The sequence below is a fragment of the Caulobacter sp. KR2-114 genome (assembly GCF_049446115.1).
GTDB lineage: Bacteria > Pseudomonadota > Alphaproteobacteria > Caulobacterales > Caulobacteraceae > Acaudatibacter.
In genome coordinates, this window is record NZ_JBMSEC010000002.1 from 824,333 (window position 1) to 877,998 (window position 53,666).

General features: G+C 69.9%; 58 protein-coding genes and 2 tRNA genes (2 of these 60 running past the window's edge). 30 read left to right on the forward strand and 30 right to left on the reverse strand.

Going from position 1 to position 53,666, the window contains the following annotated elements:
• A protein-coding gene (locus tag ACO2Q3_RS10085; protein ID WP_423306436.1) for a PQQ-dependent dehydrogenase, methanol/ethanol family crosses the window boundary here: on the reverse strand, positions 1–494 show its 5' portion. The gene continues 1,627 nt to the left of window position 1, outside the view; 494 of the gene's 2,121 nt are visible here — the first part of the coding sequence; its start codon is at positions 492–494; the stop codon falls past the left edge of the window.
• A 67-nt stretch (positions 495–561) separates the two neighbouring features.
• Complete coding sequence (locus ACO2Q3_RS10090; RefSeq protein WP_423306437.1) at positions 562–1,278, reverse strand: hypothetical protein; 717 nt, start codon at positions 1,276–1,278, stop codon at positions 562–564.
• A 137-nt stretch (positions 1,279–1,415) separates the two neighbouring features.
• Here ACO2Q3_RS10090 and ACO2Q3_RS10095 point away from each other — a divergent pair, with 137 nt between their 5' ends.
• The 11 genes from ACO2Q3_RS10095 (at position 1,416) to ACO2Q3_RS10145 (ending at position 10,429) form a co-directional block, all read left to right on the forward strand.
• Entirely contained in the window at positions 1,416–2,816 is a 1,401-nt protein-coding gene (locus ACO2Q3_RS10095) for an FAD-binding oxidoreductase (RefSeq protein ID WP_423306438.1), read from the forward strand.
• Positions 2,817–2,868: 52 nt separating this feature from the next.
• A complete protein-coding gene (locus ACO2Q3_RS10100) occupies positions 2,869–4,059 on the forward strand; it encodes an amidohydrolase family protein (protein ID WP_423306439.1) in 1,191 nt (396 codons plus the stop codon).
• 74 nt (positions 4,060–4,133) lie between these two features.
• Positions 4,134–4,379 carry a hypothetical protein gene (locus ACO2Q3_RS10105; RefSeq protein ID WP_423306440.1) on the forward strand — a complete coding sequence of 82 codons (246 nt, stop codon included), beginning with the start codon at positions 4,134–4,136 and terminating at the stop codon, positions 4,377–4,379.
• Between the two features lie 49 nt (positions 4,380–4,428).
• A complete protein-coding gene (locus ACO2Q3_RS10110; protein WP_423306441.1) occupies positions 4,429–4,599 on the forward strand; it encodes a hypothetical protein in 171 nt (56 codons plus the stop codon).
• A gap of 61 nt (positions 4,600–4,660) precedes the next feature.
• Positions 4,661–5,290, forward strand: a complete 630-nt coding sequence (locus ACO2Q3_RS10115) for a hypothetical protein (RefSeq protein WP_423306442.1) — start codon at positions 4,661–4,663, stop codon at positions 5,288–5,290.
• 12 nt (positions 5,291–5,302) lie between these two features.
• The gene (locus tag ACO2Q3_RS10120) at positions 5,303–6,376 is read left to right on the forward strand and encodes a helix-turn-helix domain-containing protein (RefSeq protein ID WP_423306443.1); all 1,074 of its coding nucleotides are present in this window, start codon (positions 5,303–5,305) and stop codon (positions 6,374–6,376) included.
• A gap of 50 nt (positions 6,377–6,426) precedes the next feature.
• The gene (locus tag ACO2Q3_RS10125) at positions 6,427–7,305 is read left to right on the forward strand and encodes an IS1 family transposase (RefSeq protein WP_423306444.1); all 879 of its coding nucleotides are present in this window, start codon (positions 6,427–6,429) and stop codon (positions 7,303–7,305) included.
• 3 nt (positions 7,306–7,308) lie between these two features.
• Positions 7,309–7,554, forward strand: coding sequence for a hypothetical protein (locus ACO2Q3_RS10130; RefSeq protein ID WP_423306445.1), 246 nt, complete (start codon positions 7,309–7,311; stop codon positions 7,552–7,554).
• A gap of 78 nt (positions 7,555–7,632) precedes the next feature.
• Positions 7,633–8,781 carry an AI-2E family transporter gene (locus ACO2Q3_RS10135; RefSeq protein ID WP_423306446.1) on the forward strand — a complete coding sequence of 383 codons (1,149 nt, stop codon included), beginning with the start codon at positions 7,633–7,635 and terminating at the stop codon, positions 8,779–8,781.
• 58 nt (positions 8,782–8,839) lie between these two features.
• Positions 8,840–9,844 (forward strand): NAD-dependent epimerase/dehydratase family protein, encoded by a 1,005-nt coding sequence (locus ACO2Q3_RS10140; protein ID WP_423306447.1) that lies wholly within the window; start codon positions 8,840–8,842, stop codon positions 9,842–9,844.
• Positions 9,845–9,868: 24 nt separating this feature from the next.
• Positions 9,869–10,429, forward strand: coding sequence for an NADPH-dependent FMN reductase (locus tag ACO2Q3_RS10145; protein ID WP_423306448.1), 561 nt, complete (start codon positions 9,869–9,871; stop codon positions 10,427–10,429).
• An 8-nt stretch (positions 10,430–10,437) separates the two neighbouring features.
• Here the strand turns inward: ACO2Q3_RS10145 and ACO2Q3_RS10150 are convergent, their stop codons facing one another.
• Together ACO2Q3_RS10150 and ACO2Q3_RS10155 are read right to left on the reverse strand one after the other, a co-directional pair.
• Positions 10,438–11,211, reverse strand: a complete 774-nt coding sequence (locus ACO2Q3_RS10150) for a hypothetical protein (RefSeq protein WP_423306449.1) — start codon at positions 11,209–11,211, stop codon at positions 10,438–10,440.
• A 51-nt stretch (positions 11,212–11,262) separates the two neighbouring features.
• The gene (locus tag ACO2Q3_RS10155) at positions 11,263–11,694 is read right to left on the reverse strand and encodes a MerR family transcriptional regulator (protein WP_423306450.1); all 432 of its coding nucleotides are present in this window, start codon (positions 11,692–11,694) and stop codon (positions 11,263–11,265) included.
• A 58-nt stretch (positions 11,695–11,752) separates the two neighbouring features.
• On the opposite strand from ACO2Q3_RS10155, the gene ACO2Q3_RS10160 reads away from it, so the two are divergent.
• Complete coding sequence (locus tag ACO2Q3_RS10160; protein ID WP_423306451.1) at positions 11,753–12,832, forward strand: cation diffusion facilitator family transporter; 1,080 nt, start codon at positions 11,753–11,755, stop codon at positions 12,830–12,832.
• A 17-nt stretch (positions 12,833–12,849) separates the two neighbouring features.
• Here the strand turns inward: ACO2Q3_RS10160 and ACO2Q3_RS10165 are convergent, their stop codons facing one another.
• Together ACO2Q3_RS10165 and ACO2Q3_RS10170 are read right to left on the reverse strand one after the other, a co-directional pair.
• The gene (locus ACO2Q3_RS10165; RefSeq protein ID WP_423306452.1) at positions 12,850–14,820 is read right to left on the reverse strand and encodes a pyrroloquinoline quinone-dependent dehydrogenase; all 1,971 of its coding nucleotides are present in this window, start codon (positions 14,818–14,820) and stop codon (positions 12,850–12,852) included.
• 174 nt (positions 14,821–14,994) lie between these two features.
• A complete protein-coding gene (locus ACO2Q3_RS10170; RefSeq protein WP_423306453.1) occupies positions 14,995–15,270 on the reverse strand; it encodes a hypothetical protein in 276 nt (91 codons plus the stop codon).
• Between the two features lie 232 nt (positions 15,271–15,502).
• Here ACO2Q3_RS10170 and ACO2Q3_RS10175 point away from each other — a divergent pair, with 232 nt between their 5' ends.
• Complete coding sequence (locus tag ACO2Q3_RS10175; protein ID WP_423306454.1) at positions 15,503–15,820, forward strand: hypothetical protein; 318 nt, start codon at positions 15,503–15,505, stop codon at positions 15,818–15,820.
• 95 nt (positions 15,821–15,915) lie between these two features.
• Here the strand turns inward: ACO2Q3_RS10175 and ACO2Q3_RS10180 are convergent, their stop codons facing one another.
• The gene (locus ACO2Q3_RS10180) at positions 15,916–16,362 is read right to left on the reverse strand and encodes a carboxymuconolactone decarboxylase family protein (RefSeq protein ID WP_423306455.1); all 447 of its coding nucleotides are present in this window, start codon (positions 16,360–16,362) and stop codon (positions 15,916–15,918) included.
• 307 nt (positions 16,363–16,669) lie between these two features.
• Here ACO2Q3_RS10180 and ACO2Q3_RS10185 point away from each other — a divergent pair, with 307 nt between their 5' ends.
• The gene (locus ACO2Q3_RS10185) at positions 16,670–17,212 is read left to right on the forward strand and encodes a DUF402 domain-containing protein (protein WP_423306456.1); all 543 of its coding nucleotides are present in this window, start codon (positions 16,670–16,672) and stop codon (positions 17,210–17,212) included.
• A gap of 188 nt (positions 17,213–17,400) precedes the next feature.
• Here ACO2Q3_RS10185 and ACO2Q3_RS10190 read toward each other — a convergent pair.
• The 5 genes from ACO2Q3_RS10190 to ACO2Q3_RS10210 form a co-directional block, all read right to left on the reverse strand.
• Positions 17,401–17,477 (reverse strand) — tRNA-His (locus ACO2Q3_RS10190).
• A 41-nt stretch (positions 17,478–17,518) separates the two neighbouring features.
• On the reverse strand, positions 17,519–18,394 hold the full coding sequence (locus ACO2Q3_RS10195; RefSeq protein WP_423306457.1) for a LytTR family DNA-binding domain-containing protein: 876 nt from the start codon (positions 18,392–18,394) through the stop codon (positions 17,519–17,521).
• 80 nt (positions 18,395–18,474) lie between these two features.
• Positions 18,475–19,191, reverse strand: coding sequence for an energy transducer TonB (locus tag ACO2Q3_RS10200; protein WP_423306458.1), 717 nt, complete (start codon positions 19,189–19,191; stop codon positions 18,475–18,477).
• Positions 19,188–19,631: a biopolymer transporter ExbD gene (locus ACO2Q3_RS10205; protein ID WP_423306459.1), complete on the reverse strand. Its 444-nt coding sequence runs from the start codon at positions 19,629–19,631 to the stop codon at positions 19,188–19,190. The genes ACO2Q3_RS10200 and ACO2Q3_RS10205 overlap by 4 nt, the downstream gene beginning before the upstream one ends.
• A gap of 5 nt (positions 19,632–19,636) precedes the next feature.
• Positions 19,637–20,551: a MotA/TolQ/ExbB proton channel family protein gene (locus ACO2Q3_RS10210; protein ID WP_423306460.1), complete on the reverse strand. Its 915-nt coding sequence runs from the start codon at positions 20,549–20,551 to the stop codon at positions 19,637–19,639.
• Between the two features lie 702 nt (positions 20,552–21,253).
• On the opposite strand from ACO2Q3_RS10210, the gene ACO2Q3_RS10215 reads away from it, so the two are divergent.
• From ACO2Q3_RS10215 to ACO2Q3_RS10225, 3 genes are all read left to right on the forward strand, one after another.
• The gene (locus ACO2Q3_RS10215; protein WP_423306461.1) at positions 21,254–22,540 is read left to right on the forward strand and encodes an MFS transporter; all 1,287 of its coding nucleotides are present in this window, start codon (positions 21,254–21,256) and stop codon (positions 22,538–22,540) included.
• Between the two features lie 89 nt (positions 22,541–22,629).
• Positions 22,630–22,705: transfer RNA gene (locus ACO2Q3_RS10220), tRNA-Phe, on the forward strand.
• 147 nt (positions 22,706–22,852) lie between these two features.
• Positions 22,853–23,929, forward strand: coding sequence for a glycosyltransferase 87 family protein (locus ACO2Q3_RS10225; protein ID WP_423306462.1), 1,077 nt, complete (start codon positions 22,853–22,855; stop codon positions 23,927–23,929).
• A 26-nt stretch (positions 23,930–23,955) separates the two neighbouring features.
• On the opposite strand, the gene ACO2Q3_RS10230 is transcribed toward ACO2Q3_RS10225, so the two are convergent.
• From ACO2Q3_RS10230 to ACO2Q3_RS10240, 3 genes are read right to left on the reverse strand one after another with little or no spacing between them, the layout of a single operon-like run.
• Complete coding sequence (locus ACO2Q3_RS10230) at positions 23,956–24,144, reverse strand: DNA gyrase inhibitor YacG (protein WP_423306463.1); 189 nt, start codon at positions 24,142–24,144, stop codon at positions 23,956–23,958.
• Positions 24,141–25,184 carry a ribonuclease E/G gene (locus ACO2Q3_RS10235; RefSeq protein WP_423306464.1) on the reverse strand — a complete coding sequence of 348 codons (1,044 nt, stop codon included), beginning with the start codon at positions 25,182–25,184 and terminating at the stop codon, positions 24,141–24,143. Before ACO2Q3_RS10235 ends, ACO2Q3_RS10230 begins: the two co-directional genes overlap by 4 nt.
• Positions 25,181–25,777, reverse strand: a complete 597-nt coding sequence (locus ACO2Q3_RS10240; protein WP_423306465.1) for a Maf family protein — start codon at positions 25,775–25,777, stop codon at positions 25,181–25,183. The genes ACO2Q3_RS10235 and ACO2Q3_RS10240 overlap by 4 nt, the downstream gene beginning before the upstream one ends.
• A gap of 210 nt (positions 25,778–25,987) precedes the next feature.
• On the opposite strand from ACO2Q3_RS10240, the gene ACO2Q3_RS10245 reads away from it, so the two are divergent.
• Entirely contained in the window at positions 25,988–27,706 is a 1,719-nt protein-coding gene (locus tag ACO2Q3_RS10245; protein ID WP_423306466.1) for a DEAD/DEAH box helicase, read from the forward strand.
• A 184-nt stretch (positions 27,707–27,890) separates the two neighbouring features.
• Here ACO2Q3_RS10245 and ACO2Q3_RS10250 read toward each other — a convergent pair whose 3' ends face one another.
• The gene (locus ACO2Q3_RS10250) at positions 27,891–29,324 is read right to left on the reverse strand and encodes a coniferyl aldehyde dehydrogenase (RefSeq protein WP_423306467.1); all 1,434 of its coding nucleotides are present in this window, start codon (positions 29,322–29,324) and stop codon (positions 27,891–27,893) included.
• A gap of 163 nt (positions 29,325–29,487) precedes the next feature.
• Here ACO2Q3_RS10250 and ACO2Q3_RS10255 point away from each other — a divergent pair, with 163 nt between their 5' ends.
• The 4 genes from ACO2Q3_RS10255 (at position 29,488) to ACO2Q3_RS10270 (ending at position 33,761) form a co-directional block, all read left to right on the forward strand.
• Positions 29,488–30,543: a GGDEF domain-containing protein gene (locus tag ACO2Q3_RS10255; protein ID WP_423306468.1), complete on the forward strand. Its 1,056-nt coding sequence runs from the start codon at positions 29,488–29,490 to the stop codon at positions 30,541–30,543.
• A 230-nt stretch (positions 30,544–30,773) separates the two neighbouring features.
• Entirely contained in the window at positions 30,774–32,312 is a 1,539-nt protein-coding gene (locus tag ACO2Q3_RS10260) for a tetratricopeptide repeat protein (RefSeq protein ID WP_423306469.1), read from the forward strand.
• A 55-nt stretch (positions 32,313–32,367) separates the two neighbouring features.
• Positions 32,368–32,937 (forward strand): TetR/AcrR family transcriptional regulator, encoded by a 570-nt coding sequence (locus ACO2Q3_RS10265; RefSeq protein ID WP_423306470.1) that lies wholly within the window; start codon positions 32,368–32,370, stop codon positions 32,935–32,937.
• Positions 32,938–32,978: 41 nt separating this feature from the next.
• Entirely contained in the window at positions 32,979–33,761 is a 783-nt protein-coding gene (locus ACO2Q3_RS10270; protein WP_423306471.1) for a lysophospholipid acyltransferase family protein, read from the forward strand.
• 244 nt (positions 33,762–34,005) lie between these two features.
• On the opposite strand, the gene ACO2Q3_RS10275 is transcribed toward ACO2Q3_RS10270, so the two are convergent.
• The 9 genes from ACO2Q3_RS10275 to ACO2Q3_RS10315 form a co-directional block, all read right to left on the reverse strand.
• The gene (locus ACO2Q3_RS10275) at positions 34,006–34,392 is read right to left on the reverse strand and encodes a HesB/IscA family protein (RefSeq protein WP_423306472.1); all 387 of its coding nucleotides are present in this window, start codon (positions 34,390–34,392) and stop codon (positions 34,006–34,008) included.
• Between the two features lie 28 nt (positions 34,393–34,420).
• The gene (locus ACO2Q3_RS10280; RefSeq protein WP_423306473.1) at positions 34,421–34,780 is read right to left on the reverse strand and encodes an SUF system Fe-S cluster assembly protein; all 360 of its coding nucleotides are present in this window, start codon (positions 34,778–34,780) and stop codon (positions 34,421–34,423) included.
• Positions 34,780–35,997: a cysteine desulfurase gene (locus ACO2Q3_RS10285; RefSeq protein ID WP_423306474.1), complete on the reverse strand. Its 1,218-nt coding sequence runs from the start codon at positions 35,995–35,997 to the stop codon at positions 34,780–34,782. Before ACO2Q3_RS10285 ends, ACO2Q3_RS10280 begins: the two co-directional genes overlap by 1 nt.
• Positions 35,994–37,028, reverse strand: coding sequence for a Fe-S cluster assembly protein SufD (sufD, locus tag ACO2Q3_RS10290; protein ID WP_423306475.1), 1,035 nt, complete (start codon positions 37,026–37,028; stop codon positions 35,994–35,996). The genes ACO2Q3_RS10285 and sufD overlap by 4 nt, the downstream gene beginning before the upstream one ends.
• The gene (gene sufC / locus ACO2Q3_RS10295; protein WP_423306476.1) at positions 37,025–37,789 is read right to left on the reverse strand and encodes a Fe-S cluster assembly ATPase SufC; all 765 of its coding nucleotides are present in this window, start codon (positions 37,787–37,789) and stop codon (positions 37,025–37,027) included. The genes sufD and sufC overlap by 4 nt, the downstream gene beginning before the upstream one ends.
• Positions 37,790–37,948: 159 nt before the next feature.
• Positions 37,949–38,320, reverse strand: a complete 372-nt coding sequence (locus ACO2Q3_RS10300) for a VOC family protein (RefSeq protein WP_423306477.1) — start codon at positions 38,318–38,320, stop codon at positions 37,949–37,951.
• Positions 38,317–39,783 carry a Fe-S cluster assembly protein SufB gene (gene sufB, locus ACO2Q3_RS10305; protein WP_423306478.1) on the reverse strand — a complete coding sequence of 489 codons (1,467 nt, stop codon included), beginning with the start codon at positions 39,781–39,783 and terminating at the stop codon, positions 38,317–38,319. Before sufB ends, ACO2Q3_RS10300 begins: the two co-directional genes overlap by 4 nt.
• 1 nt (position 39,784) lies before the next feature.
• Positions 39,785–40,909, reverse strand: a complete 1,125-nt coding sequence (locus tag ACO2Q3_RS10310; RefSeq protein WP_423306479.1) for a cysteine desulfurase family protein — start codon at positions 40,907–40,909, stop codon at positions 39,785–39,787.
• Positions 40,909–41,358, reverse strand: coding sequence for an Rrf2 family transcriptional regulator (locus ACO2Q3_RS10315; RefSeq protein ID WP_423306480.1), 450 nt, complete (start codon positions 41,356–41,358; stop codon positions 40,909–40,911). The genes ACO2Q3_RS10310 and ACO2Q3_RS10315 overlap by 1 nt, the downstream gene beginning before the upstream one ends.
• 164 nt (positions 41,359–41,522) lie before the next feature.
• Between ACO2Q3_RS10315 and ACO2Q3_RS10320 the strand changes: the two genes are divergently transcribed.
• Positions 41,523–42,173: an alpha/beta hydrolase gene (locus ACO2Q3_RS10320; RefSeq protein ID WP_423306481.1), complete on the forward strand. Its 651-nt coding sequence runs from the start codon at positions 41,523–41,525 to the stop codon at positions 42,171–42,173.
• Between the two features lie 12 nt (positions 42,174–42,185).
• On the opposite strand, the gene ACO2Q3_RS10325 is transcribed toward ACO2Q3_RS10320, so the two are convergent.
• Positions 42,186–42,872, reverse strand: coding sequence for a TetR/AcrR family transcriptional regulator (locus tag ACO2Q3_RS10325; protein ID WP_423306482.1), 687 nt, complete (start codon positions 42,870–42,872; stop codon positions 42,186–42,188).
• 157 nt (positions 42,873–43,029) lie between these two features.
• Between ACO2Q3_RS10325 and ACO2Q3_RS10330 the strand changes: the two genes are divergently transcribed.
• Genes ACO2Q3_RS10330 through ACO2Q3_RS10340 form a run of 3 tightly spaced genes read left to right on the forward strand, consistent with a single transcriptional unit; the run spans position 43,030 to position 45,507 of the window.
• A complete protein-coding gene (locus tag ACO2Q3_RS10330) occupies positions 43,030–43,500 on the forward strand; it encodes a nuclear transport factor 2 family protein (RefSeq protein WP_423306483.1) in 471 nt (156 codons plus the stop codon).
• Positions 43,497–44,336: an ergot alkaloid biosynthesis protein gene (locus ACO2Q3_RS10335; protein WP_423306484.1), complete on the forward strand. Its 840-nt coding sequence runs from the start codon at positions 43,497–43,499 to the stop codon at positions 44,334–44,336. Before ACO2Q3_RS10330 ends, ACO2Q3_RS10335 begins: the two co-directional genes overlap by 4 nt.
• A 22-nt stretch (positions 44,337–44,358) precedes the next feature.
• Positions 44,359–45,507 (forward strand): serine hydrolase domain-containing protein, encoded by a 1,149-nt coding sequence (locus tag ACO2Q3_RS10340; RefSeq protein WP_423306485.1) that lies wholly within the window; start codon positions 44,359–44,361, stop codon positions 45,505–45,507.
• A gap of 23 nt (positions 45,508–45,530) precedes the next feature.
• Here the strand turns inward: ACO2Q3_RS10340 and ACO2Q3_RS10345 are convergent, their stop codons facing one another.
• Positions 45,531–46,640, reverse strand: coding sequence for an anhydro-N-acetylmuramic acid kinase (locus ACO2Q3_RS10345; RefSeq protein ID WP_423306486.1), 1,110 nt, complete (start codon positions 46,638–46,640; stop codon positions 45,531–45,533).
• A 27-nt stretch (positions 46,641–46,667) separates the two neighbouring features.
• A complete protein-coding gene (locus tag ACO2Q3_RS10350; RefSeq protein ID WP_423306487.1) occupies positions 46,668–46,976 on the reverse strand; it encodes a hypothetical protein in 309 nt (102 codons plus the stop codon).
• A 177-nt stretch (positions 46,977–47,153) separates the two neighbouring features.
• Between ACO2Q3_RS10350 and tyrS the strand changes: the two genes are divergently transcribed.
• The 4 genes from tyrS (at position 47,154) to ACO2Q3_RS10370 (ending at position 51,103) form a co-directional block, all read left to right on the forward strand.
• Positions 47,154–48,431 carry a tyrosine--tRNA ligase gene (tyrS, locus tag ACO2Q3_RS10355; RefSeq protein WP_423306488.1) on the forward strand — a complete coding sequence of 426 codons (1,278 nt, stop codon included), beginning with the start codon at positions 47,154–47,156 and terminating at the stop codon, positions 48,429–48,431.
• Positions 48,432–48,647: 216 nt separating this feature from the next.
• Positions 48,648–49,112, forward strand: coding sequence for a peroxiredoxin (locus ACO2Q3_RS10360; protein WP_423306489.1), 465 nt, complete (start codon positions 48,648–48,650; stop codon positions 49,110–49,112).
• 289 nt (positions 49,113–49,401) lie between these two features.
• Entirely contained in the window at positions 49,402–50,565 is a 1,164-nt protein-coding gene (locus ACO2Q3_RS10365; RefSeq protein WP_423306490.1) for a peptidoglycan DD-metalloendopeptidase family protein, read from the forward strand.
• A gap of 142 nt (positions 50,566–50,707) precedes the next feature.
• The gene (locus tag ACO2Q3_RS10370; protein WP_423306491.1) at positions 50,708–51,103 is read left to right on the forward strand and encodes a bactofilin family protein; all 396 of its coding nucleotides are present in this window, start codon (positions 50,708–50,710) and stop codon (positions 51,101–51,103) included.
• 202 nt (positions 51,104–51,305) lie between these two features.
• Here ACO2Q3_RS10370 and prfB read toward each other — a convergent pair.
• Together prfB and ACO2Q3_RS10380 are read right to left on the reverse strand one after the other, a co-directional pair.
• Positions 51,306–52,428 (reverse strand): peptide chain release factor 2 gene (prfB, locus tag ACO2Q3_RS10375; protein WP_423306492.1). Its coding sequence is split into 2 segments (ribosomal slippage): positions 51,306–52,358 and positions 52,360–52,428, totalling 1,122 coding nucleotides; the frame shifts between segments, so codons are not numbered across the junction.
• A 96-nt stretch (positions 52,429–52,524) separates the two neighbouring features.
• Positions 52,525–53,666: the 3' portion of a penicillin-binding protein 1A gene (locus ACO2Q3_RS10380; RefSeq protein WP_423306493.1), read on the reverse strand. 1,282 nt of this gene lie beyond the right edge of the window; only the last 1,142 of its 2,424 coding nucleotides appear in the window; its start codon lies off the right edge, out of view; its stop codon occupies positions 52,525–52,527.

Consider the following 53,666-nt stretch of genomic DNA (forward strand, 5'->3'; position numbering starts at 1 on the left):
TCCAGGGCGATCAGCCGGCCGTCCAGCGCGCCGACGAACACCTTGCCGCCCCACACCGCCACGCCGCGGTTGACCACGTCGCAGCAGGCCGAAAAGCCGCGCTGCCCGTCCACCTTGGGATCGTACGACCACAAGAGCTGACCGCTCTTGGCGTCGAAGGCGAACACCTTGGACCAGGCCGTGGTGGTATAGAGCACCCCGTCCGCCATCAGCGGCGTGGCTTCCTGGCCGCGGTCGGTGTCGAATTCGTGGTGCCAGGCCAGCCCCAGCTGGCCGACGCTGTCGGCGTTGACCTTGGTCAGCGGGCTGAAGCGCTGTTCGGAATAGGTGCGGCCGGTGGTCATCCATTCGCCGGCGTCGGCGTCCGCGCCGTTCAGCCGCGTGGCGTCCACGCCCTTGGGCCCTGCATGACAGGCCCCCAGCAGCAGCCCCGCCCCCAGGGCGATCGCCGCCCACAGTTTCGCCTGCGCACCCTTGGCCCGATCTCGGCCCATGCCCGCCTCCCCCGATGATGTCCTCCGGCGCCGCTGTGTCGCGGCGTCCGGATGCGCACATTCACGCTTATTTCGAGGGTGTCAAAGCCTCGCCGCCAGGCTGGCGGGATGGAGAGGGCGTATCGAGCGTCGCCCGGGTATAGGTCTCGACCACCACGCTGAACGGCGCTCCGTCCGGCGTCGACAGCACGGCGGTGTTGCGGATCACCGCATAGGGCAGCGGCAGCTGCGGCGGCTGGCCCGGGACCACCGGCGCCGCATCGCCGGGCGACGGATCGAAGGGATGCAGCAGGATGCGCGAGTCCACCGCCTGGCGGTGGAAGTCCAGCGCCTTCACGGCCACGCCGAACGGGGTGTCGGTCTCGTCCAGCGCCTTGTTCATCTCCGGCGTCAGCCGGGCCGGCAGGTACCAGTTGTCGGCCTCGGACAGCACCTTGTCGGCGCACATCAGCTTGACCCGGCGATAGCGGATCGGCGTGCGCGGGCCGGCTCCGAGCAGGCTGCGCACCTCGGGCGTCGCGGGCTTGGCGGTGGCGACGTCGCGCAGGGCGCGGATCCGCGCCGGCTCGGCCCAGTGGTGCGCCTCGCACCAGAGACGCAGGGTCTCGGTGGCGCTGTCGCGGCTCTGCAGGGCCGCCTGCAGCCGCTGCACCTCGGTCAGGGCGTCCAGGCGGCCGGCGTAGGTGTCCGGAAAGGCCGGCGCGACCGAAGGCGCCAGCAGGGCGCAGGCCAGGACGGCGAACGGCGCGGCCCGGCGCGACCGCAGAAACACGAGCGTCTTCATCGTCCGCGGTCTCGCATGACCGCCCGGGGTTCGTCGAGACCAGGGCTTGAGCCTCATCAATGCCGCGGCGCGCACCCCACGGCAGTATGATGCCGCAGTGGCCGAAAGGCCCCGCCACACGAAGCCCGGGAAACGCCATGGTCTCCGACATGCTGCTCGCGCGCCTGGAAAGGGCCGTCGGAAAGGACGCCGTCGTCGCCGGCGAGGAGGCCGCCAGGGCCGGGGCCGGCAGCTGGGGGCGGATGGGCGCGCCGGCGGCGGTGCTGAAGCCGACGTCCGTGCAGGCCGTCTCCGAGGCGCTGAAGATCTGCCACCAGTACAGCATCCCGGTCACGCCGTGGGGCGGACGCACCGGACTGGTGGCCGGCGCCTGGGCCGACCACGACGTCGCCCTCTCCCTGGAGCGCATGAACAAGGTCGAGGTGGTCGACGCCGACAGCAACTCGATGGTCGTCCAGGCCGGCTGTCCGCTGCAGGCGGCCTGCGCGGCGGCGGAGGCCGAGGACCTGTTCTTCCCGCTGGATCTGGGCTCGCGCGGCTCGGCCACCATCGGCGGCAACATCGCCACCAATGCGGGCGGCAACCGGGTGATCCGCTTCGGCATGATGCGCGAGAACGTGCTGGGGCTGGAGGTGGTGCTGGCCAACGGGACCATCGTCAGCGCCATGCACCACCTGATCAAGAACAACGCCGGCTATGACCTGAAGCAGCTGTTCATCGGCTCGGAAGGCACGCTCGGCGTGATCACCCGGGCGGTGCTGCGCATGCGCCCCCTGCCGCAGAGCCAGGACGTGGCGGTGGCGGCGGTGAACGACTTTTCGTCGCTGCCGAAGCTGCTGCGCCGCCTGGACCGCCAGCTGGGCGGACGGCTGTCGGCGTTCGAGGTGATGTGGGCCGACTTCTACCGCCTGGTCACCACCGCGCCGGCGCCGGGGCGACCGCCCCTGCCCCCGGGCCACGCCTATTATGTGCTGATCGAGGCCCTGGGCGCCGATCCCGGTCCGGACGCCCAGGCCTTCGAGGCGGCCCTGGCCGCGGCGCTCGAGGCCGGAGAGATCGCCGACGCGGTGATCGCCAAGGACCAGGCCGAGCGCGATGCGCTGTGGGCGCTGCGCGACGACGTGGGCCAGGTGGCCCGCGACGGCCCGGTGCTGACCTTCGACGTCTCCCTCGGCGTCAGCCAGATGCAGAGCTATGTGGCCGAGGTGCGCGCCGCCCTGCACCGCTGGCGGCCGGACGCCACCCTGACCGTGTTCGGCCACCTGGGCGACGGCAACCTGCACCTGATCGTCGGAGCCTCGCCGCTGCATCGCTACGACGTGGAATCGATCGTCTATCGGCCGCTGCGCGACCGGCTGGGCTCGATCAGCGCCGAGCACGGCGTCGGCCTCGACAAACGGGCCTGGCTCTGGGTGACCCGCAGCGCCGAGGAGGTCGACGTGATGCGGGCGATGAAGCGGGCCCTGGATCCGCTCAACATCCTCAACCCCGGTAAGATTTTTGAAGTCCCGGTAGGTCAGCCGTCGGTTTTCAGTTGAGTTCGTCGTCGGCCGGCATTGAAATCCTCCGCAAAGAACACGGAGGACGGCCATGGCTTACGTCGAGGGGCGCGTGGTGCACGACGCCGATTCGCACCTGATGGAACTGGGCGACTGCCTGGACGCCTATTTCGACCCCCGCTTCCGCGCCGCCTACCACGCCCTGCCCTACTACCGGCACAAGATCGGCGACAACCGCTGGGCCGAGAAGGCGCGCGAGCGGCAGGACGACGCCGAGTTCCGCGCCGGCGCCGACGACAACATCCTGCTGCGCAAGAACTATGAGGCGCTGGGAGCCTTCCGCCGCGAGGACCGGCCGCGCACCGTCGACCTGCTGGGCTTCGCCAGCCAGCTGGTGTTCACCACCTTCTGCCTGGGCAACTTCGGCCTCGACGACGGCGACGACATGGGCCTGTGCTACGCGGCGGCCCAGGCGCACAACCGGATGATGACCGACTTCTGCTCGGTGGACCGGCGCCTGCTGGCGACGGCCTACGTGCCCCTGGCCGACTTCGAGCGCGCGCGCGTCGCGGCCGCCGAGGCGATCCAGCTGGGCGCCAAGGCGCTGATGATCCCCTCGAAATGCCCCAGGGGTCACTCGCCCAGCCACACCGCCTTCGATCCGGTGTGGGCCATGGCGCAGGAGGCCGGCATCCCGATCCTGTTCCACGTCGGCGGCGAGGAGAAGCTGAACCCCGCCTATTTCGAGAACGGCATGCCGCGGGTGAAGGACTTCCACGGCGGCGAGGAGAACTTCACCTCGGTCAGCTTCATGCCGATCCCCCATGCGGTGATGCAGACCCTGGCGGCGATGATCATCGACGGGGTGATGGACCGCTTCCCGCGCCTGAAGTTCGGGGCCATCGAGCTGGGCGGATCGTGGGTTCCCAGCTGGATGCGCTTCATGGATAGCGCCCACCAGGCCTTCTACAAGAACGAGGAGCGGCTGCACCGCCTCTCCGCCCCGCCCAGCGAGATCGTCCGCCGGCAGGTGCGGGTGACGCCCTATCCGCATGAGGACACCGGCTGGATCATCGCCAATGCGGGCGACGAGATCTGCCTGTTCTCCTCGGACTTCCCGCATGTGGAGGGCGGCCGCAATCCGCTCAAGCGGTTCGGCGATTCCCTGGCCAACACGCCGCAGGCGGCGCAGGCGCGGTTCTACTGCGACAACTTCATCGACCTGATGGGCGAGGGCCTCGCCCCGGACCTGCGCCGGCCGAAACACCTGATCGCCGCCTGAGGTCCACCCGGGCGCGGCCGCCGGGGCGGGGCGGCCGGTAGTGTCTCAGTTTGAATCCAGCCCCGTTGACAAGCATGGCGCCGGGCGAGGCGTGGGTCTATCTTTCGGCCATGGGAACTTACACGCTCAAGCTCTTCCGCTCACGCCCGGGCACCGCCGTCCAGATGGGCGACGGGGAATTGCACTTTGAGGTCGGCGATGATGCGACAGCGATCCGTTACGCTCAATCCGACCTAAGCGAGGCAATCGCCGACCACGACATCGTGGAACTCCACAGTTCGGACGGTCGAGTGCTCTGGGAGCGGCGCCCCAATGCCTAAGGGCCCCAACGGACAGAAGCGCCCCGGCGACGTGATTGGAGCGGCCATCATGGTCGCCAAGATCGCGACAGGAGAGGTCGAGGACAACGCCACGCCTGACGACAAGGCGCATCACAGCGCGGGCGGGAAGAAGGGTGGCGCGGCCAGGGCGGCGACGCTGACGGCTGAGCAGCGGTCGGAGATTGCCAGGAAGGCGGCGGCTAAGCGCTGGTCTAGATAACGCTTGCGTGTCGATTTTTTTGCCCTACAGGTAGGTAGAGAAAATCGACACGAGGTCCGCTATGCCCGAGCTTGTGGAAACCAAAGTCCTTCGCGAGCCCTGGGAGATCGAGCCCCGGCTGGTTGAACTCGGGCTGACCCGCGATGGCCTTCATGGAGTCGTCCTGGTGGCGATCTCGGAAGCCGCCAACGCAACGCCGTTCCACCCCGCCAACGCCGCCGGGACGCTAGCCTATCACCATGGCACCTGGGCGTTGCGGAACACATACGTCGGTGACGAGTGGAGGCTGGACCGTGAGGGTGGCGTGGAAGCCATCTGGAACGACAAGCTGAAGGTCCGCGTGGTGTTTTCCAACGTAGACCTCGCCTGCAATGACGACCAAGGGCCGAAGCCGCGTTCCCGAAAGGGCGCTGGCGCGGAGCGGCTGTGCATGAGCAACTACAGTCTTTTCGGTGATATGCCGATGTACACGCGCCAGCCGACCGGTGAAGTCTCGACCTTCTACCTGATGGTGGACGAGGCAGGGCGCGCCGAGCTGACGAGACCGATTGTGAAGGGCGGTACGTTCGAAAGCTACGTTGAGCGCATCTATCTCATCATTGACGGCGAGGACGACGACCCGGCCGGGAAACTCTCCCTGGATGACGGCGACGTGGCGGACGGCTTCGACCCTCAAATCGTCCGCAAGTAGCGGATCGATTCCATGTTCATTCCGAAGAGGCTTAGCCTCGCTCGTCACCGGCGGCGGTTGACGGCGAAGGCTCTCGCTGGACTCGCCGGCTTGGCAGTCGACACGATTTCTCGCCTGGAAAATGGCGTCAATGAACCTGACGACGCGACCGTCGAGCGCCTTGCGCACGCCCTCGGATTCCCGGTCGGCTTTTTCGTCAGCGACGACCCCGAGGTGATCGACACGAGCGCGGTGAGTTTTCGGAGCTTTTCAAAGATGAGTGCGCGGGAGCGCGATGCCGCGCTTGCGGCCGGCGCCCTGGGCCTGGAGTTGAGTAATTGGGTGGAGGATCGCTTTAGTCTGCCAGAACCCAATCTGATCGACCTCAGCTATGAGACCGACCCAGAGGCGGCGGCGAATATGTTGCGCCAGTATTGGGGGCTGGGCGAGAAGCCAATTGGCCACCTGATAGCGCTTCTTGAAACGCACGGTGCTCGTGTTTTTTCGCTATCCGAAAACACCGCTTCTGTGAACGCCTTCTCCTTTTGGAGAGATGGGAAGCCATACATCTTTCTGAACAACTTCAAAACTTCTGAAAGCAGCAACTTTGACTTAGCCCACGAGCTTGGGCACTTGGTGATGCACAAGCACGGCGACCCGAAGGGGGCTCGTTCCACAGAGCGGGAAGCGGACGGGTTCGCGTCCGCCTTCTTGATGCCGGCGCGCGATGTCCGCTCCCGAATGCCTCGCCCGGTGACGATCAATGTTGTCCTGGCGGCGAAGGCGCGGTGGCGGGTATCGGCCATGGCTATGGCCTACAGGCTGCGTGCGCTCAGCGTGATTTCGGAGTGGCAGTATAAGTCGCTGTGTATTGAGCTGACGAAGCGCGGCTTCCGGACGGGCGAGCCCGGCGGGATTGAGCGCGAAACCTCTCCAATCTGGCGCAAGGTGCTTACTCAACTCTGGTCAGAGCGCGTCACCAAGGACGAGATCGCACGGGACCTGAACCTTCCGGTAGATGAACTGGAGGGCCTAATCTGGAACCTCGCCGCTGTGGGGCAGCGCCCGGATCGGGTGAACACGCCTCCACGCCTGGAGGCAATGTGAACTGAACGATATGCTTGACACTCAAGCAAAAAGTTCAGATAAAAAGGGGCGTGAACAAGCTGCCCCTCGCCAAGCGCGTCATGATCCTGAACGGCCTTTGCGAGGGCGTGTCGATGCGGGCGAACAGCCGCATGGCCGACGTGTCCATCAACACCGTTACGAAGCTGCTGGAAGACGCGGGCGAAGCCTGCCTGGCGCTTCACGACGAGGTGGTGCGGGGCGTCGCGTCCAAGCGGATTCAGTGCGATGAGATATGGTCGTTCTGCTACGCGAAGGCCAAGAACGTCGCGGCGGCGAAGTCTGCTCCCGATGGCGCCGGCGACGTGTGGACGTGGACGGCGCTGGACGCCGACTCCAAGCTGATGATCTCGTACTTCGTGGGCGACCGTTCGGGCGAAAGCGCATCAATCTTGGCGGCCGATCTGCGCGAGCGCATCGCGACGGAACGTGTGCAGCTCACCATGGACGGCCACAACGCCTATCTCGGCGCCATTGAAGACGCCTTCGGGGCGGGCGGCGACTACGCCACCATCCAGAAGATTTACGAGACCGACCCGGCCGCCGCCCGTGGCCGCTACGGCCCGCCCGTCTGCACCAGCGTCATCAAGAACGTGGTGTCAGGCGATCCGAACATGGCGCACGTCTCGACCAGCTACGTCGAGCGTTCGAACCTGTCGATCCGGATGCAGAACCGCCGGTTCACGCGCCTAACTAATGCCTTCAGCAAGAAGCTGGACAACCATATTCACGCGCTGGCGCTCTACTTCGCCTTCTACAACTTCATGCGGGTCCATAAGACCCTGCGCATCTCGCCCGCGATGGCCGCTGGCGTCAGCTCTACGCTCTGGACGATGGAAGACATTGCGGTGAGGATCGAAGCGCGGCGCCCGCAGCCTGGAAAGCGCGGCCCTTACAAGAAGCGGCTCTAGATCGTGCAGTTCAAGACGGCTCTGAACATCGTTTCTGCGGTCGCGGCCTTCGTTGCCGCCGCCCTCTGGCTGGCGTCGGCACTAGTTCGTATATCGCCAGTGACATTGGCGATCATCCGTGAAGACGGCACGATCCAACGTCCAAAACACGAATCGGATTTACGCCGACAAAGCGCCCTAAGCGCGTGGGCAGCAATCGCCGCCGCCGTCGCAGCTGCGCTTCAGGGTTGGGCATCGATTTCAAACTGAGACACTACCGGCGGCCGACCTGGTTTGCGGCAGGGTCGCATTCGCGCAACATTGGGCGACTCATCGCACGGTGTCCGCATGGCGCAACCGCCCCCCAAGTCTCCTGCCAAGACCGCCGCCAAGACCGCACCCGCGGCCAAGGCGCCGCCGCTGGCGTCCACGACCTGGGCGGTGCGGCCGCCGCCGCCGGACCATTTCGTGCGCAACGCCACGGTGTTCATCGCCGTGGTCGTCGCCCTGGCGCTGATCAAGTACTTCCAGTCGATCCTGACCCCGCTGGTGGTGGCCACCTTCCTGCTGCTGCTGATCGACGCCGTGGCGCGGGTGCTGCACGACCGCATGCCGAGCGCGCCGGACTGGGTGCGCGGCGCGATCGCCGGATCGCTGATCCTGGCGGCGTTCGGCGCCATCGGCGGCCTGTTCGCCGTGGAGGCGCCCCCCTTCGCCGGCCAGATCGCGGGCCTGGAGCCGCGCATCAACGCCGTGATCGCCCAGGTGATGGGCATGGCCCACGCCCAGCCGCTCACCATCGGTCAGATCTTCTCGGGGGGCGATCCCTCGCACGCCCTGACCAGCATCTTCGCCACCGCCCGCAGCCTGCTGTCCTACGGCTTCCTGGTGATCATCTATTTCGGCTTCCTGGTGGCCTCGCGCGCCGCCTTCTCGCAGAAGGTCAACAGCCTCTACGACACCGAGGCGCACCGTCAGGGCGCCCGGCGCATCCTCGCCAGCGTGCGCAATGCGGTGGAGCAGTACGTGCGCCTGCAGACGCTGAAGGCGGCGATGATCGCCCTGGCCGCCTGGGCGCTGATGTTCCTGTTCAAGGTCAACGACGCCCTGTTCATCGCCTTCGTGGTGTTCCTGGCGGCCTATGTGCCGATCGTCGGGGCCATCGCCGGCTCGCTGTTCCCGGGCCTGGTGGCGCTGTCGCAGTTCAGCACCCTGACCGTGCCGGCCCTGCTGATCGCCATCCTCGGATCGGCGGTGTTCGTCATCGACAATGTGGTGATGCCCAAGCTGCAGAGCGACGAGCTGAACATCGACCCGCTGCTGGTGCTGATCTCGATCGGCTTCTGGGGCGCGATCCTCGGCGCGCCGGGCATCCTGCTGTCGACGCCGCTGACGGTGACGGTCATGGCCATCGCCGCCGAGTTCGAGTCCACCCGCTGGCTGGCGGTGATGATTTCCAAGGACGGCCATCCGATCAAGGGCGCCACGGAGGCCTGAACGCCGGCGCACGGCAGCCCCCTGGACTTCACGCGCCCATCATGGTCCGAAGGCGCGTATGAGACTCCTGGTCACCGGCACGGCCGGCTTCATCGGCTTCCACCTGGCCAGGCGGCTGATCGCCGAGGGGCACGAGGTGACCGGCGTCGACGGCATGACCGCCTACTACGACGTCGCCCTGAAACAGGCGCGGCACGCGATTCTGAAGCGGCACAACGGCTTCTCGGCCCACGAGGCGATGCTGGAGGACATGCCGGCGATCGGCGCCATCGCCGACGCCTGCAAGCCCGAGGCGATCATCCATCTCGCCGCCCAGGCGGGGGTCCGCTACAGCCTGGAAGCGCCGCGCGACTATGTGCAGACGAACCTGGTCGGCACCTTCAACATCCTGGAGGCGGCCAAGGCGCACGGCGTCGGCCACCTGATGCTGGCCTCCACCAGCTCGGTCTACGGCGGCAACCAGACCATGCCGTTCCGCGAGGCGGACAAGGCCGACCATCCGCTGACCATGTACGCCGCCACCAAGAAGGCGACGGAGGCGATGAGCCACGCCTACGCCCACCTGTGGGACATCCCCACCACCGCGTTCCGCTTCTTCACCGTCTACGGCCCGTGGGGCCGGCCGGACATGGCGCTGTTCAAGTTCGTCGCCGCCATGCTCGAGGGCAGGCCGATCGACGTCTACAACGACGGCGAGATGGCCCGCGATTTCACCTATATCGACGACCTGATCGAGGGGGTGGTGCGTCTGCTGGCGACGCCGCCGGTGAAGGGCGCCCCGGTGTCCGAGGCCGACTCCCTTAGCCCTGTGGCCGCCTGGCGGGTGGTCAACATCGGCCGCGGGGCCCCGGTGGCGCTGAACGACTTCATCGCCGAGGTCGAGCGGGCCACGGGCCGCACCGCGATCCGCAACAACATGCCCCTGCAGCAGGGCGATCCGGTGGAGACCTTCGCCGATTCCGGCCTGCTGCAGGCCCTGACCGGCTATCATCCCGACACGTCGCTGCGGACCGGGGTCGAAGCCTTCTGGACCTGGTACCGCGAGCACTACAAGGTCGCCTGAACCGAGCCCGAGAGGAGAAGACCCATGCCGCGTGACGTCGCCGTGCTGGTCGGCAGCCTGCGCAAGGCTTCGCTGAACCGCAAGATGGCCCTGGCCCTTGCCAGCCTGGCGCCCGAGACCCTGAAGCTGCGCATCGTCGAGATCGGCGACCTGCCGCTGTACGACGAGGATCTGGAGGGCGACGCCCTCCCCGCCCCGTGGAAGCGCTTCCGCGACGAGGTGCGCGCCGCCGAGGCGCTGCTGTTCGTCACGCCGGAGTACAACCGCTCGGTCCCCGGCGCCCTGAAGAACGCTATCGACGTCGGCTCGCGCCCATACGGCCAGAGTGTCTGGAGCGGAAAGCCGGGCGCTGTCGTCAGCGTCTCGCCGGGCGCGATCGGCGGCTTCGGCGCCAACCACCATCTGCGCCAGTCGCTGGTGTTCCTGGACGTGCCCGTGCTGCAGCAGCCGGAAGCCTACATCGGCGGCGCGGCCAGCCTGTTCGACGACGCCGGGACCTTGACCAACGAGGGCACGCGCAAGTTCCTGACCGCCTTCATGCAGAAGTTCGCCGCCCTGGTGGAGACGGTGATCGGCCCGGCCTGAGGCTTCGATCAGGTCTCGAGAAACACCACCGCCAGCCCGAGCGCGCACAGCAGCAGGCCGAGGATCAGGCCCTCATAGCGCTCCAGGGCGCCGAGACGCAGGCGCGAGAGGCCGGCGAGGCTGAGGCTGGTGAACACCAGCATCCCCGCCAGGGTGGCCAGGGCCAGGATCAGGCTGAGCAGGATGAAGGCCGTCCAGCCGTAGCGGGCCCCGGACAGGAACACCGGCAGGAAGCTCTCGCACGGCGAAAAGGTCAGCAGGGCGAAGAGGCTGGCGATCGCCGCCCGGTCGGAGCGGCGCGGCGGCGGGGCGTCGACCATCGCCTCGCCCAGGGTCTCGTCCTCGCAGATCGGGTCATGCCCTGGCGCAAAGCCCACGTGAGCCTGCCGCGGGTGGTCATGGTCCGCGTGGCCGTGGCCATGCCCGTGGCCGTGATTGTGCGCCGCCCCGCCGATCAGATGCGCATGGCCGTCGCCCCGCCACTGGCGCACCAGGTAGTAGAGGCCGAAGCAGAACAGGGCGCCGCCGGCCACCAGGTGGAAGATGGCCCCGGCCCGCTCGCTGAGCTGCATGCCCAGGGCGACGATCACGACACCGATGGCCGTGGTGAAGAGGCCGTGCCCGACGCCCGCGGCGGCAGTGATCGCCAGGGTCTTGGGCGCGCTCCAGCCCTGGGCGCGCGAGGTCAGGGCGAAGGGCAGCCAATGGGTGGGGATCGCCGCGTGCATGAAGGCGACGAAGAAGCCAAGGCCGACGATGGACAGGAACAGCGGGGCGCTCACAGGCGCGTATCTCCGGGCAGGCTTGGCATGAGGGTCAGGGCGGCGGTGCGGTCAGTGATGGCTAGGCGCCAGGCACAGGCTGTGGTCGGACAACACCTCGATCACGCGGCAGTCGGCCACCCGCCCCCGGGCGCACTCGGCCGTGACACGCGCCAGCTCGTCGCGCAAGGCCTGTAGCTGGGCGATCTTGCGCTCGATCTCCTGCAGGTGCTCGGCCGCGAGCCGGTCGGCGTCGGCGCAGGACTGGTCCGGATGGTCGGCCAGCTCCAGCAGCGAGCGCACCGCCTCCACCGAAAAGCCCAGGTCGCGGGCGTGCTTGACGAAGGCCAGGCGCTGGGCGGCGCGGCGGTCGTAGACCCGCCGGTCGCTGGCGGTCCGGGCCGCCGCCGGCATCAGGCCAATGCTCTCGTAGAAGCGGATGGTGGGGATCTTGACCCCCGTCTCGCGCGACAGGGCGCCGATGGTCAGTGGAGCGTGGGGCATCGTAGCGTCAGATAGGGGTTGATCCTCTAGCCGCTAGAGGATGCAGACTGGCTCGTCCATGACTCACTCGCACGCCCGCCCCGATCACGCGCCCGGACACGACCACGCCGGTCCGGACCACGACCACCACGATCACCCGCACCACGGGCAGGCGCACGCGCACGACCATCACCACGATCATGATCACGGCCATGACCATGGGCCAGAGCATCAGGGTCACGGCCACGGGCATCATCACGGCCACGGCCACAGCCACGCCCCCGCCACCTTCGGCCGGGCGTTCGCCATCGGCATCACCCTCAACACCGCCTATGTGATCGCCGAGGCGGTCTATGGCGTCTTCGCCAACTCGTTGAGCCTGCTGGCCGACGCCGGGCACAATTTCGGCGACGTCCTGGGGCTGGTAGCGGCGTGGCTGGCCTCGTGGCTGGTCAAGCGCCCGCCCAGCGCCCGCTACACCTACGGCCTGCGCTCCTCGACCATCCTGGCGGCGCTGTCGAACGCCACGGTGCTGATGCTGGTCACCGGCGCCATCGCCTGGGAGGCGGTGATGCGCCTGATGACCCCCGCCCCCACCGGCGGAGCGATCGTCATGGCGGTGGCGGCCGGCGGGGTGCTGGTCAACGGCTTCACGGCGCTGATGTTCATGTCCGGCGCCAAGGGCGACCTCAACATCCGCGGCGCCTTCATGCACATGGCCTCCGACGCCCTGGTCGCTGTCGGCGTGGTGATCACCGGGGGCCTGATCCTGCTCACCGGCTGGCAGTGGCTCGATCCGGCCGTCAGCCTGGTGATCAGCGGCGTGATCGTCTGGGGCACCTGGTCGCTGCTGCGCGAGTCGCTCGACCTGGCCCTGCACGCGGTGCCGGCGGCGGTCGACGAGACCGCCGTGCGCAACTACCTCTGCGGCCTGCCCGGGGTCGTCGAGGTGCACGACCTGCACATCTGGGGCATGAGCACCACCGAGACCGCCCTCACCGTCCACCTGGTGCGTCCGGGATCGGACCTCGACGACGCCCTGCTGCGCCAGGCCTGCGCCGAGCTGAAGCAGCGCTTCAGAATCGGCCACGCGACCTTGCAGATCGAGGCCGGCAGCGACGCCCACCCGTGCGAGCTGGCCTCGCACGCCGTGGTCTGAAAAGGCGACCCAACGGGCTACTGCGGCAGGGCGAAGGCCACCAGCTGGTCGCCCAGCCTGGTCCCGGACTTGGCGTGGCCGCCGGCGGCGATCACCACGTACTGCCGGCCCCTCCAGACGTAGGTCATCGGCGTCGCCTGCCCGCCGGCCGGCAGCCGGCCCTTCCACAGTTCCTTGCCGTTGCCGCCGTCGAAGGCGCGCAGGTAGTTGTCCATGGCCGCGCCGATGAACACCAAGCCTGACGCGGTGACGATCGGGCCGCCGAAGTTGGGCGTGCCGGTGTTGTGCAGCAGCAGCTGCGAGCCGGGCGCGAGGTCGGCGGTCGTGCCCAGCGGGACCTCCCACAGGATCCTGCCGGTGGCCATGTCCACCGCGTGCAGCTGGCCCCAGGGCGGCTTGTTGCAGGGCATGTGCAGCGGCGAGGCGATCACCGCCCGGCGCATGCCGTAGCGGGCGCCGGCCTGCGGCGAGATCTCGGTCTTTGGCTCGGCCGCCTTGGCCGCCGCGAACCGCTCGCGGGGGATCAGGGTGACCAGGTGCATGGCGTTGGAGGTGTTGACGAACGCCACCCCGCGCCCGGGATCGAAGGCCAGCCCGCCCCAGTTCACGCCGCCGCCGGTGAACGGATAGACGATGGTTCCCTGGGTCGACGGCGGGGTGAACAGCCCCTCGTGGCGCGCGCCGGCGATCAGCTTGCGGCAGGCGGCCCGGTCCCAGGGCGTCAGGCCGAAGGCGTCGTCGGGGGTGATCGTGCTGGGGGCCAGCGGCCGCGGCGCCACCGGGAACGGCTGTGTCGGCGACAGCTTTTCGCCCACCGCGCCGCCCTGCGGAACCTTGCGCTCCTCCACCGGGATCACCGGCCGGCCGGTGTCGCGGTCGAGGGTGAACAGCAGACCCTGCTTGGTGGGCTGCAGCACCGCCTCGCGGCGGACCCCGCCCCAGGTGATGGTCGCCAGGGTGGGCTGCGCCGGATTGTCGTAGTCCCAGATGTCGTGGTGCACGGTCTGGAAGCCCCACGCCACCTTGCCGGTGGCGGCGTCCACCGCCACCACCGAGGTCGACCAGCCGTCCGCGCCGTTGCGCGCCTCGCCGGTGAAGTCCGGGCTGGGGCTGGAGGTCGGCAGGAAGACCAGGCCGCGGCCCTCGTCCGCCGACATCGGCGCCCAGACGTTGGCCGCGCCGGAGACGGTGGCGGGGTCGGCCTTCGCCAGCGGATCGAAGATCCACCGCAAGGCGCCGGTGCGCGCATCGAACGCCCGCACCGCGCCGGACACCTCGCGGGCCCGCTGGTTGTCGTCGATCGACGAGCCCACCACCACGACGCCGCGCACCACCACCGGGGCGGAGGTGATCTGCATCTCGCCGTTGCGGCTCAGGGTCACGCCCTGGGCCACGTCCACCGTCCCCTGCCCGCCGAACCCGGCGCACGCCTTGCCGGTGGCGGCGTCGAGGGCGATCAGCCGCCGGTCGTTGGTGTTGAGGAAGATGCGCTCGGCGCAGGGCGCGGCGGCCGCGGCGGTCTCGTCGCGCCACCAGGCGACGCCGCGGCAGTTGAACTCGTTGGGATAGCGCACGTGGATGTCCAGGTGCGGGTCGAACCGCCAAAGCGCCCGCCCCGTGCCCGGATCCAGGGCCGAGACCTCGTTGAACGGCGAGCAGACGTAGAGCCGCCCGCCGGCCATGATCGGCGTGTTCTCGAACGCCGAGTGATGCAGCGCCGCACCCTTGCTGGCCACGTCGCCGGTGGAGAACCGCCAGGCGATCTTCAGCCCCCGCACGTTCGCCGGCGTGATCTGCGCGGCGGTGGAGAACCGCTGCCCGCCCTGGTCGCCGCCATAGTACGGCCAGCCCACGTCCGGCGCCGGGGGCGCCTTGGTCACAGGCGCGCCGCAGCCCGCCAGCCCCAGCGCCGCGGCCAGCGCGGCAAGGCTCGCGGCGCCTGGTCGGCGGCTGTTCGGGGCGACCCCGGATCGAACGCTGAACGGCATGGACACTCCCCTTGCTGGAAGCTCCAGGCCTAGACCGCGCCGCGCGCCGGCGCCGCCGCCGAGGGACGCCTGGCGGCGGCCCTGGGACGGATGGCGGGCCGGGTGTGACCGGCGGCCGGCCACCGGTGACGAGCGGCGGCGGCGCGCACGCCCCGCCGCCCGCGCCGGCGCGGCCTAGTGGTGGTCGTGGTGGTCGTGGTGGTCGTCGTGGCCCGGCTGGCCGGCGCCACCGCCGCCAGCGCCGGCATGGCCGTGATGACCGTGGCGGCCATGATGGGCCATGTGATGGTGGTGGCCCCCGTGGCCGTGGTGATGGCCGCCGTGACCATGGTGGCCGTGACCCATGTGGTGGGTTTCGGGCGGGTTGGGGATCGGCTGCATGTCGGCCAGGGCGGCGCTGGCCGCAAACGACAGGGCCGCCGCGGCGGCGAGCCCGAACAGATGCTTCATGGATGGTTCCTCCGAGACTCTCATGGTCCCCCGTGGAAGGAGCCTAGGCCGCGGGGCCGGCCTTGGCCATGGGCGGTGTGCGTCGTTTCGGGGAGGGATCGGGGCGGCCTCCGTGGCGCCAGCGCCTGCTCGTCGCCTGAGGCGCAGCCGAACCTGCCGGCCATCGCAAGCACGAGTGGACGCACTTACCGATCGTCGCCCAATGTCACCGCGCGAGTGCGTTGAGGGTGCGATGCGCGGGCTTGGCTACTTCCTGATCGTCGTCGGGCTGGCGCTGGGCGCGTGGGGCTTCATGTTCGACATCAGCGTCCAGGGCGACGCCAACCTGATCGACCGGATCAGCAACCTCAGCCTCGTCAGCGAGCGCGAACTGATCCTGGCCGGCGCCGTCGCCGCCATCGCCTCCGGGTCCGCCTTCATCGCCGCCGCGGAAGCGGCGGACGTCGTCCTGGAGGGCATCGCCAAGTATATCATCCAGGCGTCCGTGCGGGCCCAGGCGGCTGCGGCGGCCAGCCAGGGCGCGGACCCGGACAAGCCGGCGGGCGAGTAGGCGAGCCGGAGTGGCGAACAGGCGCTGTGAGACAGCGACATCGGGACAAGGTGCGAATGCGGATCGGATTCGAACGTGCGCTTGCGACCTCCGACTCAGGCGCTTGCAGCGACCGGTAGGCGGAAAGGCGCCCCCAACCGGTTGAAGGCGTTCATCGCCGCGATCGCGATCGTCAGGTCCACGAGGTCCTTCGGCTCGAACGCCGCCGCAGCAGCGGCATAGGCTTCGTCCGACGCATGCGTTTCGCTGACGCGGGTGACTTCGTCTGCCCAGGCGAGCGCGGCCCGCTCGATGTCCGAAAAGAGGTGCGGAACCTCATCCCACACCGGAACGAGGGTGATCTTCTCGTCGGACATGGTCTTGCGCAGGTCGCGGGCGTGCAGGTCGATGCAATGGGCGCAGCCGTTGATCTGCGAAACCCGAAGGAACACCAGGTGGATCAGCTCCCGCGGAAGCCCTGTGCGCGCCACAACATAGTGGTGGACGCTGTGGAGCGCCTTCGCGCCTTCAGGGGCGACCTCAACCCAATTCAAGCGCGCCATTGAATCTCCTATCATAGCGTTTGATCAGAAGACGCGCGGCAGAACCTCTTTGTGACATAGGCCTTCGCGGACACGTCCCGCCGCATTGGCGGAAGTCCGCAATCCACCCACTGCTTCCAGTCGGAATGTCCGCTATGCGGGCGGGTGCTTCACCCGCTAATCAACTGCCTAGTGTGTCGTCTTAGCGGGAAGAGCATCCATGCATCGGTGGTTGTCAGGGGACACGGTGGTCGTGCGATACTTGGCCCGATCAGATGGAACTGTCGCGACGGCGCTGCCGGCGGTCGCTATCCAGGACAAGGCAGACTTGCTCGCCCTCTACGTGCCGCCCGGAACTGTGATGATGGACAACTACATCGTCGCGGCCGAGGACCGGGTCGCCGCTGTCGGTCAGGCCCCTCCGTCAGCCGAAAGGCGACATGTCGAGCGCCACTGGACGGTCCCCACGATCCGGCTCTACCGAGCGGGCGAAGCGTTTTCCGTGTGGGCGTTCTTCGATGAGCAGGGGCGCTTCGCGTCCTGGTACGGCAACTTGGAGGCGCCGTTCGTCCGCACTGAGATTGGCATCGACTCGCTCGACCATACGCTCGATGTCGTGGCTGACGCTAAGGGGCGTTGGCGCTGGAAGGACGAGGAAGAGTTCGCGCGGCGGCTCGAACTCGGGCTCGACACCTCGCAGCATCAGGCCGACGTACGTGCCGCCGGCGAAGGGTTCATCTCGCGGCTTGAAGCACAGGTGGCGCCGTTCAACCAAGGTTGGCAGACTTGGCGACCTCCCCCGGGCTGGACCCCGCGAGCGCTTCCGGCTCGCTGGAGGGATGATCTTGGGACCGCCCCCGGCCTGGGATAGGTCGGCGGCGTCCGCATTCGGGCAAGGCGCGAACGACAGCAAACCACCCTTCTCGGACGTTTGGGACGTCCGCTTCCGGGGCGTTTGGCCGATGATTCGGCGCGCGCGTTTACAGGGGCTGAACCAACAACGCCTTAGCGGTCGTCCGAAGCGGCGTTCGAAGCGCAATCTGGTCAGATGCTTTGCGATGGTACCGTCTCCCCGGATCGAACGGGGGACCTCCAGAGCCACAATCTGGCGCTCTAACCAACTGAGCTAAGACGGCATCGCGAAGAGGCGCTTGTTTAGTCGCGAAGGCGCGCCGGATCAAGCGGGCGTGTCGCCGGAAAGCGACTGGCGATAGCGACGGCTGCCGGCCAGGGTGCGGCCGTCGCGCAGGGTGACGGTGAAGTCCCCCGCGGGCGTGGAGGCGACCGTGGCGATGCAGGCGCGGTTGACCAGGCGGCTGCGGTGGATGCGCGCGAAGCCCGCCGCCTCCAGCCGGGACGCCAGCGCCGACAGCGGCGTGCGCATCAGGAGCTCCCGGTCCTGCAGCCGCAGGGCGACGTAGTTGCCGGCGGCCTCGGCCCACAGGATGTCGGCGGGCCGCACGAAGTGGCGGCGCGCGCCGTCGCGCACCTCCAGCGGCGGCGCCTCGCCGGGCAGGCCGCCTGCGGTCGGGGGCGCGGCCCTGGTTTCGCGCGCCGCTCGCCAGGCCCGCCACGTCCAGAAGAAGCCCAGCAGGGCGCCGTAGGTCAGCACGTCCTTGCGGTATTCGTAGAGCCCGTTGCGCAGCGGCCAGAACGGGTCGTAGCGGCCGCCGAGCACCGGCGACAGCCCCCAGCGCACGAGGCCCATCAGCACCACATGGGCCATGGACAGGGGCGCGCTGGCCAGCAGGTGGAACAGCACCGGCCGCCAGGGCCGCGCCTGCGGCAGGGGGAAACGGGCGGCGGCCCAGCCGATCACCGGCAGGAAGGCGATCCAGACGGCGGTGGAGGTGAAGTCCCACGCCAGCGAGACCCGCAGGGGCACCGCCTTGGACGTGCCGGCCAGGTCGCTGACCCGGGTGAAGGAGATCACGGCGGTGACCAGCAGCATCAGCGCCACCAGCAGCGCCCAGGCGGCGAGGTCGGCGCGGGTCGGCCGCGCCGGCCGCCGCCCCGCCGTCTCCGCCCCCTGCCCTGCGCCGTCCTCCGCCATCGCCCTGGATGTAACAGAAAAACCCCGGAGGTCGCCCTCCGGGGTTGGTCTGTCTTGGGTTTCGACCGGTCCGGCCGCCGTTATTCCTTCGGCAGCTGGAAGCGGATCGGGATCGTCACCTGGCCGCCTTCGACCGGTGCGCCGTCCTGGGTCTTGGGACGCATCTTGAAGAGCTTGGCCATCTTCAAGGCGGCGTCGCCGAAGCCCATGTCGGCCGGATCCTCCGACACCACCGAACAGCCGGCGAGCGTGCCCTTGGCGGTCACGCTGCAGGAGATGGTGGCGCGGCCCGCCGTTTCGGTCCGCGACGCCCGTTCCGGGTAGTAGCGGGCGAGGTCGTCAGCATTCGGCCGCGACGTCCAGTCGGGGCGGGTGATGATCGACACGTGCGGCGGCGGCGGCGCCGGAGCCGCGACCACGGGGGGCGCGGGCGGCGGCGGCTTGGGCGCTTCCACCGGCTTGATTTCAAGCGGCGGCGGGGCGGGCACGTTCACCGGAACCGCAGCCGGGGGCCGCGGCTGGACCGGCGGCGGCGGCGGCAGGTTCTTCGGCGGCGGCGGCGGCGGCGGAGGCGGCGGAGGGGGGGCCGGCGGCTTGATGATCTGCGCGTCGGTCTTCTCTTCGCCGTACTCGACCATCTTGGCCTGGAACTTCGAGTGCCACAGGTAATACCCGATGATCACGTGAAGAACGGCCGAGATGCCGATGGCCACCCACAGGCCGGTCCGCTGCTTCGGACGCGGCATGTCGAACGGGTTGTGAGCCGGATGGGCGATGTCGGGAGGAGTCGTGCTCATTTGTGCATGCCCCTCTTGTCTTCGCCGACCAGGGCCACGCTGTAGAACCCGTTGTCCTGCAACTTGTTCATCACAGCCATGAAGTCCTGGTACTGCATGTTCTCGTCGCCACGGATGAAGATCCGTTCCTGCGTCGGGTTGCGCCGGCCGACCGCCTTGACGAGGTCATCGCCCAGGGAGTCGAGGTCCGAAGCACTGTCGCCGACATAGACGCGGCCATCCTGCTTGATCGAAATATACACCGGCTTCGGCGGGTTGACGGCAGGCTTGGCCACCGCGGGCGGTAGCGTCACCTTGATCGTCACACTGGCCAGAGGCGCCGCCACCATGAAGATGATCAGAAGCACGAGCATCACGTCCACGAAGGGCGTAACGTTGATCTCGGCGTTCTGCTCGACCTCGTACCGGCCGCCGCCAGACCCTGCGAGTTTAGCGGCCATATGCCTTACGCCCCCTTGTCGAGCTGCCGGGAGATGGCGTTCATCAGTTCAGCGACGAAGCCCTCCGAGCGGGTGCCGTAGCTGGTGATCTGCGTCTGGAAGTAGTTGTAGAACACCACCGACGGGATCGCCGCGAACAGGCCCATGCCGGTGGCGAGCAGCGCTTCGGCGATGCCGGGCGCCACGACGGCCAGGTTGGTCGTGTTCGTGTTCGCGATGTTGATGAACGAGTTCATGATCCCGTAGACGGTGCCGAACAGGCCGATGAACGGACCGGTCGAACCCACCGACGCGAGGAACTGCATGCCGCCGGACAGGCGGCGGGCCAGCGAGGACTGCACCGCGCCGATGGCCGCCTGGGCCCGGACGATGGTGGAGTCGCGGTGCTCGCCGGAGACGTGCAGGCCGGCCTGACGGGACAGCTCGACTTCCGCCGCGGCGGCCGCGGCCATGTCGGCCAGCGGGTTGCCGGCGAACTCGTCGGACTCGGCGATGCGGCCCATGTCGACGATCGACTTCGCGCCCCGGAAGGTCTCCAGGAAGCTGTCGGACGTGCGGCGCAGCGAGCCGAACTCGAACAGCTTAATGACCAGCAGGGTCCAGGAGAGGATGGAGCAGAGCACCAGGCCGATCATGACGAACTTCACGATCAGGGTGGCGTCCAGGAACATCCGGATCGGGGTCAGCTTGCCGGCGCTCTTGCCGCCGACCTTCAGGCTTTCGGCGTCGACCGCGGGGGTCGAGGCGTCCGAGGCCGCCGGGCTGGCCGCAGCGGCGCTGTCGGCCGGGGCGGCGCTGGAAGCGGCCGCTGCGGAGCTGGCCGCCGGCGACGCGCTTTGCGCGAAGGCCGGAGCGCTCGTCATCAGCGCCACGGCGCCGATCAGAGCAATGATTGGGGTGGTTCGTTTGTTATCGAGCATCTGTCGCCAGTTCCTGTTGGTCTAGCCCATGGGACCGAAGGGTCGTCGCGCCATAGCGTCCCACCCTAAACTATTTGAGACGGCGGAGTCAGTCGCCGAACAACCGGCGCTCTGGCTCCCCCGCCCGATGTCTGTGCCCGCCGCCGCGCCGGACCCGGGACCGGGCCGCACCGCCTGCCGACGCGCATTCGGCCGCGACCGCCTCACGGAGGCAGTCCAGCCTTACCGCTTTGTTAGACTTGCGGCTGGGGTCCTTTGGCAACCCCTTTTTGCACCGTCAAGAGGCCGCGGCGGCGCGGGTTTTTCGGCGCCTTAAATCTAAACAATGTCCATTTTGCACTGCACAACGGACATCGCGTTGCCTTGCAAGGCGCATAGGGTCTGAAGAACGCCGCGGCTCTTGCAGTGCAACATGAACCGGCAAACGGCGATCGGTCGAAAAACTGCGTCGACACGCCTGAAGGCGCCGCCTTAGCGGGCGATTTTACCGCCTGCGCCCCTCATATGGAGGCATTGCGCCCGCATTCACACCCCGCAAACATGGGCTGACGGGTCCAGTTTTCTTCACTTTGGCCTAAAATGCACTTTCGTAAAGCCGGTATGCTGGGGATGACGGTCCCCTGCCCTCCGTTTCATTGGACGACGCCGCCGCTGTTCTTTCTCAATCGTCGGCGCTAGAGGCGTCTGCCGGGGGGACGCAGCATGGCGCAGGACACGGTCGCGGTCGGCGACGCAAGCCTCTGGCGGCACGCCGACTTCCTGAAGCTCTGGGCCGCGCAGTCGGTCTCCTCCTTCGGCGCCCGCATCACCCGCGAGGGCCTGCCGTTCGCGGCGGTGATGAGCCTGGGCGCGGGGCCCGGCCAGGTCGGCGTGCTCGCGGCCCTGAGCATGGGACCTTCGCTGCTGGTGGGCGTGTTCGGCGGCGGCCTGATCGATCGCACGCGCCGCCGGGGCGTGCTGATCGCCGCGGACCTTGGCCGCGCCCTGGTGCTGGCGAGCATTCCCCTGGCGGCCTGGCTCGGCGTGCTCGGCCTGGCGCACCTCTACCTGGCGGCCGCCCTGGTCGGCGGCCTCAGCGTCGCCTTCGACATCGCCGACCATGCCTTCCTGCCCATTCTGCTCAGGCCCGACCAGCTGGTCGATGGCAACAGCCGGCTCGCCGCGACGGAATCGGCGGCGGAGGTCGGCGGGCCGGCCCTGGCCGGGGTGCTGTTCCAGACGCTCACCGCGCCGATCGCCATCGCCGTCAATGCGGCGACCTACCTGGCGTCCGCCGCGGTCCTGGCCACGATCCGAGCGGCCGAACCGGCGCCGCCACCGGCCCCGCCCGGCGCGGCCGGCCACCCGCTGAGCGACTTCCTGGCCGGACTCGGCGCGGCCATGGGCGACGCGGTGATCCGGCCGATCCTGCTGATCACCACCCTTTCCAGCCTGTTCGGCTCCTTCTACTCGGCGCTGTACATCATCATGGCGCTGAAGGTGCTGGGCCTGACCCCGGCGATGCTGGGGGCGACGATCGCGGTGGGCGGCGTCGGCGCCCTGATCGGGGCCGCGGCGGCCGGCCCCGCCATCCGCCGGCTCGGCGTCGGGCCGGCGCTGGTCGCGAGCGGGGTGGTGACGGGCGCCGCCAGTTTCCTGATTCCCCTCGCGGCCAGTCCGGGCCTGCCCGGCGGACGCTGGGGCGCGATGGCGATGCTGATGGGGGCCCAGCTGCTGGGCGACAGCTTCGGCACGATCACCGAGATCGCCGCTCGCAGCCTGCGCCAGGCGGTGACCCCGCAGGCCCTGATGGGCCGGGTCGGCGGGGTGTTCGCGGCGGCGCCGGGGCTGACCGCGGTGGCCGGCGCGCTGGCGGGTGGCTGGCTGGGCGGCGTGATCGGGCCGCAGGACACGGTGTTCATCGCCTCGGCAGGCGTCACCGTCGTCCCGGCGCTGGGCTGGTTCAGCGCGCTCCGCGGGCGGCGGGAGATGGTGGAGATCGACGCCTGACCACTTCCTGGCGTCCGGCGCCCCGGAGCTTCTGGACAAGCCATCGGCGCTTGCGTATAGAGCGCGCCCTTACGGGCGTCGCCCGCGGCGCCTGGGTAGCTCAGTTGGTAGAGCAGCGGATTGAAAATCCGCGTGTCGGTGGTTCGAATCCGCCCCCAGGCACCACTTTCCCCTCCCATCGCTGGCGGCCTGTCTTCGCCTGTGGCCCGTCATTGCTTGCTGTCCGTCTTTCGTCGCGGTCGGACGCCGTCCGCGTGCGCCCGGCGCTTGCTTTCAGTTGCCGCCGCCAGCGATTGATGGAAGCGTCGCCCCATGGGGGTGGTCGCGGGCGCTCTGGGCATTCTGGCCGACTGGTGGGCGCGGCTGCTGGCCGTGCGGGCGCCCGGGTGGGTGCGCCCGCTGCTGGTGATGGCCGTCAGCAGCGGCCTCGCCTTCGTCCATGCGCTGCAGCCGGGCAAGTCTTCCGACTTCACCGTGTTCTGGGCCGCGGCGCATCACGCGTTCGGTCCGGTCTACGACGTGAACTTCATCACCGCCGCGCAGGCCGGCCTGGCGCAGGGCGGACCGCGGCCGTTTGAATATCCCCCCACCTTCCTGCTGCTGATCCTGCCGCTGGCGATGCTTCCCTACCGGCTGGCCTATGTGCTGTGGGTCGGCGCGTCGTCCGTCGCGTTCGTGGAGTGCGCCGGACGGATGACCCGCTGGCCGTGGCTGGTCATGCTCAGCCCGGTCTTCATGTTCACCGCCCTGATCGGCCAGACGACGCTGCTGGTCGGCGCCCTTCTGGTGCTGGCCCTGAGCCCCAGGATGTCCGGCGTCTGGGCGGGCGCCGCCCTGGGTCTGGCGCTGGCGATGAAGCCCCAGAGCGCCAGTCTGGCCCCCGTCGTGCTGTGTCTGCGCCTTGGCTGGCGGCCTGCCGCCATCGCCGCCGCGGTGGCGGGCCTGCTCGTGCTGTCGAGCCTGGCCGCCTTCGGCGCCGGCGCGTGGGAGGCGTGGCTCGGTGGACTGCGCGGCTTCGTCGGGGTCAACGACAGCCTGCACATCGCGCGGCTGGGCGCCCCCTCGCTGCCGGGCAAGGTCGCGGCCGGCGTCACCGCGCTGGGACTGATGGTCTGGTCGGTCCGCGCCGGAGACGAACTCGCCGCATCCGCATCGGCGATCGGCGGCGCCCTGCTGATCTCGCCGCACGCCCCGTTCTATGAGGTGACGATGCTGCTGCCGGCCGCCGTGGCGTGGCTGTGGCGTCCCACCTGGCGGATCGTGCCCGCGCTGGCGATGCTGGCGGGCTGGATCGAGACCCCGCTGATGCTGGCGGCCTGGCTGGCGACGGCTGCGCCCTGGGGCGCGCCGGCGCGCCGGCCCAGGCACGCGAGATCGCCCGCGCCCTGATCGCGCCGCCCACGCGCGCTACCCCGTCACTCCTCGTCGCCGTAGTCAGACGAGCGGATCGAATCGGCCTCATCGTCATCCTCCGGCGCCGCGGGAATCGCGTAGCGGCCCGAGAGCCAGCGCTGCAGGTCCACATCGGCGCAACGGCGCGAACAGAACGGACGGTAGGCCGGATCGACAGGCTTGCCGCAGAGGGCGCAGGCGGGGGCGGTCATAGGGCTCTCACGCTCGACTCGGAACGCGCCCGGCCAGGCTCGGCGCGCAGGGTCACGCGCGCACCCACCCGGGCGATCAGCAGCTTCAGATAGGGCGCCGCCGCCTCGGCGACATCCCCCGCCGCCACCGCCTCAAGGCGCGCGCCGCCATCGGCGGCGGCCTCGCGCTCCAGCGCCCGGATCAGCGCCAGGGCCGCGGTGAGCGCGGTGGGGGCGCCCGACGCGTCGGCCAGCTGCTCCACCGCCGGCCGGCTGCGGCGCGGAACGGTCAGTTCCAGCGTGCCGAAGCGGCTGATCGGCCCCAGGGCCACGCCAGGATTGTCCGGACCAAAGGCGGTGCGCGCGGTCGACAGCAAAGTCGGTCCGTCGTGACCGCGCCCGGCCAGGTCGATCACCACCAGCCCGCCCAGCCCCTTGAGCCGCAGCACCCGGGCGACGGTGGCCAGGGCGGCCTGGTTGGCCTGGCGGGCGGCGCGCTTGGCCTCGGCGCCGGGCCGCGCGCCCATGTCGACGTCGACGGCGGTCAGGGCGCGGGTGCGCTCGATGGCCACCGTGCCGCCGCCGGGCAGCGGAAACACCGTCTGCAGCGCCTCGTCCTGGGCCTCGTCGGCCATGCGCCGGGCGACCTCGCCGGCGACGATCTGACCGCGCGGCGCGAAGGCCTGCAGCTGGGCGGCCAGATCCGGCGCGGCCTCAAGCACGCGCGGCGCGCCCTGGGCGGGACCGATCAGGCGCAGGTTCGGCCCCTTGTCCGCGCGGCCCTCGCTGCGCACCTCCACCTCCAGGGCCTGGCCCTCGGCGAAGCGCTCCATCTCCGGGCGCAGGTTCAGCACGCCGTCCGGCCCCGCCCCCAGGTCGAGGAAGGCAAGGGCCTGGGCCCGCTCCAGCTTGCGCACCCGCGCCACCAGGCGCGCGCCCAGCGCCTGCGCCGGCGCGACGTCGCCGCGGTCGATCAGCAGCCGCTCGGGCCGCCCGTCCAGGGTGACCACGCCGCGGGTCTCGCCGATGCCGGCGTCGAGATAGAGGCGCCGCTCGCTCATCGCCGGTAACCGAGGCCGGTCAGCAGGGCGAGGGTCTCGTAGAGCGGCAGGCCGACCACCCCGGTATAGGAGCCGCTCAGCGCGGTGACGTGGGCGCCGGCCAGGCCCTGGATCTTGTAGGCCCCGGCGGCGCCGTCAAACTCGCCCGACGCGATCAGCTGGTCGGTCTCTGCCGCGGTCAGCCGCTTGAAGGTGACCCGGCTCTCCGACAGCCGCTCGGCGGCGCGCCCGCCCGGCGCGACCAGGGCGACCCCGGTCAGCACCCGGTGCGCCCGCCCCGAGACCAGGCCGAGCATGCGCCGCGCATCCTTGTCATCTATCGGCTTGCCGAGAATCCGCCGTCCGACGGCGACCACGGTGTCGGCCGCCAGCACATAGGCGTCCGGGTGGCGCGCGGCGGCGGCCGCCGCCTTGCCGCGGGCCAGCCGCATCACCGCCAGACGCGGCGTCTCGTCCTTCAGCGGCGTCTCGTCGATGTCGGCGGGGTCCACGGCGTCGGGAACGATCCCGGCCTGGGCCAGGAGCTCGAGGCGGCGCGGGCTGGCGCTGGCCAGGACCAGGCGCGGCGGGGCGGGCAAGGGTTCGGTCGTCACCGCCTCCCCTTAGCGAGCGGCGGCGCAGTTGTCTTTTGCCGGATGATGCGCCCGGTCCGCACAGGGCGGTTTTCCGCTTGGCCGGCAAGCCCTTCACGGCAAACCATCGTTGACTTTGCGGGGGGCCGCCCTATGTTCCGCGCGCCCGAGCCAGGGTTCCGCGCGCGCATGATTCGCGCCGGGAGATTCCCCGCTCGCGCCATTCAAGGCATGACAGATTTTTCCGAATTGGGCCTGAGCGCCCCGACTTTGCAAGCGGTCGCCGAGACCGGCTACACCATCGCCACCCCCATCCAGGCGCAAGCCATCCCGATCGCCCTGGCCGGCCAGGACGTGCTGGGCATCGCCCAGACGGGCACCGGCAAGACCGCCGCCTTCACCCTGCCGATGATCGACCGCCTGGTGGCGGGACGGTCCAAGGCGCGCATGCCGCGCTCGCTGGTGATCGCCCCGACCCGTGAACTGGCCGACCAGGTGGCCGCCTCGTTCGACAAGTACTCCAAGGGCCAGAAGCTGACCTGGGCCCTGCTGATCGGCGGCGTGTCGTTCGCCGACCAGGAAATGAAGCTGGACCGCGGCGTCGACGTGCTGATCGCCACCCCCGGCCGCCTGCTCGACCACTTCGAGCGCGGCAAGCTGCTGCTCACCGGCGTGCAGATCATGGTGGTCGACGAGGCCGACCGCATGCTCGACATGGGCTTCATCCCGGACATCGAGCGCATCTTCAAGCTGACCCCGCCGAAGAAGCAGACCCTGTTCTTCTCGGCGACCATGCCGCCCGAGATCACGCGGCTGACCAAGCAGTTCCTGAACAACCCGGTGCGCATCGAGGCCACCCGGCCGGCGACCACCGCCGAGACCATCGCCCAGCACATCGTGCGCGTGCCGATGGCCGACGCCGCCGCCAAGCGCACCGCTCTGCGGGCGCTGATCTCCGGCGCCACGGACATCCGCAACGGCATCGTCTTCTGCAACCGCAAGTCCGAGGTCGACATCGTCGCCAAGTCGCTGAAGAAGCACGGCTTCGACGCGGCGGCGATCCACGGCGACCTGGACCAGGCGACGCGCATGCGCACCCTGGAAAGCTTCCGCAAGGGCGACCTGAAGCTGCTGTGCGCCTCGGACGTGGCGGCCCGCGGCCTGGACATCCCGGATGTCAGCCACGTGTTCAACTACGACGTCCCGCACCACGCCGACGACTATGTGCACCGCATCGGCCGCACCGGCCGCGCCGGGCGCAAGGGCGACGCCTTCATGCTGGTGACGCCGGCCGACAGCCGCAACCTGGACAAGGTGCTCAAGCTGATCGGCAAGACCCCCGATGAGGTCACCCTCGACATCGACTGGGCCGACGTGAAGCTGGAAGGCAAGCGCCGGGACGATCGCCGCGGCGGCGAACGCGCCTCCGGCGGCCGCGATCGCGACCGCGACCGGGACCGCAAGGGCCGGGGCCGTCCCGCTTCCGAAACGTCTGTGGTCGGCATGGAGCCCGTGACGGTGAAGCCGCGCGCGCCTCGCCCCGAGGGCGAAGAGGCCGAGATCGCCGACGCGCCCGTGGCCGCCGAAGCCCGGCCGCCGCGCGAACGCTCGCGCCGCAGCCGCCGGCCGGAGGCGGACGCCGCCCCGGTCGCCGCCGTGGAAGCCCACGACGACGAGACCCGCGCCGAAGCCCCCCGCCGCGGCCGCGCCGAACGCCCCGCCCGCGGCGAGGCCCGCGCGACGCGCGGCGAAGCGCGGCCTGAACGCGAGGCCCGTCCGGAGCGCGAAGCTCGTCCCGAGCGCGAAGCCCGGCCGGAGCGCGACAGCCGGGGCGAGCGCGAGCCGCGCCGCGACCGCGATCGCCACGAAGGCCGTCGAGGCCGGGACGACGACGGCCCCTCCGTGGTCGGCTTCGGCTCCGACCTGCCGGCGTTCATGCGTCCGCGATAGAGCGCGAGGGGTCCGCGCGGCCCCTCACCTTCCCAACCGCTGCGGGGTCGGGCCCCTTCCTCTCCCTCAAGGGAGAGGATTCACCAGTGTAACCGCCATCGATCTTTTCCTCTCACTGCAGGGAGAGGAAGGGGCCCGCGCCCGCCAGGGCGTGAGAGGGTGAGGGGCCGCGCCGGCCCCACCCCTACCGCGTGATCGAGCCCGACAGGAACTTGCGGAACGCCGGACCATACGGCGGGCGCATGGCGGCCAGCTGGGGCAGGTCCTTCTTCAGCTGGGTGTAGATGGCCTTGCGGTGGCTGAATTCCTTGAAGCCGTCGAAGCCGTGGTAGCTGCCCATGCCCGAGGGTCCGACGCCGCCGAACGGCAGCTCCTCCTGGGCGACGTGGAAGATCACGTCGTTGACCGTCACCCCGCCGGAGGTGGTGCTGTTCAGCACCGTCTCCTGTTCGGCCGCGTCGTCGCCGAAATAGTAAAGCCCCAGCGGCCGGTCGTGGGCGTTTACGTAGCCCACCGCCTCCTCGACGGTCTTGTAGGTCTTCACCGGCAGCACAGGGCCGAAGATCTCTTCCTGCATCACCTTCATGTCGTCGGTCGGGTCGATGATCAGCGTCGGCGCGATCTTGCGGTGCTCCTGCTGGGTCAGGTCCTCGTCGTCCGGCTTCAGTTCGATCACCCGGGCGCCCTTGGTGCGGGCTTCCTCGATGTAGCCCATGATCCGGTCGTAATGCCGCTGGGCGATGATCGCGGTGTAGTCCGGGTTGTCCTTGATGGTGGGGAACATGGTCCGCACCGCCCCGCTGGCCTCGTCGACGAAGCGCTCGAGATTTTCCGCCGGGGCCAGCACGTAGTCGGGGGCCAGACAGATCTGGCCGGCGTTGAGCGTCTTGCCGTTCATGATCCGCGCGGCGGCGGTCTTCATGTCCGCCGAGCGGCCGAGGATCACCGGGCTCTTGCCGCCCAGCTCCAGGGTCAGGGGCACCAGGTTCTCGGCCGCCGCCTTCATCACGTGGCGGGCGATCGAGGTGGCGCCGGTGAAGATCAGATGGTCGAAGGCGAGGCCGGCGAAGGCCTGGCCCTCTTCCGGCCCACCGGTGATCACCGCGATCTCCTCGGGGGCGAACACCGAGCCGAACATCCGCGCCATCAGCTCGGAGGTGGCGGGGGTGTATTCCGAAGGCTTGATCATCGCCCGATTGCCGGCGGCCAGCACCCCGGCCAGCGGCATGAAGGTCAGGTTCACCGGGAAGTTCCAGGGGCTGATCACCCCCACCACGCCCTTGGGCTGGTAGCGCACCTCGGCCTTGGCGCCGAACAGGCCGAGGATCGCCGGCGTGGTCTTGCGCTTCTCCGGCTTCATCCAGGTCTTGAGCCGCTCCTTGGCGTGCTTCAGCGCGCCGAGCGACGAGGCGACGTCGGTGAAGGCCGTGGCCTCACGCGAGCGTGAGCCGAAGTCCTCGTTCAGCGCATCCTCAATCTGGGTTTGATAGTCGACCAGCAACCCGATGCAGCGGTTGATGCGGTCGATCCTCAGCTCCGCCGTCGGCGCACCGTCGCGCAGGTGCGCAGCCTTTTGCCGCTCAAGGATCTGCTGCATTTCGGCGGGGGCGTCGGCCATCGCGGGTCTCCCGATCTGAACAGCGTTCAGAGTGGCAGGAGCCGATGTCGGGCACAAGACGAACGCCGCGTCAGCTTAACCGGTCGTTTGAAGTCTCACGGCTATGGTTGCCGGCAGTTCGTGGGCCTGTGCAAAACGCGCCGGCCCAGTCGGTGAGGATCTGATGGCGGCCGAAGTCGAAACCACCCTGCGCGGGCCCAAGGCCTATTCCGTGGCGCGGGCGGCGATCGAGATGATGGAATCGGCCAAGGTCTGGCCGACCGCGCTGAACTTCGAGCTGTGGACCTACCTGGTCGCCGATCCCAACAGCGCGCTCGCCAAGGAGATCCAGCGCCTGCTGGAATCTGGCGAGACGATCACCGACGTGATCGCCGAGGAGCTGGCCGCCACCTACCTGCCCAAGGCCAAGCTGAACGAGCAGATCCGCGACGCCGGCGACGTGCTGACCAAGGAACTGGCCGCCGTCTCCGAAGCGATCCACTCGGCCAAGATGCACAACGCCGCCTACGGGGCCACCCTGGCCGGCGCCACCAAGGACCTCAGCGGCGAGCTCAAGGTCGACGCCCTGAAGGCGATGGTCGGCAACCTGACCAGCGCCACGCGCCAGGTGCAGCGCCACAACGCGTCGCTGGAAAAGCGCCTGGCGGAATCTTCCGAGGAGGTCGCGCGCCTGAAGGAGCACCTGGAGCAGGTGCGCCGCGACGCCACCACCGACGGCCTGACCAACCTCGCCAACCGCAAGGCGTTCGACGAGGAGCTGGAGCGCGCCTGCATCGAGGCCGACGCCCATCAGGGCATCGTCACCCTGGCGGTGCTCGACATCGACCACTTCAAGTCGTTCAACGACACCTGGGGCCACCAGACCGGCGACCAGGTGCTGCGCTATGTGGCCAGCGTGATCGGCCGGGTCGGGGCGCCGCCGCGCTTCGCCGCCCGCTACGGCGGCGAGGAGTTCGCCATCATCTTCGCCCAGGAGAGCCAGCGGCAGGTCGAGCGGACGCTGAACGACATCCGCACCGAGGTGTCCTCGCGGATGCTCAAGCGCCGCTCGACCAACGAGGACCTGGGCGCCATCACCATCTCCGCCGGCTTCGCCGAACGCCGCGCCGGCGAGGCGATCCACGCGGTGGTCGAGCGGGCCGACCGGGCGATGTACGTGTCCAAGCGCACCGGTCGCAACCGGGTGACCAACAGCGACCAGATGGCCGACGCCGCCTGACCGGGCGGCAAAGGCGTCGTTCTCCAGATTTATTTGATGTCGCCTGTGCGACGGGCCTGAACCGCGCCTGTCATATTGCCCCGCAGCGGCGCCGCCAGCGGGCGCGTAGCGGCAGGATTGAAGCCTGCGCTTCATGACTTTCATGTCCAGGCCGACACTGTGACACGACGGTTTCAGGACGTTCGGACAGCTGAGATCACGCCGCGAGAATCCTTGCCCACGCAAGGATCATGCGCCACCGCCCGCCACGCCTGCCGGACGCCTACGACGAGGGCCAGGCCCTGGCCCGCGCCGGACGCCACGCCGAGGCCATCGAGCGCTTCGGACGGGCCCTGGCCCGACGGCCCGACGATCGCGACACCCTCTACGCCCTGGGCCGGACCGCCGAGGCGGTCGGCGATACGGCGGCGGCCGAGTCGTTCTACCGCCGGGTGCTGGACCTGGCGCCGGACCAGCTGGAGGCGCTGGTCGCCCTGGCCAACCTGCTTCGGGCCGGCGCCCGCGCCGGCGACGCCATCGCCCTGCTGCAACCCGCCATCCGCCGCGCGCCGGGCAAGGCGGACCTCTGGATGACCCTGGGCTCGGCCGTGCGAGAGACCGGGGACGCCGTCAACGCCGAGATATTCTACCGCGAGGCCCTGCGCCTGGCCCCGCGCTCCGGCGCGGTCGTCGGCAACCTGGCCGAACTGCTGGCGGACGCCGGCGACCTGGACGGCGCCCTGGCGCTGTGTGAGCGCGCGGTGCGACTGGATCCGCGCAGCGCCCAGGCCCGCCTGAACCGGGGCCTGCTGCGGCTGCAGGCCGGGCAGCTGGCGGAGGGATGGCGCGACTACGAGCAGCGCCTGCGCATCCCCGGCCGCGCGATCCTGGCCGACCATGGCCTGCCCGCGTGGCAGGGCGATACGCGGCGGGGTCTGAGGCTGCTGTTCACGGCCGAACAGGGGGTGGGTGATCAGCTGATGTTCGCCAGCCTGATCCCGGAGCTCGCCGCCCGCCTCGCCGCCGGCGGCGGCCGGCTGGTGCTGGAGGCCGAGCCGCGGCTTGTCCCGCTGTTCGAACGCTCGTTCCCCGAGGCGCGCGTCGCCGCCTGGGACCTGAAGACCATCGGCGGCCAGACCCGGGCGGCCTACGGCTGGCTGGAGGCCGCGGGCGGCGCGGACGCGGTGATGGCGTTGGGCTCCCTGCCCGCCCTGCTGCGGCCGGCGATGGACGCCTTCCCCGACCGCCACGCCTATCTGGCGCCCGACCCGGTCGAACGGGCTCGGTGGCGCGCATGGCTGACGGCGTCGGGTCCGGGTCCACACGTTGGCGTCTCCTGGCGCAGCGGCCTGAGCGGTGGCCTGCGCGAGCGCGAGTACGCGCCGCTGGACGCCTGGGCCGCGTTCATCCGCGACCTGCCGGGCAGCCCGGTGATGCTGCAGTACGGCGCGGGCGGCGCCGAGATCGAGGCCCTGGCGGCGGCGAGTGGGCGGTCGATCCTGGTCCCGCCCGGCCTCGACCAGCGGATGGACCTGGACCGCACGGCCGCCCTCGCGGCCGGCCTGGATGCCGTGATCTCGGCGCCGACGGCGACGGCCTGGTTGGCGGCGGCCGTGGGGACGCCGACGCTCAAGCTGCTGTACAAGGACAGCTGGACCGCGTTCGGCGGCGAGCACGAGCCGTTCGCCCCGGCCTGCCGGCTGGTGCGCGCGCCGGCCGCGGGCGACTGGGCGGGCGCCTTTGCCCTGGCGCGCACGGTGCTGGCGGCCGCCCTGACGTCGCCGCCCTAAAGAGTAAGTGAGCGCTCACTTGCATTGACCGGGGCGGTCTGCTATCTCTCGCTTCATGAGCAGACCAAGCACCGCCAAGCCGCGCATCGACGCCGCCGCCATCACCCTGTTCACCCAGGTCGGCGTGGACGGCGCCACGACCAAGGAGATCGCCGCCCTGGCGGGGGTCTCGGAAGGCGCGATCTATCGCCATTACAAGTCCAAGGACGAGCTGGCGATCACCCTGTTCATGGGCGTGCATCGGCGCCTGTCGACCCTGGTGGCCGAGGCCGCCGCTTCGGCCAGGGGCATAGACGCCAAGGCCGCCGCGATCGTCTCCGCCTATTGCCAGGTGGCCGACGAGAACTGGCCGCTGTTCGTGTTCCACATGCTTTCGCTGCACCGCTTCCTGCCGTTCTACCAGGAGGACGGTCAGGACCCCGTCAGCGTGGTGGAGAACATCCTCAAGCGGGCGATGATGGACTGCGAGGTCGAGCCGGCCGACCCGCGGGTGGTCGCCGCCATGGCCATCGGCGCCATCGTCCAGACCGCCCAGAACAGGGCCTATAACCGCATCGACGGGTCGATGACCGCCCACGCGCCGCTGATGACCGCGGCGGTGAAGGCCATCCTCCACGCCCGATAGACCCTCCCCTTCCCCTCGCCTGACAAGGACAGAGCGCCGCCATGCGCAGCTTCGCCTTCGCCGTCGCCTACTGGGTGATGAGCATCTTCTACGCCCTCATGACCGCCATCCTGGCCCTGCTGCCCGGCCGCGGACCGATGGGCTTCGCGCTGCGGCTCTACAGCCAGCGCATGCTGTGGGCCCTGCGCTGGTTCGGCGGGGTAAAGGTTGAGGTGAAGGGCAAGGAGCGCCTGCCCGACGGCGCCTTCATCATCGGCGCCAAGCACCACTCCTGGGGCGACGGCTTCGTGATGTTCGCCAACGTGCCGAACCTGGTGTTCGTCACCGGCGACCACCTGGAGCGCATTCCGCTGCTGCGCGGCATCCTGAAGAAGTTCGGCGCCATCGTGGTGGACAACTGCGGTGGTCCGGAAGCGCGCCGCGCCCTGACGGAAAAGGCCGCGGCGGCCCACGCGGACGGCCGGCGCATCCTGATCTATCCGGAGGGCAACCTCGCCAAGCCGGGCGAGCACTTCCGCTACCGCACCGGCGTGTTCCACATGTACCGCGACTTCGACCTGCCGGTCGTGCCGGTGGCCACCAACCTGGGCGTCTTCTGGACCCAGACCGAGCACCACAAGACCCCCGGCGTCGCCACGGTGGAGTTCCTCGACCCCATCCCGCCCGGTCTGGGCCGCGCCGAATTCATGGCGCTGCTGGAAACCCGGGTGGAGACCCGCACCCAGGAACTGATCGCCCAGGCCACCGGCCAGCCGGTCCGCCCCTCGGTGCTGGTGCCGACGCCGGACGAGCTGAAGAAGCTGGGCGAGGCGCAGGTGGCGTAGTGCCTGCAATTTCACGGCCGTCACCCTCGGGCGTCAGTCCCGAGGGTCCAGGCACGCGTGAGAACGGGCGGCGCGCTTCGAAGGGCGCGCCACGACGGAGCGGTTGCCGCCATGCGACGCTCCGCTGCCGCTCGCGACTTCGCTTCACGTGTTCATGGATCCTCGGGACTTACGCCCGAGGATGACGGTGAGAGTGGGGACGACGGTGAGAAGGCGAATGGCAAGGCCACCACCGTCGTCGCCCTCAGTCCTCGTCGACCTTCGCCGGGATGATGGTGACGCTCTCGCCGCAGCCGCAGGCGTCGGTCTCGTTGGGATTGCGGAACACGAACTTGGACGACAGGCGGCTGATCTCGTAGTCGATCTCGGTGCCGATCAGGAACAGCACCGCCTTGGGCTCGATCAGGATCTGCACGCCCTTGTCGCTCACCACCTCGTCCAGCGGATCGGCGGCATCGGCATAGTCCAGGACGTATTCCTGGCCGGCGCAGCCGCCGTTCTTCACCCCCACCCGCAGGTAGGGCTTGTCGCCACGGGCGATGATCTCCTTCACGCGCTCGGCGGCGCGCTCGGTGAGCGAGACGACCTGGGGTCGCGGGCGGCGGGGACGGGGCTGAACCTGGACTTCCATGACGGGGATATGGGGATCCTGTTCTAGTTTAGAACATGTTGAGTTCGAGCTTGGCCTCGTCGGACATCAGCGACGGGTCCCACGGCGGCTCGAACACGATGTTGACGGTGCACGACTTCAGGCCCGGGATTTCCATCACCGCATCCTGCACCCAGCCCGGCATCTCGCCGGCCACCGGACAGCCCGGCGCGGTCAGGGTCATGTCGATGACCACGTCCTTGTCGTCCGAGACGTCGACCTTGTAGATCAGGCCCAGCTCGTAGATGTCGACCGGGATCTCCGGGTCGTAGACCGTCTTCAGCTTCTCGACGAGCTGATCGGTGATGGCGTCCAGCTCGGCCTGCGGCAGGGCGGAGACGGGTGCGGGGGATGCGGAAGCGTCGTCCATCAGGCGAAAAAGGTCCTGGTCCTGTTGAGGGCCTCGACGAAGGCGTCGGCCTCCTCGAGGGTGTTGTAGAGGGCGAAGGAGGCGCGGGCCGAGGCGGTGACGCCGAAGCGCCGCATCAGGGGCTCGGCGCAGTGCGTGCCGGCCCGCACGGCGATGCCGTAGCGGTCGAGTATCTGGGCCACGTCGTGGGCGTGGGCGCCCTCCATGGCGAACGAGAAGATCGCGCCCTTGCCCGGCGCCGTGCCGATCTCGGTGATCCAGTTGGCCCCGTTCAGCCGTTCCTTCACCCGGTGATAGAGGGCGTGCTCGTGGGCGGCGACGGCGTCGCGGTCGAGGGTGTCCAGCCAGTCGATGGCCGCGCCCAGGCCGATCGCCTCCAGGATCGGCGGCGTGCCGGCCTCGAAGCGGTGCGGCGGGTCGGCGTAGGTGATCGCCTCCTCGGTGACCACACCGATCATCTCGCCTCCGCCCTGGTAGGGCGGCAGGGCGGCCAGGCGCTCGGCCTTGCCGTAGAGCACGCCGATCCCCGTGGGGCCGTACAGCTTGTGGCCGCTGTAGGCATAGAAGTCGACGTCCAGCGCCTGGACATCCACCTTGGCGTGGACCACCGCCTGGGCTCCGTCCAGCAGCACCAGGGCGCCGGCCGCGTGGGCCTCGTAGACGATCTCGGAAACCGGATTGATGGTGCCCAGCACATTGGACATGTGCGAGGCGGCGACCATGCGGGTCTTCGGGCCCAGCAGCCGGCGGAAGCCTTCCATGTCCAGGCTGCCGTCCTCGCGCACGGGCGCGAAGCGCAGCACCACCCCCAGCCGTTCGCGCAGGAAGTGCCAGGGCACGATGTTGGCGTGGTGCTCCATCTGGGTGAGCACGATCTCGTCGCCGGCCTTCAGCGACTGGCCGAACGACGAGGCCACCAGGTTGATCGCCTCGGTGGTCCCCTTGGTGAAGACGATCTCCTGGGCGCTGGCGGCGTTGATCAGCCGCCGGGCGCTCTCGCGGGCCTTCTCGTAGGCGTCGGTGGTCTCGTTCGCCAGGCTGTGGATGCCGCGGTGGACGTTGGCGTAGGCGTGCTCCATCGCCCCGGCCATGGCCTGGATGACCGCCCGCGGCTTCTGCGCCGAGGCGGCGCTGTCGAGGTAGATCAGCGGCTTGCCATGCACCTCGCGGCCCAGGATCGGGAACTCGGCGCGGATCGTGTGAGGATCGAAGCTCATTGCGCCGCCCCCAGCCGCCCGGCCACCCAGGCGCGGACGATCTCGCGGGCGCCGGCGTGCTCGATGCGGTCGACCACCTCGCCGACGAAGGCTTCGGTCAGCAGGGCGCGGGCCTCGGCGTGCGGGATGCCGCGCTGCTCGGCGTAGAACAGCGCTTCCTCGTCCAGGGCCCCGACCGTGTTGCCGTGGGCGCACGAGACGTCGTCGGCGTAGATCTCCAGCTCCGGCTTGGCGTCGACCTCGGCGCGGTCGTCCAGCACCAGGGCGTGGTGGCCCATGCGGGCGTCGGTCTTGTCCGCCCCGTGGGCGACGATGATGCGGCCCTGGAACACCGCGCGGGCCTGGTCCTTGACCACGCCCTTGACCAGCTGGTCGGTGGTTCCGTCGACCCCGGCGTGGGTGACGACCGTGGTGATGTCGGCATGCCGGCGGCCGTCCAGCAGATAGACGCCGTCCAGGCGAACCGATGCGCCCCCGCCCGGGTGGGCGACGTGGGTCTCCAGGCGCTGGCGGCGCGCCCCCGCGGCGATCACCGTCTGGGCGAACGAGGCCCCAGGCTCCAGGGTCACGTCACAGCGCACGACGCTCACCGCGTCCTCCGGCTCGTCGGTCAGGACGATGCGCTCGATCGATCCACCGGTCTTCACCGACAGGGTGAAGTCGATCTCGGAAAGATAGCCCGATCCCAGCCCCTCATAGGTCTCCAGGATCACCAGCCGGCCCTTGCTGACCTCCATGCGCGGCGGCGCGGCGTGGGCGCCGGCGTCGGCGGCGGCGATGAAGCGCACCGCCACGACCTGTTCCTCGCCCCGGGCCAGGGTGATGCTGGTGCGCAGCTCGCCGTTGCTGACGATCACCACCTCGTCGGCCAGGCCGTCGAACAGGCCGGGCGCGAAGGGACCGACGTTGGTCGGCGAGCGCGGCGGAAGCGTGCGCACCAGGCCGCGCAGGTCGGTCCAGCGCCAGTCCTCGTCGCGGCGCGACGGCAGCTCGGCGAGGTCGCCCGTCTCGATGGCCGTGCGCAGGCTCATGCCACGGCCTCGACCACGCCCTTGGGCAGGTACTTGTCGTAGCCCTCGCGCTCCAGCTCCAGCGCCAGCTCCGGCCCGCCGGAGGCGACGATGCGGCCGGCGGCCAGCACGTGCACGCGGTCGGGGCGGATATAGTCCAGCAGGCGCTGGTAGTGGGTGATCACCAGCATCGAGCGGTCGGGGCCGCGCAGGGCGTTGACGCCCTCGGAGACGATGCGCAGGGCGTCGATGTCCAGGCCGGAGTCGGTCTCGTCGAGGATGGCCAGCTTCGGCGCCAGCATGGCCATCTGCAGGATCTCCATCCGCTTCTTCTCGCCGCCCGAGAAGCCGACGTTCAGCGGCCGCTTGAGCATGTCGAAGTCGATCTTCAGCTCGCCCGCCTTGCTGCGGGCCAGGCGCAGGAAGTCCGGCGCGGAAATCTCCCCCTCGCCGCGCGCCTTGCGCTGGGCGTTGAGCGCCGTGCGGATGAAGGTCAGGGCGGGAACGCCCGGGATTTCCGTGGGATACTGGAACGACAGGAAGACGCCGCGCGCCGCCCGCTCGCTGGGCTCCAGGGTGGTCAGTTCCTCGCCGTTCAGCACCGCCGAGCCGGCGGTCACCGAATAGCCCGGCCGCCCGGCCAGGGCGTAGCTCAAGGTCGACTTGCCGGCCCCGTTCGGCCCCATCACCGCATGCACCTCGCCCGACGGCACGAAGAGGCTGAGGCCCTTGATGATCGCCTTGTCGTCGACGGAAACGTGGAGGTTTTCGATGGAAAGCATTGGTCTCATTTCAAAAAACGACTGTCATCCCGGACGGCGCGCAGCGACGATCCAGGATCGCCAGGGCGCCGGCGCCGGCCGCCATGATCGGCGGCAGCGCTTCCGGCGGTCCCGGATAAGCGCTTCGCGCTTTCCGGGATGACAGTGGGAGCGGGCGGGTCATGCCGCCTCCACGGGTTGCAGGAACTCGAGGCGGTTCCCGAACGGGTCATAGATGTAGATGCGCTCGAAACCCTCGAGCAGGTCGTCGTCGATCACCTCGTAGCCGCCGGCGCGGGCCCGATCGGCCAGACCCTGGACGTCGTCCACCTGGAAGGCGATGTGCGCCTTGCGCGCGGGGTGGAAGGGCTCCTCCACGCCGCAGTGCAGCTTGACCGCCTCGCTTTCGAACCAGCACCCGCCGCGCTTGGCCAGTTCCGGAGGCTTGGGCTGCTCGGGCAGGCCCAGCAGGCCCTCGTAGAACTCCCGCGCCCGGTTCTCCGCGCCGCGGGGGATCGCCACCTGGGCGTGATCGATGAACTGCAGGGTCATCCGACACTCCCCTCCAGCGAGATCGCCACCAGCTTCTGGGCTTCGACGGCGAACTCCATGGGCAGCTCCTGGAGCACGTCCTTGACGAAGCCGTTGACCAGCAGCTGCACCGCCTCCTCCTGGGAGAGCCCGCGCTGCATGGCGTAGAACAGCTGGTCCTCGGACAGGCGCGTGGTGGTGGCTTCGTGCTCGAACTTGGCCGAGGCGTTGCGCGCCTCGATGTACGGGGTGGTGTGGGCGCCGCAGTCCTTGCCGATCAGCAGACTGTCGCACTGGGTGAAGTTGCGCGCGCCCTTGGCCTTCGGGTGCGCCGAGACCAGGCCGCGGTAGGTGTTCGACGAGTGGCCGGCCGAGATGCCTTTGGAGATGATCCGCGAGCGGGTGTTGGCGCCCAGATGGATCATCTTGGTGCCGGTGTCGGCCTGCTGGCGGTTGTTGGTGATGGCGATCGAATAGAACTCGCCGGAAGACCCCTCCCCGCGCAGCACGCAGGACGGATACTTCCAGGTGATCGCCGAGCCGGTCTCCACCTGGGTCCAGCTGACCTTGGCGCGGTCGCCGCGGCAGTCGGCGCGCTTGGTGACGAAGTTGTAGATGCCGCCGCGCCCCTCGGCGTCGCCGGGGTACCAGTTCTGCACCGTGGAATACTTGATCTCGGCGTCGTCCAGCACCACCAGCTCGACCACCGCCGCGTGCATCTGGTTCTCGTCGCGCATCGGCGCGGTGCAGCCTTCCAGGTACGAGACGTAGGCGCCCTTGTCGGCGATGATCAGGGTGCGCTCGAACTGGCCGCTCTCGGCCGCGTTGATGCGGAAATAGGTGCTGAGCTCCATCGGGCAGCGCACGCCCGGCGGCACGTAGACGAAGCTGCCGTCCGAGAACACCGCGCTGTTCAGGCAGGCGAAGAAGTTGTCGCTGACCGGCACCACCGTGCCCAGGTACTGGCGCACCAGGTCGCCGTGCTCACGGATCGCCTCGCTCATCGAGCAGAAGATCACCCCGGCCTCGGCCAGCTCCTTCTTGAAGGTGGTGACCACCGAGACGCTGTCGAACACCGCATCGACCGCATAGCGCGGCGCGCCCTCGACCCCGGCCAGCACCGCCTGTTCCTTCAGCGGGATGCCGAGCTTGGCATAGGTGGCCAGCAGCTCCGGATCGACCTCGTCCAGGCTCTTGGGGCCCTCCTTGGTCTTCGGCGCGGCGTAATAGTAGGCGTCCTGGTAGTCGATCTCGGGAAAGTCGACCCGGGCCCAGTGCGGCTGCTCCAGCGCCAGCCAGCGCTGAAACGCTTCCAGCCGCCACTGCAGCATCCAATCGGGCTCGTTCTTCTGCGCGGAGATGTAGCGCACCGTCTCTTCGGAGAGGCCCTTGGGCGCCATCTCCTGTTCGATCTCGGTGACGAAGCCGTGCTTGTAGCGCTCCAGCTCGGCGACGCTCTGAACGGTTTCCTTGACGGCGGCCATCTTACGCTACCTCTCGCCGGCGCGCGGCGTGGCGCGCGTGGGCTTCAATCCAGGCGTCGCCGAAGCGCCGCCAATCCTCTTGCGTGGTGTCCCAGCCGCCGCTGACGCGGATCACGCACGGCGCCAGGTCCGGGTGGCCCATGGACTCCACCACGTGGCTGGCCTTGACCTTGCCCGACGAGCAGGCTGCGCCGGCGCTGATCATCACCCCGGCCAGGTCCAGGTTCATCACCTGCAGGCCGGATTCGAAGCCCGGCGCGGCCAGGCACAGCGTCTGCGGCAGGCGCGGCGCGCCCGCGCCGATCTGCACGGCGGCCCCGGCCACCCGCTCGGCGGCGGCGTCGCGCCAGGCGGCCTGGGCGGCCAGCGCTTCCAGCCCCGCCTGTGCAGCCTGGGCGGCCGCGCCGAAGCCGGCGATGCCGGGAACGTTCTCGGTGCCGGAGCGGCGGCCACGCTCCTGGCCCCCGCCCTGCATGCGGCGCGTGATCTTGGCGCGCTCGCCGGCGGCCAGGGCGCCGACGCCCTGCGGCCCGCCCAGCTTGTGCGCCGAAAGCGCCATCGTGTCCGCGCCCAGGGCGTTGAAATCCACGGGAATCTTGCCGGCCGCCTGCACGGCGTCGACGTGCAGCCAGCCCTCGGCGGCGCGCACCAGGGCGGCGGCGGCGGCGACGGGCTGGATCACCCCGGTCTCGTTGTTGGCCAGCATCAGGCATACCAGCGGCCGGCCCGGCGCCCGCAGCGCCGTCTCCAGCCAGGCCAGGTCGGCGACGCCCTCGCCGTCCACCGGCCAGGTCTCCACCGGCAGGCCGCTGGCCCGGGCGCTCTCGACCACCGCCTCGTGCTCGGTCGCGCCGACGATGATCCGCTCATAGCCGGCCAGCACGGCGCTCTCGATCGCCAGGTTGCTGGCCTCGGTGCCGCCGCTGAGGAAGGTGATCGAGCCCGGCTTGACCCCGACCAGGGCGGCCACGGCTTCGCGCGCGGCCTCGACCGTGGCGCGGGCGGCGCGGCCGGTCGCGTGGATCGACGAAGGATTGCCGCCGGCGATCATCGCTTGGGTGACCGCCGCGATCGCCTCGGGGCGCACCTTGGCGGTGGCGTTCCAGTCCAAATAGACGCCGGCCATCAGGCGGCCCTCGCCGGCTCGGGACCGGTCTCGCCCGGACGCAGCCGCCCGGCGAGCACGTCGGCCAGGGAGACGGAGGCCAGATAGTCGTGGATCGCCCGGCCGGTCTGCTCCCACAGGTCGTGCGTCAGGCAGCGGGCGCCGCCGTGCATGCAGCCGGTCTCGCCGCCGCCGCAGCGGGTGGCCTTCAGCGGCTCGTCCACCGCGGCGATCACCTCCGCCACGCTGATCGCGCCGGCCTCCCGGCACAGCTGGTAGCCGCCGCCGGGTCCGCGCACGCTGCGCACCAGGCCGGAGCGGCGCAGGCGGGCGAAGATCTGCTCCAGGTAGGGGTGCGAGATCTGCTGGCGTTCGGCGATGTCGGCCACGGTGACGGCGCGGGCGCAGTCACGCTGCGCCAGGTCCGTCATCGCCATGACCGCGTAGCGTCCGCGGGTGCTGAGCTGCATGCTCTCGATCCGTCGCAATTTTCTCGCTTTTTCGGGCGGCTTCTTGCTACAAGCCGCCGCCCCGCGAGACCCCTGGGCCGTTCAGGGCCCTTGCGGGGCATGTAGGAAAACCAAGCGCGGCGGTCAAGTATTCCGGGACCGCTTCGCCGAGACCAGGTGTCTGAATGCCCGAGATCGTGCTCACCGGCGCCGCCGGACGCATCGAAGCCCGCTATTCCCAGCGCAAGGAGGAGACCGCTCCCATCGCGCTGATCCTGCATCCGCACCCACGGGCGGGCGGGCACATGGACAATCCGGTGGCCGTGCAGCTGTTTCACCTGTTCATGAAGCGCGGCTTCAACGTGCTGCGCTTCAACTTCCGCGGCGTCGGCCGCAGCCAGGGCGAGTTCGATTCCGGCATCGGCGAGCTGGCGGACGCCGCCACCGCGCTCGACTGGCTGCAGTCCTCGCATCCGGCGGCCTCGCAGTGCTGGGTGGCCGGCTACAGCTTCGGCGCCTGGATCGGCATGCAGCTGCTGATGCGCCGCCCCGAGACCGACGGCTTCATCAGCGTCTCGCCGCCCACCAACGCCTACGACTTCTCGTTCCTGGCCCCCTGCCCGGCCTCAGGCCTGATCCTGCACGGCGCCAACGACACCGTGGTGCCGCCGGTCGAGGTCGAACGCGTGGTCTCCAAGCTGCGCACCCAGAAGGGCATCGTCATCGACTACGACCTGGTCGAGGGCGCCAACCACTTCTGGAACGACCAGCTGAAGGAAGTCGAGACCCGCGTCGGCGCCTACCTCGACAAGCGCCTGGAAGCCAATCCGATCTGATCCGGCGAGGCGCTAGCGCCCTGCCGCTCCGGTGATCCGCGCGATCGCCGCGTCCAGCGCCGCCTGTTCGGCCGGCTCCGGCGGCGCCGGCTCCTGGCCCAGCAGCGCCCTCAGCCGCACGGTGTTGGTGGTCAGGCTGACCACCAGCCGCGCCTCGGCCGCCACGTCGACCGCGGTCATCAGGCCGTCGGCGATGCAGGCGTTCAGGTAGTCGGCCAGCACCTTTTCCGTCGCCAGCACCGTCGCCCGGTAGAGGGCGGCGCCGAATTCCGGGTGGCGCTCGGCCTCGGCGATGACGATGCGCTGGAACCGCGCGCTGCCGGGCTCGGCCACCGCCGCGCGCAGGCGCTGGACGAAGGCGGCCAGACCCGCGGCCGGCGGCCTCTGCAGGCTGCCCGCGCTGGGCAGGGTGTCGATGAACTGGCCGCTGGCGAAGGCGATCACCTCGGCGAACAGCGCCTCCTTGGAGCCGAAGTGGTCGTACACCGTGCGCCGGGTGACGCCCGCCGCCTGCGCCACCTGATCCAGGCTGGCCAGGTGATAGCCCTGGCGGAAGAACACGTGCTTGGCCGCCGCCAGGATCTCGCGCCGGCGCGCCTGCGAGGCCGCCGTGCGGCCCCACTTGCCGGCCCCCTGGCCCAAGGCCGGCGCCTCGCCGGCCACCGGCGTCCGGCCCAATGCCTCGTCCTTCGCCGCCATCCCCTCACGCCCTTTCGCCCGGCCGCAACACGGCCGCTTGACATCGACCACTTTACTTCACAGTGTTGTAAAGTTCCAGTGCCCGACGGACGCTAGCACGCTGGCGAGCGATCCCGAAGGCCGGACCCCTGTCCCATTCCTGCCGAAGGAGCCGGCCATGAGCGACGACGACCACATCCGCCAGGCCACGCTGCACGTGGTCGCCCAGTACCAGGCCCTGCTGAGCCAGGGCCGATGGGATGAGTGGATCGGACTGTGGGCCGAGGACGGCGAACTGGACTTCCCGTTCGCCCCCGCCGGGCGCCAGCGGCTGTACCGCGGCCGCGAGGCGATCTTGCGCTACATGCGGGCCGCCTCCGGCAAGATGGTGATCGAGGCCGTGGCGAGCGCCCGGCTGATCCCGGCGCAGGATCCGCGGGTGGCGGTGGCGGAGCTCAGCATCCGCGGCCATGCGGCGGAGGGCGGGGCGCCCTACGATCAGAGCTATGTGCTGGTGTTCGAGACCGAGGACGGCCTGCTCAAGCGCTACCGCGAGTACTGGAACCCGCTGGTGTCCATCGACGCCTTCGGCGGGCGCGAAGCCTGGACCGCGCACTTCGGCTTCCCGGCCGCGGACGCGGCCGCGTGAGCGGCCCCATCCTGGTCACCGGGGGCACGGGCAAGACCGGGCGTCGCCTGGCCCTGGCCCTGGCCGCGCGCGGCGCCCGGCCGCGGCTGGCCAGCCGCACGGCCGAGGGGCCCGACACCGTACGCTTCGACTGGAACACGCCGGCGACCTGGGAGCCGGCGCTCAGCGGCGTCGGCGCGGCCTATCTGCTGGCGCCTCAGGCGGCACCGGAGACGATCGCCGCGGTGATCGCCTTCAGCGACCGCGCCATCGCCGCCGGCTGCCGTCGGCTGGTGCTGCTCAGCGCCTCGCTCCTGCCGCTGGGCGGGCCCGGTCACGGGCAGATTCACGCCTGGCTGGCCGAGCATGCGCCGGAGTGGGCGGTGCTGCGGCCCAGCTGGTTCATGCAGAACTTCAGCGAGGGGCAGCTGCTCGGCCCTATCCGCGCCGAGGGGGCGATCTACACCGCCGCCGGCGACGGCAGGGTCGGCTTCGTCAGCGCCGACGATATCGCCGCCTGCGCCGCAGCCTGTCTGACGGTCCCGGAACCGCCGAACCGGGACGCCATCCTCACCGGCCCCAGGGCGATCAGCTATGACGAGGCCGCAATGATCGTCAGCCGCGTGTCGGGCCGGCCGGTGACGCATCACCGGATCGGCGCGGACCAGCTTGCCGCCCGCCACCTCGACCACGGCCTGACGCCGGCGGCGGCCCAGGGCCTGGCGATGATGGATCTGGCCATCGCCGCGGGCGCGGAAGACCGGACCACCGGTGAGGTGCAGGCGCTGACGGGCCGGCCCCCGATCGCGTTCGAAGACTTCGCCCGGGCCGCGGCCGCCTCCTGGACCCTGGCCTGAAATCCCCCAAAGGAACCCTCAGATGATCCGTATCGACCGTCCCGGCGACATTCCGCGCGCCGATCGGAGCCACTGGCGCGAGGCGCCCTTCAGCCGCTGGAGCTTCAGCCACACGCCGCAGGTGCTGGCTTGCGCGCCCGTCGCCCCGGCCGCCGAGCCGCGCCCGCTTCCCGAGGCGCCGGCCGACCTGGCCGGCTTCAGCGTGCAGGCCATGGATGGCCAGGCCCTGGACCTGGCCGGCTGGCTCACCGCCACCGCCACCGACGCCATCGTGGTGCTGAAGGACGGCCGGCTGGTGTTCGAGGCCTATGCCGAACCCTGTGGCCCCCACCAGCCGCACATCTTCATGTCGGCCACCAAGTCGGTCACCGGCCTGATCCTGGGCCTGCTGGCCGAGGCCGGAACCGTGGATGTGGCGGCGCCGGTGGAGACCTATGTCCCCGAGGTGGCGAACGGTCCTTACGCGGGCGTCTCGCTGCGCTGGCTGACCGACATGCGTTCGGCCGTACCCTACGACGAGGCGCGGCTGGCGGCCTACGCCGAGGCCAGCGGCTGGGAGCCGCGGGGCGCCCGCGCCGACCTGGCGGCCTTCTTCGCCGGCCTCGAGGGCCCGCCCGCCGCCCCGCCCAGCCCGTTCACCTACCTCTCGGGCAACACCGACCTGCTTGGCATCGCGATGGAGCGAGCCAGCGGCAAGACTTTCGCCGCCCTGGTCGAAGCGCTGATCTGGCGGCCGATGGGCGCGGCCGACACCGCCTTCATCACCCTGGACGAGGCCGGCGCGCCCCGCTGCACCGGCTGCGGCACGGCGCGGGACATGGCGCGGCTGGGCCTGCTGGTGTTGGAGGACGGCGTCCGCGACGGCCGGCAGATCCTGCCCGCGGCCTGGCTGGAGGACATGCGCCAGGGGGGCGACCGCGAGGCCTGGCGCACCGGCCAGTGGGCGCCCGCCTTCGAGGGCCGCGTCACCCGCTATCGCAGCGGCTGGTACGTGAACGATGGGCCGCCCGGGATGATCTTCGCCATGGGCGTCCACGGCCAGAACCTGTTCGTCGACCGCGACGCCGGCCTGGTGGTGGCCAAGCTGTCGTCCCAGGCCCAGTTCTTCGACTTCGCCGCCGACCAGCTGACCCACGCGGGAGTGGCCGAGCTGCGACGGCGACTTGGCTAGAGGCGCCCCGCACAGGAAAGGCTCTAGGGTCGCACCACCCTGCCCCCGCTCATCGGCGCCGGAACGCCGGTGGTGCCGGGGAAGCTGATCGGCAGGTCCATCACCGTGCGGGCGGCGAGGTAGGCGAAGGCCTCGGCCTCGATGGAGTCGCCGCGCCAGTGCGCGTCCTCGGCCGGGATCACCGGCAGCACCAGGCGCTGCTGGATCGCCTGCATCAGCACGGGGTTCGAGCGGCCGCCGCCGCTGACCACCAACCGCAGCGGGGCCTGCGAGGCGGTGCGCACGCCGCGGGCCACGGCCTCCGCGGCGAAGGCGGTCAGGGTGGCGGCGGCGTCCTCGAGGCTGAGATGCGCCACCGGCTCCAGCGAGAAGTCGAAGCGGTCCAGCGACTTCGGGCCCGTGCGGCTGAAATAGGGGTGGGCCAGATAGGCCTCCAGCACCGCCTGGTCGACGGTTCCCGCCCGGGCGGCGGCGCCGTCGTGATCGTAGCGATGTCCCGTGCGCGCCTGCATCAGGAGGTCGATCATGCCGTTGGCCGGGCCGGTGTCGAAGGCCTCCAGAGTCCCGTCGGACTTCACCAGGGTCACATTGCCCACGCCGCCCAGGTTCAGCACCGCGGCCGGCTGGTGAAATCCGGAGAAGCGCACCAGGGCCGCGTGGTAGATCGGCGCCAGCGGCGCCCCCTGCCCGCCCGCGGCCACGTCGTCGGTGCGAAAGTCGTAGACCACCGGCAGGCCAAGCGCGCTGGCCACCCGCTGGGCGTCGATCAGCTGCACCGTGCGGCCCACGGGCCGGCCGGGGATCGGCGGCTCGTGCAGCACCGTCTGGCCGTGAAGGCCGATGAAGTCGAGGTCCTCGGGCAGCAGGCGATGCTCGGCCATGAAGGCCTCTGCGGCGGCGATGTGCTCGTCGGCGATGGCGCGGGCGGCCACGGCGAAAGCCTCTGGCTCGGGCGCGCCCTGCGGCCACTGGAAGGCGGCCGTGATCGCCGCCTCCACCAGGGCGCGGCAGCCGGGGTCCAGCTTCTTCTCGCCGGCCGGCCCGAAGCCGAGGATCTCCTCGCCGTCGGTCTCCAGCACCGCCATGTCGACCGCGTCGAGGGAGGTGCCGGTCATGAAGCCCAGGATACGCATCGAATTTCCCTACGCCGTCGCCACCGCTCAGAACATCCTCATGTGGAAGGTGGCCAGCAGATAGACGACCACCCCGACGGGCGCCGCGGCCAGGGCCATCGCCGCAAGCAGCCATCCCCGTCGCCGCATCCACCAGGCCAGCGCCGTCGGCAGCGCCAGGACGCTCAGGCCGAAGCCGAGCACCGGCCAGTCCATGTCCAGCACCCCGTCACGGCTGGCCACCATCCAGTCGAACACCAGGGCCGCGCCGGTAAACAGGCTGCACAGGCCCAGCCAGATCGTCGCCAGCGCCCTGCCCATCATCGCGCCCCCGTCGGCCCCGACCTTGACTGCCACACCCCCGAGCCGGTATCCAGCCGCCCATGACCGCCAGCGCCCGCCTTCGCCGCCGCTATTACCGCTCGCAAATCTAGCGAGCGGCCGGTCAGTCACGCCCAGCCGCCAGATGGTCGGCGTCGGGCTCTTGCCAAGAGACGGTCTCCGGCCGAAAGCCAGCCCTTCGAGGAGACCTGCATGCCAGCCGAAGCCGATCTTTCCACGTTCAGACCCAAGTCCGAGTTCCTGAAGGTTCTGCTGGAGCGCGGCTACGTGCACCAGTGCACCGACCTGGAGGCGCTGGACGCCGCCGCCGCGTCCGGCGTGGTGACGGCCTACGTCGGCTACGACTGCACGGCGGATTCGCTGCACATCGGCCACCTGATCTCGATCATGATGCTGCGCTGGTTCCAGAAGACCGGCCACCGGCCGATCGCGCTGATGGGCGGGGGCACCACCAAGGTCGGCGATCCCACCGACAAGGACCAGCAGCGACCGCTGCTGACCGAGGCGGTGATCAATGCGAACCTGGCGGGCATCCAGAAGACCTTCGACAAGTTCCTGACCTTCGGATCTGGACCGAAGGACGCCGTGCGCGTGAACAACGCCGACTGGCTGGAAAAGCTGGGCTACGTGGAGTTCCTGCGCGACTACGGCGTGCACTTCACCATCAACCGCATGCTGACCTTCGACAGCGTCAAGCTGCGGCTCGAACGCGAGCAGCCGCTGAGCTTCCTCGAGTTCAACTACATGCTGATGCAGGCCACCGACTTCCTGGAGCTGAACCGCCGCTACGGCTGCACCCTGCAGATGGGCGGCTCCGACCAGTGGGGCAACATCATCAACGGGGTCGAGCTGGTGCGCCGGGTCGAGGGCAAGCAGGCATTTGGCCTGACCACGCCGCTGCTGACCACCGCGTCGGGCGAGAAGATGGGCAAGACCGTCGGCGGGGCCGTGTGGCTGAACGCCGACCGGCTGAGCCCGTACGACTACTGGCAGATGTGGCGCAACACCGAGGACGCCGACGTCGGCAAGTTCCTGAAGCTGTTCACCGAGCTGCCGCTGGACGAGGTCGCCAGGCTGGCCGCGCTGCAAGGCGCGGAGATCAACGAGGCCAAGAAGATCCTGGCCAACGAGGCCACCACCCTGCTGCACGGCCGCGAGGCCGCGGAAACGGCGGCGGCGGCGGCCAAGGCGGCGTTCGAGGAGGGCCGCGTCACCGGCGACCTGCCCACGGTGGAGATCTCCGGGACCGAGCTTGAGGTCGGCGTGCCGATCGCCAACGTCGCGGCCGACGCCGGCCTGGCCAGCTCGCGCGGGGAAGCCCGGCGCCTGGCCCAGGGCGGCGGCCTGCGGGTCAACGACCAGGTGGAGAAGGACGCCCAGCGCCTGCTCACCCCGGCCGACCTCAACCCGCAGGGGGTGATCAAGCTCGCCGCCGGCAAGAAGAAGATCGTGCTGGTCCGCCCGGTCTAGTGGGCGCGCCTAGCCCTCTCCACATCAACGATGGGGAGAGGGTTGGGTGAGGGGCTGGCGCCGCCGGCTCTCCCTCTCCGAAAGGCCCGTCACGCGGAAACACCCCCTCACCCAACCCTCTCCCCGCAAGCGGGGCGAGGGCTGGAAGCTTGACGGCCGGCGCCGGCTACGATTGGGCTTTCAGCTCTCGGTCCGCGCACCTTCGGAGCCTGCCCCATGACCCTCGCCGCCGGCGACGCCGCCCCCGACTTCGACATGCCCGCCGACGAGGGCCGGGTGTCCCTGGCCGGGCTGAAGGGCAAGACGGTGGTGCTGTATTTCTACCCGAAGGACGACACCACAGGCTGCACCAACGAGGCCCTGGGCTTCACCGCCGCGGCGGACGACTTCGCCAAGGCGAACGCGGTGGTGGTCGGGGTGTCCAAGGATACGGCCGCCAAGCATGCGAAATTCCGCGCCAAGTACGACCTCAAGCCCCTGCTGGGCTCCGACGCCGAGGGCGACGTGGTGGAGCGCTACGGCGCCTGGGTGGAGAAGAGCCTCTACGGCCGCAAGTACATGGGCATCGACCGCTCCACCTTCCTGATCGACGGCCAGGGGGTGATCCGGCGAATCTGGCGCAAGGTGAAGGTGCCCGGCCACGTCGCGGCGGTGTTGCAGGCGGCGCAGGAAATCGCCTGAGGCGAGCAAGGCTGGCGCCGGCGCACGCGATCCGTCCGGCCAAGGCGCCATAAAGTCGGCCTCCCGCGTCGCAATATTCGCCCCGTGAAGCACCGCTTACAGACGGTCGTCGACTTGCGCTGTGCTTGCGCAACACCTTGCGAAACTGCGACTTCGCGCCGCCCAACATGTGGTTGAATTAGGGCTTTTGTAACCCATCGACCGACGGTCGCCGATGGCCGCTTGCGCTTTCGATTCGGATGGGCGCATATCGCGACGTCTTCAGAAATAGTTTGGGTACCCCGACGCAATGAGCCTCAGACGCTTCACGCGCCTCGCCCGTTCGCTTACGGACCTCTTTCCAGAACGTCACCTCTATGTCCGCTCCGGCGGCGAGATGCACAGCTACGTTCTGTCCACCGGCAAGCAGCTGACCCTGGCCGGGATCGTCGCCGGCTGCGCCCTGTGGATGGGCGTCTCCACCGCCGCCCTGATCGCCGGCGCCCTGACCCAGTCGCACAGCGAGCGCGAGGTGGCGCTGACCCAGGCCAAGTACGAGCGTTGGATCGCCGACCGCCAGGCGCGGCTGAACAGCGCCATGGCCCAGCTGAACACCTCGTCCACCTCGTTCGACGATCTGGCCACCACCATGGAGAAGCGCAACCAGGCGCTGGCCCTGCTACTGACCCAGGCCAAGGGCCAGCCGGGCGCCGTGCAGGCGCTGGAGCCGGCCCTGGTGGCCGCCACGACGGACGGCAAGGGCACGCCGATGCAGCGCATCCAGGCGGTGCGCGCCGACCAGGAGCGGCTGATCGAGGCCACCGAGACCTTCGCCAAGAACCGCGCCGATCGGCTGCGGCTGGCCTTCCGCCTGGCGGGGCTGGACCCGGCGGTCTACGCCGGCCGCGGCGACGCCCTCGGCGGGCCGCTGATCGAGGCCAAGGACCCGCGCGCCCTGGGCGCGGTGCTGGACGTGGACGCCGGCTTCGCCGAGCGCATCCAGCACGTCGCCTCCGACCTCTCGGACGTGCGCGGCCTGTCGCAGTCGGCGCAGGACCTGCCGCTGGCGCGGCCCACCACCAACACCTCGGAATCCAGCGGCTTCGGCGTGCGCGAGGATCCGTTCACCGGCCACCCGGCCTTCCATTCCGGCCAGGATTTCGCCGGCGCCCTGATGACCCCGGTCGCCGCCACCGCTCCCGGCGTGGTGTCGTTCACCGGCCAGCGCACCGGCTATGGCAACACCGTCGAGATCGACCACGGGCGCGGCTTCAAGACCCGCTACGCCCACCTGGCCGCGATTTCGGTTTCCGTGGGTCAGCACGTCTCGCTCGGTCAGAGGATCGGCGGGATGGGCTCCACGGGCCGCTCCACCGGCCCGCACCTGCACTATGAAGTGTGGGTCAACGGGCGCCCCCAAAACCCCCTCCGCTTTGTGAAGGCCGGCGACTATGTTCAGCAAGACGTCCAATAACCCCCCGCAAAACACGCCCCCCGCGCCGCAGCCCCCGGCTCCGCAGCCGACCGCGACGCCCGCTCCGACCTCGGCCACGGCGACGCCGGCCGCGGCTCCCGCCGCTGCGCCTGCGCCTCGCCAGCAACAGAAAGGCGCTTCCGTGCTCTCTTCTGACCTGACCATCGAAGGCAACATCTCCGGCGGCGGCGAGCTGCAGATCGACGGAGTGATCAAGGGCGACGTGCGCATCGAGCGCGTGACCGTCGGCGAAGGCGGCCAGGTCGACGGCGGCATCTATGCCGAAGCCGTCGAGGTGCGCGGCAAGGTCAGCGGCTCGATCACCGCCAAGCAGGTCCGCCTCTACGGCAACTGCCACGTGGATGGCGACATCACCCACGAGCAGCTGGCCATGGAAACCGGCGCCTTCTTCCAGGGCCGCTCCCTGCGCCTGCAGCGCGCCGCCCCGGCGCCGACCCCGGCCCCTGCCCCGCGCCCGGAACCGCCCAAGGACACCGCCCCCAGCGGCCTGGCGCCGAAGCCGACCGTCGCGCCGTAGGATTCGACCGGCGGGCGTCGATCACGCCCGCCGCCCCCTCCCCGTCCCCCCGGCCGCAGCGAAGCGGAGAGCCGGGGCCAGCCGGGCCGGTCCACAGCTGGATATCGTCTAGGTGGCTGAACCGCCGGCCCCGGATCTGCGGCGCTCCGCGCCTTGTCCGGGGTGACGAGAAGGGATGTCGGCCCTCCCCGTCCCTCAGACCCTACGCCTCCGCAGCGTCCCGGGTGGCGCCGACCTTCTGCGCCAACGAGGCGGCCATGAAGGCGTCGAGGTCGCCGTCGAGCACGCCGGCGGTGTCGGAGGTCTCGACGTTGGTGCGCAGGTCCTTGACCATCTGGTAGGGCTGCAGGACGTAGCTGCGGATCTGGTGGCCCCAGCCGATGTCGGTCTTCTGGTCCTCGACCGCCTGGGCGGCCGCCTCGCGCTTCTGCAGCTCCATCTCGTAGAGGCGCGCGCGGAGCATCTTCCAGGCCTGTTCGCGGTTCTGGTGCTGCGAGCGCTGGCTCTGGCTGGCCACCGCGATGCCCGTGGGGATGTGCGTCAGGCGCACGGCCGAGTCGGTCTTGTTGATGTGCTGGCCGCCGGCGCCGGAGGCGCGGTAGGTGTCGGTGCGCACGTCGGACGGATTGATCTCGATCTCGATCTTGTCGTCCACCACCGGGAACACCCATACCGAGGCGAACGAGGTGTGCCGCCGGGCGCTGGAATCGAACGGCGAGATGCGCACCAGGCGGTGCACGCCGGCCTCGGTCTTCAGCCAGCCATAGGCGTTGGTCCCCGAGACCTTCAGGGTGCACGACTTGATGCCGGCGGTCTCGCCCGCGGTCTCTTCGATCACCTCGACCGCCATGTCGTGGGCGTTGGCCCAGCGTGTGTACATGCGCATCAGCATCAGCGCCCAGTCCGCGGACTCGGTGCCGCCGGCGCCGGAGTTGATTTCCACGAAACAGTCGGCGCTGTCCGCCTCGCCGGAGAGCAGCGCCTCCAGCTCGGCTCGGGCCGCCTGGATCTTCAGGTCGGCCAGCTGGGCGGCGGCGTCGTCCAGCGAGGCCTGGTCGCCCTCCGCCTCGGCCATCTCGGCGAATTCCACCGCGTCGCTGAGCTCGCGCTCCAGCCGCTGCACCGCGCCGACCGAGTTGGCCAGCTGGGTGCGCTCGCGCATCACCGCCTGGGCCGCCTCGGCATTGTCCCACAGGGTCGGATCCTCGACCCGGGCGTTCAGCTCATCGAGTTTTCGAAGCGCCGGTTCCCAGTCAAAGTCTCCTCCTGAGCAGTCCGATGGACTGCTCGATGTCGGCCGCAGCGGCCTCGACATCCGCACGCATGATCGCGTTCCTCTAGATTCCCGATGAGCCGAACCCACCGGCAGGGCGCGCGGGATACCCCGGCGGCGCCGACAAGACAATCAACTCGCGAGCGGCTCAGTAGAGCCCGTTCATCTCGTCCGACGTCTTCGGCGGGCGATTGGCCTTGGGCGGATGGGTGTCCTTGCCGCCGGCGGGCGTGTTGGACGAGCCGGGCGAGAGCGGGGTGATCGCCACCGAGGCGTCGCCGCCCTGGATCGGCAGGCCGGTGGTCGCGGTGCGCGCGGCCGGCTCTGTGCCCGGACGGAAGGCCTCGCGGTTGGGCCCGACCATGGCGAACTTGGTGTTGGGCGGCGCCTTGAAGTCGAGCGCCGGCATGGTCTTGGTGGCTTCCTGCATGAACTCGATGAAGATCGGCAGGGCGGCCACGGCGCCGGTCTCGCCGCTGCCCAGCGAGCGGTTGTCGTCGAAGCCGATATAGGTGGCCACCACCATCTGCGGCGAGAAGCCCATGAACCAGGCGCTGCGGAAGTCGTTGGTGGTGCCGGTCTTGCCGCCGATCGGCCGGCCCAGCACCCGGGCGGCGGCGCCCGTGCCATGCTGCACCACGCCCTCGAGCATCAGCTCGATCTGGTAGGCGGTGATCGGGTCGATCAGCTGGTCGCCGGTGCGCGGGATCGACGGGGCGAAGTCGCCGTTGAAGCCGGCGCTGCAGGCCCGGCAGTCGCGGGTGTCAGCCTTGACCACCACCTTGCCGTCGCGATCCTCGACCTCTTCCAGCAGGTGCGGCGTCACCTTGCGCCCGCCGTTGAGGAAGCTGGAATAGCCGGTGGCCATGCGGAACGGCGTCGTTTCGCCGGCGCCCAGGGCCATGGCCAGCACCGGGTCCATCTTGTCGACGATGCCGAACCGGCGGGCGGTGTCGGCGATCTTGGGCATGCCCACCTGCATGGCGATGCGCACCGTCATGGTGTTGCGCGACAGCTCCAGGCCCCGGCGGAACACCACCGGGCCGAGGTAGTCGTGCTCGTAGTTCTCCGGGCTCCACTGCTGGCCGTTGGCGCCGGGCAGCGAGATCGGCCCGTCGACGACGATGCTGGCCGGCGTGAACTGGCCGCTCTCCAGCGCCGTGGCGTAGACGAACGGCTTGAACGAGGAGCCGGGCTGGCGATAGGCCTGGGTGGCTCGGTTGAAGCTCTGCAGCGAGAAGCTGTAGCCGCCGACCATGGCCAGCACCCGGCCCGACTGCGGCTCCATGG

Excerpts from the sequence above, each read along its gene's own strand:
- ACO2Q3_RS10090 (WP_423306437.1), bottom strand. The coding sequence starts at position 1,278 with ATGAAGACGCTCGTGTTTCTGCGGTCGCGCCGGGCCGCGCCGTTCGCC.
- ACO2Q3_RS10095 (WP_423306438.1), top strand. The coding sequence starts at position 1,416 with ATGGTCTCCGACATGCTGCTCGCGCGCCTGGAAAGGGCCGTCGGAAAG.
- ACO2Q3_RS10100 (WP_423306439.1), top strand. The coding sequence starts at position 2,869 with ATGGCTTACGTCGAGGGGCGCGTGGTGCACGACGCCGATTCGCACCTG.
- ACO2Q3_RS10105 (WP_423306440.1), top strand. The coding sequence starts at position 4,134 with ATGGCGCCGGGCGAGGCGTGGGTCTATCTTTCGGCCATGGGAACTTAC.
- ACO2Q3_RS10110 (WP_423306441.1), top strand. The coding sequence starts at position 4,429 with ATGGTCGCCAAGATCGCGACAGGAGAGGTCGAGGACAACGCCACGCCT.
- ACO2Q3_RS10115 (WP_423306442.1), top strand. The coding sequence starts at position 4,661 with ATGCCCGAGCTTGTGGAAACCAAAGTCCTTCGCGAGCCCTGGGAGATC.
- ACO2Q3_RS10120 (WP_423306443.1), top strand. The coding sequence starts at position 5,303 with ATGTTCATTCCGAAGAGGCTTAGCCTCGCTCGTCACCGGCGGCGGTTG.
- ACO2Q3_RS10135 (WP_423306446.1), top strand. The coding sequence starts at position 7,633 with ATGGCGCAACCGCCCCCCAAGTCTCCTGCCAAGACCGCCGCCAAGACC.
- ACO2Q3_RS10140 (WP_423306447.1), top strand. The coding sequence starts at position 8,840 with ATGAGACTCCTGGTCACCGGCACGGCCGGCTTCATCGGCTTCCACCTG.
- ACO2Q3_RS10145 (WP_423306448.1), top strand. The coding sequence starts at position 9,869 with ATGCCGCGTGACGTCGCCGTGCTGGTCGGCAGCCTGCGCAAGGCTTCG.
- ACO2Q3_RS10155 (WP_423306450.1), bottom strand. The coding sequence starts at position 11,694 with ATGCCCCACGCTCCACTGACCATCGGCGCCCTGTCGCGCGAGACGGGG.
- ACO2Q3_RS10160 (WP_423306451.1), top strand. The coding sequence starts at position 11,753 with ATGACTCACTCGCACGCCCGCCCCGATCACGCGCCCGGACACGACCAC.
- ACO2Q3_RS10165 (WP_423306452.1), bottom strand. The coding sequence starts at position 14,820 with ATGCCGTTCAGCGTTCGATCCGGGGTCGCCCCGAACAGCCGCCGACCA.
- ACO2Q3_RS10170 (WP_423306453.1), bottom strand. The coding sequence starts at position 15,270 with ATGAAGCATCTGTTCGGGCTCGCCGCCGCGGCGGCCCTGTCGTTTGCG.
- ACO2Q3_RS10175 (WP_423306454.1), top strand. The coding sequence starts at position 15,503 with ATGCGCGGGCTTGGCTACTTCCTGATCGTCGTCGGGCTGGCGCTGGGC.
- ACO2Q3_RS10180 (WP_423306455.1), bottom strand. The coding sequence starts at position 16,362 with ATGGCGCGCTTGAATTGGGTTGAGGTCGCCCCTGAAGGCGCGAAGGCG.
- ACO2Q3_RS10195 (WP_423306457.1), bottom strand. The coding sequence starts at position 18,394 with ATGGCGGAGGACGGCGCAGGGCAGGGGGCGGAGACGGCGGGGCGGCGG.
- ACO2Q3_RS10200 (WP_423306458.1), bottom strand. The coding sequence starts at position 19,191 with ATGAGCACGACTCCTCCCGACATCGCCCATCCGGCTCACAACCCGTTC.
- ACO2Q3_RS10205 (WP_423306459.1), bottom strand. The coding sequence starts at position 19,631 with ATGGCCGCTAAACTCGCAGGGTCTGGCGGCGGCCGGTACGAGGTCGAG.
- ACO2Q3_RS10210 (WP_423306460.1), bottom strand. The coding sequence starts at position 20,551 with ATGCTCGATAACAAACGAACCACCCCAATCATTGCTCTGATCGGCGCC.
- ACO2Q3_RS10215 (WP_423306461.1), top strand. The coding sequence starts at position 21,254 with ATGGCGCAGGACACGGTCGCGGTCGGCGACGCAAGCCTCTGGCGGCAC.
- ACO2Q3_RS10225 (WP_423306462.1), top strand. The coding sequence starts at position 22,853 with ATGGGGGTGGTCGCGGGCGCTCTGGGCATTCTGGCCGACTGGTGGGCG.
- ACO2Q3_RS10230 (WP_423306463.1), bottom strand. The coding sequence starts at position 24,144 with ATGACCGCCCCCGCCTGCGCCCTCTGCGGCAAGCCTGTCGATCCGGCC.
- ACO2Q3_RS10235 (WP_423306464.1), bottom strand. The coding sequence starts at position 25,184 with ATGAGCGAGCGGCGCCTCTATCTCGACGCCGGCATCGGCGAGACCCGC.
- ACO2Q3_RS10245 (WP_423306466.1), top strand. The coding sequence starts at position 25,988 with ATGACAGATTTTTCCGAATTGGGCCTGAGCGCCCCGACTTTGCAAGCG.
- ACO2Q3_RS10250 (WP_423306467.1), bottom strand. The coding sequence starts at position 29,324 with ATGGCCGACGCCCCCGCCGAAATGCAGCAGATCCTTGAGCGGCAAAAG.
- ACO2Q3_RS10255 (WP_423306468.1), top strand. The coding sequence starts at position 29,488 with ATGGCGGCCGAAGTCGAAACCACCCTGCGCGGGCCCAAGGCCTATTCC.
- ACO2Q3_RS10260 (WP_423306469.1), top strand. The coding sequence starts at position 30,774 with ATGCGCCACCGCCCGCCACGCCTGCCGGACGCCTACGACGAGGGCCAG.
- ACO2Q3_RS10265 (WP_423306470.1), top strand. The coding sequence starts at position 32,368 with ATGAGCAGACCAAGCACCGCCAAGCCGCGCATCGACGCCGCCGCCATC.
- ACO2Q3_RS10270 (WP_423306471.1), top strand. The coding sequence starts at position 32,979 with ATGCGCAGCTTCGCCTTCGCCGTCGCCTACTGGGTGATGAGCATCTTC.
- ACO2Q3_RS10275 (WP_423306472.1), bottom strand. The coding sequence starts at position 34,392 with ATGGAAGTCCAGGTTCAGCCCCGTCCCCGCCGCCCGCGACCCCAGGTC.
- ACO2Q3_RS10280 (WP_423306473.1), bottom strand. The coding sequence starts at position 34,780 with ATGGACGACGCTTCCGCATCCCCCGCACCCGTCTCCGCCCTGCCGCAG.
- ACO2Q3_RS10285 (WP_423306474.1), bottom strand. The coding sequence starts at position 35,997 with ATGAGCTTCGATCCTCACACGATCCGCGCCGAGTTCCCGATCCTGGGC.
- sufD (WP_423306475.1), bottom strand. The coding sequence starts at position 37,028 with ATGAGCCTGCGCACGGCCATCGAGACGGGCGACCTCGCCGAGCTGCCG.
- sufC (WP_423306476.1), bottom strand. The coding sequence starts at position 37,789 with ATGCTTTCCATCGAAAACCTCCACGTTTCCGTCGACGACAAGGCGATC.
- ACO2Q3_RS10300 (WP_423306477.1), bottom strand. The coding sequence starts at position 38,320 with ATGACCCTGCAGTTCATCGATCACGCCCAGGTGGCGATCCCCCGCGGC.
- sufB (WP_423306478.1), bottom strand. The coding sequence starts at position 39,783 with ATGGCCGCCGTCAAGGAAACCGTTCAGAGCGTCGCCGAGCTGGAGCGC.
- ACO2Q3_RS10310 (WP_423306479.1), bottom strand. The coding sequence starts at position 40,909 with ATGGCCGGCGTCTATTTGGACTGGAACGCCACCGCCAAGGTGCGCCCC.
- ACO2Q3_RS10315 (WP_423306480.1), bottom strand. The coding sequence starts at position 41,358 with ATGCAGCTCAGCACCCGCGGACGCTACGCGGTCATGGCGATGACGGAC.
- ACO2Q3_RS10320 (WP_423306481.1), top strand. The coding sequence starts at position 41,523 with ATGCCCGAGATCGTGCTCACCGGCGCCGCCGGACGCATCGAAGCCCGC.
- ACO2Q3_RS10325 (WP_423306482.1), bottom strand. The coding sequence starts at position 42,872 with ATGGCGGCGAAGGACGAGGCATTGGGCCGGACGCCGGTGGCCGGCGAG.
- ACO2Q3_RS10330 (WP_423306483.1), top strand. The coding sequence starts at position 43,030 with ATGAGCGACGACGACCACATCCGCCAGGCCACGCTGCACGTGGTCGCC.
- ACO2Q3_RS10340 (WP_423306485.1), top strand. The coding sequence starts at position 44,359 with ATGATCCGTATCGACCGTCCCGGCGACATTCCGCGCGCCGATCGGAGC.
- ACO2Q3_RS10345 (WP_423306486.1), bottom strand. The coding sequence starts at position 46,640 with ATGCGTATCCTGGGCTTCATGACCGGCACCTCCCTCGACGCGGTCGAC.
- tyrS (WP_423306488.1), top strand. The coding sequence starts at position 47,154 with ATGCCAGCCGAAGCCGATCTTTCCACGTTCAGACCCAAGTCCGAGTTC.
- ACO2Q3_RS10360 (WP_423306489.1), top strand. The coding sequence starts at position 48,648 with ATGACCCTCGCCGCCGGCGACGCCGCCCCCGACTTCGACATGCCCGCC.
- ACO2Q3_RS10365 (WP_423306490.1), top strand. The coding sequence starts at position 49,402 with ATGAGCCTCAGACGCTTCACGCGCCTCGCCCGTTCGCTTACGGACCTC.